The organism is Microbispora sp. NPDC049125 (assembly GCF_040802045.1).
Classification (GTDB): domain Bacteria; phylum Actinomycetota; class Actinomycetes; order Streptosporangiales; family Streptosporangiaceae; genus Microbispora.
In genome coordinates, this window is the sequence record NZ_JBEZDW010000015.1 from 96,793 (window position 1) to 151,620 (window position 54,828).

The 54,828-nt window shown below is 67.8% G+C and carries 65 protein-coding genes (2 of these 65 cut by a window edge); 8 read left to right on the forward strand and 57 right to left on the reverse strand.

The window, feature by feature from the left end; translation table 11 throughout:
• From AB0B72_RS19520 to AB0B72_RS19605, 18 genes are all read right to left on the reverse strand, one after another.
• On the reverse strand, nt 1-295 hold the 5' portion of the coding sequence (locus AB0B72_RS19520) for a VVA0879 family protein (RefSeq protein WP_367740235.1). 65 nt of this gene lie to the left of the window's left edge; 295 of the gene's 360 nt are visible here — the first part of the coding sequence; the start codon lies at nt 293-295; the stop codon falls past the left edge of the window.
• Between the two features lie 7 nt (nt 296-302).
• Nucleotides 303-584, reverse strand: coding sequence for a hypothetical protein (locus tag AB0B72_RS19525; RefSeq protein WP_367740236.1), 282 nt, complete (start codon nt 582-584; stop codon nt 303-305).
• A 55-nt stretch (nt 585-639) separates the two neighbouring features.
• On the reverse strand, nt 640-774 hold the full coding sequence (locus tag AB0B72_RS19530; RefSeq protein WP_367740237.1) for a hypothetical protein: 135 nt from the start codon (nt 772-774) through the stop codon (nt 640-642).
• A gap of 37 nt (nt 775-811) precedes the next feature.
• Complete coding sequence (locus AB0B72_RS19535) at nt 812-1,372, reverse strand: NUDIX hydrolase (RefSeq protein WP_367740238.1); 561 nt, start codon at nt 1,370-1,372, stop codon at nt 812-814.
• Nucleotides 1,369-1,878 (reverse strand): hypothetical protein, encoded by a 510-nt coding sequence (locus AB0B72_RS19540; RefSeq protein ID WP_367740239.1) that lies wholly within the window; start codon nt 1,876-1,878, stop codon nt 1,369-1,371. Before AB0B72_RS19540 ends, AB0B72_RS19535 begins: the two co-directional genes overlap by 4 nt.
• Nucleotides 1,878-2,144, reverse strand: coding sequence for a hypothetical protein (locus AB0B72_RS19545; RefSeq protein WP_367740240.1), 267 nt, complete (start codon nt 2,142-2,144; stop codon nt 1,878-1,880). Before AB0B72_RS19545 ends, AB0B72_RS19540 begins: the two co-directional genes overlap by 1 nt.
• On the reverse strand, nt 2,137-2,553 hold the full coding sequence (locus AB0B72_RS19550; RefSeq protein ID WP_367740241.1) for a hypothetical protein: 417 nt from the start codon (nt 2,551-2,553) through the stop codon (nt 2,137-2,139). Before AB0B72_RS19550 ends, AB0B72_RS19545 begins: the two co-directional genes overlap by 8 nt.
• Nucleotides 2,554-2,602: 49 nt before the next feature.
• On the reverse strand, nt 2,603-3,121 hold the full coding sequence (locus AB0B72_RS19555; RefSeq protein WP_367740242.1) for a hypothetical protein: 519 nt from the start codon (nt 3,119-3,121) through the stop codon (nt 2,603-2,605).
• Between the two features lie 102 nt (nt 3,122-3,223).
• Entirely contained in the window at nt 3,224-3,913 is a 690-nt protein-coding gene (locus AB0B72_RS19560; protein ID WP_367740244.1) for a hypothetical protein, read from the reverse strand.
• Complete coding sequence (locus tag AB0B72_RS19565; protein WP_367740245.1) at nt 3,910-5,292, reverse strand: hypothetical protein; 1,383 nt, start codon at nt 5,290-5,292, stop codon at nt 3,910-3,912. The genes AB0B72_RS19560 and AB0B72_RS19565 overlap by 4 nt, the downstream gene beginning before the upstream one ends.
• Nucleotides 5,289-5,837, reverse strand: coding sequence for an HNH endonuclease (locus tag AB0B72_RS19570; protein ID WP_367740246.1), 549 nt, complete (start codon nt 5,835-5,837; stop codon nt 5,289-5,291). The genes AB0B72_RS19565 and AB0B72_RS19570 overlap by 4 nt, the downstream gene beginning before the upstream one ends.
• On the reverse strand, nt 5,834-6,118 hold the full coding sequence (locus tag AB0B72_RS19575; RefSeq protein ID WP_367740247.1) for a hypothetical protein: 285 nt from the start codon (nt 6,116-6,118) through the stop codon (nt 5,834-5,836). Before AB0B72_RS19575 ends, AB0B72_RS19570 begins: the two co-directional genes overlap by 4 nt.
• Before the next feature lie 392 nt (nt 6,119-6,510).
• Nucleotides 6,511-6,894, reverse strand: coding sequence for a hypothetical protein (locus AB0B72_RS19580; RefSeq protein WP_367740248.1), 384 nt, complete (start codon nt 6,892-6,894; stop codon nt 6,511-6,513).
• A 15-nt stretch (nt 6,895-6,909) separates the two neighbouring features.
• A complete protein-coding gene (locus AB0B72_RS19585; protein ID WP_367740249.1) occupies nt 6,910-7,467 on the reverse strand; it encodes a hypothetical protein in 558 nt (185 codons plus the stop codon).
• Between the two features lie 21 nt (nt 7,468-7,488).
• Nucleotides 7,489-7,713 carry a helix-turn-helix domain-containing protein gene (locus AB0B72_RS19590; protein WP_367740250.1) on the reverse strand — a complete coding sequence of 75 codons (225 nt, stop codon included), beginning with the start codon at nt 7,711-7,713 and terminating at the stop codon, nt 7,489-7,491.
• Nucleotides 7,710-8,096, reverse strand: a complete 387-nt coding sequence (locus AB0B72_RS19595; RefSeq protein ID WP_367740251.1) for a WhiB family transcriptional regulator — start codon at nt 8,094-8,096, stop codon at nt 7,710-7,712. Before AB0B72_RS19595 ends, AB0B72_RS19590 begins: the two co-directional genes overlap by 4 nt.
• Complete coding sequence (locus tag AB0B72_RS19600) at nt 8,093-10,597, reverse strand: hypothetical protein (RefSeq protein ID WP_367740252.1); 2,505 nt, start codon at nt 10,595-10,597, stop codon at nt 8,093-8,095. The genes AB0B72_RS19595 and AB0B72_RS19600 overlap by 4 nt, the downstream gene beginning before the upstream one ends.
• A gap of 374 nt (nt 10,598-10,971) precedes the next feature.
• Nucleotides 10,972-12,390: a recombinase RecT gene (locus tag AB0B72_RS19605; protein WP_367740253.1), complete on the reverse strand. Its 1,419-nt coding sequence runs from the start codon at nt 12,388-12,390 to the stop codon at nt 10,972-10,974.
• A gap of 178 nt (nt 12,391-12,568) precedes the next feature.
• Here AB0B72_RS19605 and AB0B72_RS19610 point away from each other — a divergent pair, with 178 nt between their 5' ends.
• Complete coding sequence (locus AB0B72_RS19610; RefSeq protein ID WP_367740254.1) at nt 12,569-13,306, forward strand: hypothetical protein; 738 nt, start codon at nt 12,569-12,571, stop codon at nt 13,304-13,306.
• Nucleotides 13,307-13,645: 339 nt separating this feature from the next.
• Here AB0B72_RS19610 and AB0B72_RS19615 read toward each other — a convergent pair whose 3' ends face one another.
• The 11 genes from AB0B72_RS19615 to AB0B72_RS19665 all read right to left on the reverse strand — a co-directional run bounded on the left by AB0B72_RS19615 (nt 13,646) and on the right by AB0B72_RS19665 (nt 25,848).
• Nucleotides 13,646-14,005 (reverse strand): hypothetical protein, encoded by a 360-nt coding sequence (locus AB0B72_RS19615; RefSeq protein ID WP_367740255.1) that lies wholly within the window; start codon nt 14,003-14,005, stop codon nt 13,646-13,648.
• On the reverse strand, nt 13,992-14,411 hold the full coding sequence (locus AB0B72_RS19620; RefSeq protein ID WP_367740256.1) for a hypothetical protein: 420 nt from the start codon (nt 14,409-14,411) through the stop codon (nt 13,992-13,994). Before AB0B72_RS19620 ends, AB0B72_RS19615 begins: the two co-directional genes overlap by 14 nt.
• Nucleotides 14,412-14,474: 63 nt before the next feature.
• A complete protein-coding gene (locus tag AB0B72_RS19625) occupies nt 14,475-14,972 on the reverse strand; it encodes a hypothetical protein (protein ID WP_367740258.1) in 498 nt (165 codons plus the stop codon).
• 53 nt (nt 14,973-15,025) lie between these two features.
• The gene (locus AB0B72_RS19630) at nt 15,026-16,147 is read right to left on the reverse strand and encodes a hypothetical protein (protein ID WP_367740259.1); all 1,122 of its coding nucleotides are present in this window, start codon (nt 16,145-16,147) and stop codon (nt 15,026-15,028) included.
• 90 nt (nt 16,148-16,237) lie between these two features.
• The gene (locus tag AB0B72_RS19635; RefSeq protein ID WP_367740260.1) at nt 16,238-16,486 is read right to left on the reverse strand and encodes a hypothetical protein; all 249 of its coding nucleotides are present in this window, start codon (nt 16,484-16,486) and stop codon (nt 16,238-16,240) included.
• A gap of 30 nt (nt 16,487-16,516) precedes the next feature.
• Entirely contained in the window at nt 16,517-17,707 is a 1,191-nt protein-coding gene (locus AB0B72_RS19640) for a hypothetical protein (RefSeq protein ID WP_367740261.1), read from the reverse strand.
• A 16-nt stretch (nt 17,708-17,723) separates the two neighbouring features.
• Nucleotides 17,724-18,614: a hypothetical protein gene (locus AB0B72_RS19645; protein ID WP_367740262.1), complete on the reverse strand. Its 891-nt coding sequence runs from the start codon at nt 18,612-18,614 to the stop codon at nt 17,724-17,726.
• On the reverse strand, nt 18,611-23,671 hold the full coding sequence (locus AB0B72_RS19650) for an NlpC/P60 family protein (protein ID WP_367740263.1): 5,061 nt from the start codon (nt 23,669-23,671) through the stop codon (nt 18,611-18,613). The genes AB0B72_RS19645 and AB0B72_RS19650 overlap by 4 nt, the downstream gene beginning before the upstream one ends.
• Nucleotides 23,672-23,872: 201 nt before the next feature.
• Nucleotides 23,873-24,112, reverse strand: coding sequence for a hypothetical protein (locus AB0B72_RS19655; protein ID WP_367740264.1), 240 nt, complete (start codon nt 24,110-24,112; stop codon nt 23,873-23,875).
• Between the two features lie 35 nt (nt 24,113-24,147).
• Nucleotides 24,148-24,615: a hypothetical protein gene (locus AB0B72_RS19660; RefSeq protein WP_367740265.1), complete on the reverse strand. Its 468-nt coding sequence runs from the start codon at nt 24,613-24,615 to the stop codon at nt 24,148-24,150.
• A 645-nt stretch (nt 24,616-25,260) separates the two neighbouring features.
• Nucleotides 25,261-25,848, reverse strand: coding sequence for a hypothetical protein (locus AB0B72_RS19665; protein WP_367740266.1), 588 nt, complete (start codon nt 25,846-25,848; stop codon nt 25,261-25,263).
• Nucleotides 25,849-26,017: 169 nt separating this feature from the next.
• On the opposite strand from AB0B72_RS19665, the gene AB0B72_RS19670 reads away from it, so the two are divergent.
• Nucleotides 26,018-26,617: a hypothetical protein gene (locus AB0B72_RS19670; RefSeq protein ID WP_367740267.1), complete on the forward strand. Its 600-nt coding sequence runs from the start codon at nt 26,018-26,020 to the stop codon at nt 26,615-26,617.
• Here the strand turns inward: AB0B72_RS19670 and AB0B72_RS19675 are convergent.
• The 4 genes from AB0B72_RS19675 to AB0B72_RS19690 all read right to left on the reverse strand — a co-directional run bounded on the left by AB0B72_RS19675 (nt 26,614) and on the right by AB0B72_RS19690 (nt 28,537).
• The gene (locus tag AB0B72_RS19675) at nt 26,614-27,051 is read right to left on the reverse strand and encodes a hypothetical protein (RefSeq protein WP_367740268.1); all 438 of its coding nucleotides are present in this window, start codon (nt 27,049-27,051) and stop codon (nt 26,614-26,616) included. The two genes, AB0B72_RS19670 and AB0B72_RS19675, sit on opposite strands and share 4 nt — an antisense overlap.
• Nucleotides 27,041-27,286, reverse strand: a complete 246-nt coding sequence (locus AB0B72_RS19680; RefSeq protein WP_367740269.1) for a hypothetical protein — start codon at nt 27,284-27,286, stop codon at nt 27,041-27,043. The genes AB0B72_RS19675 and AB0B72_RS19680 overlap by 11 nt, the downstream gene beginning before the upstream one ends.
• Nucleotides 27,287-27,348: 62 nt before the next feature.
• On the reverse strand, nt 27,349-27,939 hold the full coding sequence (locus AB0B72_RS19685) for a hypothetical protein (protein ID WP_367740270.1): 591 nt from the start codon (nt 27,937-27,939) through the stop codon (nt 27,349-27,351).
• Nucleotides 27,940-28,000: 61 nt separating this feature from the next.
• The gene (locus AB0B72_RS19690) at nt 28,001-28,537 is read right to left on the reverse strand and encodes a hypothetical protein (protein ID WP_367740271.1); all 537 of its coding nucleotides are present in this window, start codon (nt 28,535-28,537) and stop codon (nt 28,001-28,003) included.
• Nucleotides 28,538-28,812: 275 nt separating this feature from the next.
• On the opposite strand from AB0B72_RS19690, the gene AB0B72_RS19695 reads away from it, so the two are divergent.
• Nucleotides 28,813-29,334 (forward strand): hypothetical protein, encoded by a 522-nt coding sequence (locus AB0B72_RS19695; protein WP_367740272.1) that lies wholly within the window; start codon nt 28,813-28,815, stop codon nt 29,332-29,334.
• A 450-nt stretch (nt 29,335-29,784) separates the two neighbouring features.
• Nucleotides 29,785-30,678, forward strand: coding sequence for a hypothetical protein (locus AB0B72_RS19700; RefSeq protein ID WP_367740273.1), 894 nt, complete (start codon nt 29,785-29,787; stop codon nt 30,676-30,678).
• Here the strand turns inward: AB0B72_RS19700 and AB0B72_RS19705 are convergent.
• The 6 genes from AB0B72_RS19705 to AB0B72_RS19730 form a co-directional block, all read right to left on the reverse strand.
• Entirely contained in the window at nt 30,675-31,028 is a 354-nt protein-coding gene (locus AB0B72_RS19705) for a hypothetical protein (protein ID WP_367740274.1), read from the reverse strand. The two genes, AB0B72_RS19700 and AB0B72_RS19705, sit on opposite strands and share 4 nt — an antisense overlap.
• Nucleotides 31,009-31,275, reverse strand: coding sequence for a hypothetical protein (locus AB0B72_RS19710; protein WP_367740275.1), 267 nt, complete (start codon nt 31,273-31,275; stop codon nt 31,009-31,011). Before AB0B72_RS19710 ends, AB0B72_RS19705 begins: the two co-directional genes overlap by 20 nt.
• Entirely contained in the window at nt 31,275-31,910 is a 636-nt protein-coding gene (locus AB0B72_RS19715) for a hypothetical protein (protein ID WP_367740276.1), read from the reverse strand. Before AB0B72_RS19715 ends, AB0B72_RS19710 begins: the two co-directional genes overlap by 1 nt.
• 27 nt (nt 31,911-31,937) lie before the next feature.
• Entirely contained in the window at nt 31,938-32,324 is a 387-nt protein-coding gene (locus AB0B72_RS19720) for a hypothetical protein (protein ID WP_367740277.1), read from the reverse strand.
• A 128-nt stretch (nt 32,325-32,452) separates the two neighbouring features.
• Complete coding sequence (locus AB0B72_RS19725) at nt 32,453-32,959, reverse strand: hypothetical protein (RefSeq protein WP_367740278.1); 507 nt, start codon at nt 32,957-32,959, stop codon at nt 32,453-32,455.
• Between the two features lie 822 nt (nt 32,960-33,781).
• On the reverse strand, nt 33,782-34,069 hold the full coding sequence (locus AB0B72_RS19730; RefSeq protein WP_367740279.1) for a hypothetical protein: 288 nt from the start codon (nt 34,067-34,069) through the stop codon (nt 33,782-33,784).
• Between the two features lie 163 nt (nt 34,070-34,232).
• Between AB0B72_RS19730 and AB0B72_RS19735 the strand changes: the two genes are divergently transcribed.
• From AB0B72_RS19735 to AB0B72_RS19745, 3 genes are all read left to right on the forward strand, one after another.
• A complete protein-coding gene (locus AB0B72_RS19735; protein ID WP_367740280.1) occupies nt 34,233-35,003 on the forward strand; it encodes a GntR family transcriptional regulator in 771 nt (256 codons plus the stop codon).
• Complete coding sequence (locus tag AB0B72_RS19740; RefSeq protein ID WP_367740281.1) at nt 35,000-35,596, forward strand: GNAT family N-acetyltransferase; 597 nt, start codon at nt 35,000-35,002, stop codon at nt 35,594-35,596. Before AB0B72_RS19735 ends, AB0B72_RS19740 begins: the two co-directional genes overlap by 4 nt.
• Before the next feature lie 110 nt (nt 35,597-35,706).
• Complete coding sequence (locus AB0B72_RS19745; protein ID WP_367740282.1) at nt 35,707-35,997, forward strand: PadR family transcriptional regulator; 291 nt, start codon at nt 35,707-35,709, stop codon at nt 35,995-35,997.
• Between the two features lie 18 nt (nt 35,998-36,015).
• On the opposite strand, the gene hisG is transcribed toward AB0B72_RS19745, so the two are convergent.
• From hisG to AB0B72_RS19765, 4 genes are all read right to left on the reverse strand, one after another.
• A complete protein-coding gene (gene hisG, locus AB0B72_RS19750) occupies nt 36,016-36,867 on the reverse strand; it encodes an ATP phosphoribosyltransferase (RefSeq protein WP_367740283.1) in 852 nt (283 codons plus the stop codon).
• Between the two features lie 102 nt (nt 36,868-36,969).
• Nucleotides 36,970-37,692, reverse strand: a complete 723-nt coding sequence (locus AB0B72_RS19755; RefSeq protein ID WP_367740284.1) for a hypothetical protein — start codon at nt 37,690-37,692, stop codon at nt 36,970-36,972.
• Entirely contained in the window at nt 37,689-39,005 is a 1,317-nt protein-coding gene (locus AB0B72_RS19760) for a glycosyltransferase family 4 protein (protein ID WP_367740285.1), read from the reverse strand. Before AB0B72_RS19760 ends, AB0B72_RS19755 begins: the two co-directional genes overlap by 4 nt.
• Before the next feature lie 287 nt (nt 39,006-39,292).
• Nucleotides 39,293-40,633, reverse strand: a complete 1,341-nt coding sequence (locus AB0B72_RS19765; protein WP_367740286.1) for a phage major capsid protein — start codon at nt 40,631-40,633, stop codon at nt 39,293-39,295.
• Between the two features lie 223 nt (nt 40,634-40,856).
• Between AB0B72_RS19765 and AB0B72_RS19770 the strand changes: the two genes are divergently transcribed.
• Entirely contained in the window at nt 40,857-41,186 is a 330-nt protein-coding gene (locus AB0B72_RS19770; protein ID WP_367740287.1) for a hypothetical protein, read from the forward strand.
• A gap of 359 nt (nt 41,187-41,545) precedes the next feature.
• Here AB0B72_RS19770 and AB0B72_RS19775 read toward each other — a convergent pair whose 3' ends face one another.
• The 14 genes from AB0B72_RS19775 to AB0B72_RS19840 all read right to left on the reverse strand — a co-directional run.
• Nucleotides 41,546-43,288 (reverse strand): HK97 family phage prohead protease, encoded by a 1,743-nt coding sequence (locus AB0B72_RS19775; RefSeq protein ID WP_367740288.1) that lies wholly within the window; start codon nt 43,286-43,288, stop codon nt 41,546-41,548.
• Nucleotides 43,289-43,453: 165 nt separating this feature from the next.
• A complete protein-coding gene (locus AB0B72_RS19780; RefSeq protein WP_367740289.1) occupies nt 43,454-43,921 on the reverse strand; it encodes an IPT/TIG domain-containing protein in 468 nt (155 codons plus the stop codon).
• Between the two features lie 66 nt (nt 43,922-43,987).
• Nucleotides 43,988-44,209 (reverse strand): hypothetical protein, encoded by a 222-nt coding sequence (locus AB0B72_RS19785; protein WP_367740290.1) that lies wholly within the window; start codon nt 44,207-44,209, stop codon nt 43,988-43,990.
• A gap of 29 nt (nt 44,210-44,238) precedes the next feature.
• Nucleotides 44,239-46,641 carry a phage portal protein gene (locus AB0B72_RS19790; RefSeq protein ID WP_367740291.1) on the reverse strand — a complete coding sequence of 801 codons (2,403 nt, stop codon included), beginning with the start codon at nt 46,639-46,641 and terminating at the stop codon, nt 44,239-44,241.
• A gap of 188 nt (nt 46,642-46,829) precedes the next feature.
• The gene (locus AB0B72_RS19795; protein WP_367740292.1) at nt 46,830-47,144 is read right to left on the reverse strand and encodes a hypothetical protein; all 315 of its coding nucleotides are present in this window, start codon (nt 47,142-47,144) and stop codon (nt 46,830-46,832) included.
• 200 nt (nt 47,145-47,344) lie between these two features.
• Nucleotides 47,345-49,072, reverse strand: a complete 1,728-nt coding sequence (locus tag AB0B72_RS19800; RefSeq protein ID WP_367740293.1) for a hypothetical protein — start codon at nt 49,070-49,072, stop codon at nt 47,345-47,347.
• A complete protein-coding gene (locus AB0B72_RS19805; RefSeq protein WP_367740294.1) occupies nt 49,069-49,302 on the reverse strand; it encodes a hypothetical protein in 234 nt (77 codons plus the stop codon). Before AB0B72_RS19805 ends, AB0B72_RS19800 begins: the two co-directional genes overlap by 4 nt.
• 539 nt (nt 49,303-49,841) lie before the next feature.
• The gene (locus tag AB0B72_RS19810; protein ID WP_367740296.1) at nt 49,842-49,985 is read right to left on the reverse strand and encodes a hypothetical protein; all 144 of its coding nucleotides are present in this window, start codon (nt 49,983-49,985) and stop codon (nt 49,842-49,844) included.
• 127 nt (nt 49,986-50,112) lie between these two features.
• Nucleotides 50,113-50,550, reverse strand: a complete 438-nt coding sequence (locus tag AB0B72_RS19815) for a hypothetical protein (protein ID WP_367740297.1) — start codon at nt 50,548-50,550, stop codon at nt 50,113-50,115.
• A gap of 5 nt (nt 50,551-50,555) precedes the next feature.
• The gene (locus AB0B72_RS19820; protein WP_367740298.1) at nt 50,556-51,299 is read right to left on the reverse strand and encodes a hypothetical protein; all 744 of its coding nucleotides are present in this window, start codon (nt 51,297-51,299) and stop codon (nt 50,556-50,558) included.
• Between the two features lie 105 nt (nt 51,300-51,404).
• Nucleotides 51,405-51,617, reverse strand: a complete 213-nt coding sequence (locus AB0B72_RS19825; protein ID WP_367740299.1) for a hypothetical protein — start codon at nt 51,615-51,617, stop codon at nt 51,405-51,407.
• Between the two features lie 301 nt (nt 51,618-51,918).
• Complete coding sequence (gene dnaN, locus AB0B72_RS19830; RefSeq protein ID WP_367740300.1) at nt 51,919-53,055, reverse strand: DNA polymerase III subunit beta; 1,137 nt, start codon at nt 53,053-53,055, stop codon at nt 51,919-51,921.
• A complete protein-coding gene (locus AB0B72_RS19835) occupies nt 53,052-53,321 on the reverse strand; it encodes a hypothetical protein (protein ID WP_367740301.1) in 270 nt (89 codons plus the stop codon). Before AB0B72_RS19835 ends, dnaN begins: the two co-directional genes overlap by 4 nt.
• Nucleotides 53,322-53,475: 154 nt before the next feature.
• Nucleotides 53,476-54,828 carry the 3' end of a helicase-related protein gene (locus tag AB0B72_RS19840; protein WP_367740302.1) on the reverse strand. Its footprint extends 3,666 nt past the window's final position, so 1,353 of the gene's 5,019 nt are visible here — the last part of the coding sequence; its start codon lies beyond the right edge, outside the window — the gene reads right to left on this strand; it ends in the stop codon at nt 53,476-53,478.

The window sequence follows — 54,828 nt, forward strand, 5'->3', positions numbered from 1 at the left end:
TGCCCTCCACGAGCACGACGCCCTGGAGGCGGAACATGCCGTTGGCCGCCCAGTTGCACGGCTTGCTGTTGCCGTCGATGCCCGCCTGGCCCTGCTCGGCCAGGATGCGGCCGATGCACTCGTGCGGGGCGCGCCGGGGCTCGACGCCCAGCTCGACAAAGTCAGCGGGGGAGTAGACGGTGCCGCAGGACACGCAGCGGAACCGCCACTCGACGGGGTTGTCGGTGCCGAACCGACGGAGCCCTTCGGCGCGCCAGTCGGCGTTCGACATGGGGACCGTGCCGTTCAGTGCCATTAGCGCCTCACACCCTTTCCGGCCACTCGCGGGCGATGCCGGAGTCCGGCGGGGGCTCCCAGAGCTTCACGCCGGTCACGTACGACAGGCGCAGGATGTAGTGGCCGACGTCGCCGGTCGGGGTGAGCTGGGCGTACAGCGGCATCACCAGGTTCTTGGCGGGGACTTCCAGGTTGTCGCGGTCCACGAGGATCTCGTACTGGTCCTCCGTGACGTTGGCGTACATCTTCGCGGGCTTGCCGCTTCCCGGCTGGTTGAAGTCGATCTCGACGTTTCGGAACAGCTCCATGTGATCTCCTCTAGGAGCGAAGCGCCCGCCCCGTCCGGGGCGGGCGCCGGTGGGGTCAGAAGTCGAAGACGCGGAAGTCGTACATGCACGTGGCGGTGCCGCCACTGGAATCCATGTTGGTGATCGCCAGGTTGTCCCCTCTGCCGCAGTCGGGGCAGGTGATCACTTTGCCGTTGACGGTTGTGCTCATGCTGAACCTCCTAGCGGAGTGCGCTCGCGCAGGGCGCTCACGCTTCCTCCCAGTAGCGGGTGGCGGCGAGTCGGTCGACTACCGCCGCTTCTTCGGGGGTGACGGTGATGGCTCCGGCGACGCGGAACCACTCGACCCAGACCGGCTCCATGCCGAGCGAGGCCTTGAAGTCTGCGTTGGAGATGCGGCCGTGGGCGTAGTCGACGGTGCGGTTGGCCAGCGCCTGTAGTTCGGTGTTGGTGCGCCAGCGGAGCTTTGCCGTCTCCTCCGCGGCCGGGCGCGGGGTGCCGGTCACCTCCACCTCGTACAGGTAGGACTTGTGGCCGACACCTTCGGGTCCGGGCAGGCGGCGGCAGGTGTTGTCCCGCCAACTGTCGAACACCAAGAGCTGGTAGTCGGTGACCTTCAGACCGACCTCTTCTTCGGTCTCGGCGTACATGGCGTCCACGGGATCGCCGTGCTCGTCGATGTGCCCCGCCGGACCGGCCACGCCCCACGGGGGCTTGACGCGGTCGAAGGTCAGCCACCGGCCATCGCTGGGCTGCTGGATGAGCATGTAGACGGCGGCGTTGTCGCACACCTTGGGGGCGGTTGTCATTGAACCTCCCCAACCCGCTCAACCAGGGCGTAGTACTCGGAGAGCTTGACCGGCTCCCACAGGGTGAGATCGACCTGCTCGACGGGGATGGAGTCCGGCCACCAGGCGTAGACGGCGCCCTCCATCAGGTCCATCCCGCAGGTCATGAACTGCCCTGACGCCAGAATGTTCTTCGGCATGCCGGGGGCGGCCTCGCGCGGGTCGGGCTTGCGCAGCTCGGCGAGCTCGGCGGCGATTCGCTTGCCCTCCGCGCTGGTCAGGCGCGGCACCAGGCACCCGCGCTTGTGATCGAACCGCCAACCGTCGGGGATGTCATCGCCGTCGTTGTGGCCGACGCCGACGAGGCGGTTGTCGGAGTTGGTGTAGTAGACCATGCGGCCGGAAAGTCCCCGCCGGGCGAGAACCTCTTCCGTCTGCTTGGCCCACTCCTCCAGGGCGGCGAAGGCCGCCTGGTAGGCGCTCACGACCTGCGGCCGGGCGCTGCGGTAGACGACCTTGTCGGGCATCAGTCGTTCACCTGGGCCTCTAGGCGCCGCTCCAGGTCGGCCACCTGAGCGCGAAGTCTGCCGTTCTCCAGGAAGGCCTCCGTGTCGTTGAGCCCTTCGAGCTGGAGCGCCCTGCCGAGGGTTTTCACGGCGCCGGTGAGGCGGCCGATCTCCTTGACCAGGGTGGCGTAGTCGGCCCGGATCGTCTCGGCTGGGCACTGCGACGGGTGCTGACCGCGCCGGGCGATGGCGGACAGCTCTTCGGGGGTTAGGGCGCCCTCATGCATTGGCGGTCTCCTTTACCGGTTCGAGGTAGCGGACCGACTTGCCGGTCCGCTGGGCGTAGGCGATCTCCCGGGAGGTCGACTCGCCGACGTAGCCGCCGACGTTGAGGACGAGAATCTCGTCCGCGATGTCGATCTTCCTGAGGTGAAGCCGGTCGAGGTCCGCCTTGATCGCGGCGACCTGCTCTTCCTGCATCCCAGCGAACAGGTCGGCGTCGGCGCGCATATCGCAACCGATCGTCAGGACGACCTTCCCGAGGAGGGTCTGGTCCAGGTTGGCCTGCCGGAACGCGTCCGAGAAGCGGGTGGAACCGCACAGGCAGACGATGATCGGTCGGACGTCACCGAAGTGGACGACCAGGGTTCGGGGGTCGATGGTTCGCTTGCCCGGGGCGGGCATGAGTTCGGTCATGGTTCTCCCATCGGAGAGGCGTCCCGGCTGCCGGTCGGCAGTCGGAAGATCAGAAGTGGCGGGCGATGAGCTGGTCGGCGAAGTACCGGATGACGTCGGCCGTCAGGGGTTCCACCTCGCAGTTCCACCAGTCGAGCCGGGAGGGAACGAAGGAGTGGAAAGTGGAGGTGTCCCGCTCAACGCGGAACTTGATCTCTTCGCCGCGAGTGTTGAAGCACGGGCCCGTGGACGGAATGTTCTCGACTCCGTTGATGTCGAGGAACATCCCTCCGGAGGCGAGGATGCCGACGTGGCACCACCGCCACTCGCCGTCCTCACGAAGGCGGTCGATGAAGACGTACGAAGCGCCCGTGCGCTCGTGAATCGCCGCGGCCAGCAGATAGCACCAGCCGTAGCAGAAGTACTCCACGGCCTGTTCATCGGCGACGCCCGGGGTGAGGGTGAAGTTCTGCCAGCCGTGACGGAACGATGCGAGATCGGTTCGGACCGGCACTTTCACCTGATCGAGGGGGCGGCCGTCGGCGAGGGCGGCTAAGAACGGGTAGCGGTCGAGGGACACAGCAGTCATGGGTGCCTCCAATCAGGGCCGGGGTCGCTCGTCCCAGCGCAACTAATAATACAGGTACTTAGCAGTTTGGGCAACGGCGGGGCCGCCGCCCTGCCGGTTCGGTTACTCCCCGACCGCCGAAGGGCTGATCACGGGCGGAGTTGAGGCGCCCGGCGGGAGCTGTCGGGGCGCCGCTGGCGGCTCGATCGCGCCGCACTTCACCAGGCGGGTCTCATGTGCGGGTTCGCGGGTCAGCTCGCGGCCGTCGACGGTGTTGCGGCACACCTGCCCCCGGTTCGACGGGCAATAGTCGCAGTCCACTGCGAGCGAGGCCTGCCGCAACCGCTGGAACACCTGAGCCTTGTCGGAGGCGACACCGGGGATGAGCTTGGCCCGCTCCGACAGGTAGCCCGCCGGGGCGGCCAGGACCGCCCCTGTGGGCCGCCTCTGCGTCAACGCCAGCCGGTTCTCGTTCACCAGGCCGTCCGCCGCCGCGTCAATCCGGTTGCGCAGCTCCTCCAGCCACGCCGTCGGTCGGTCGGCGACGTCCCCCTGCGGCAAGACCGCCGCGGAGTCCTGGTTCGCCAGCCGCTTCGCCCGGATCGCCTTCGCCCGCCGGATCACGTGCACCGGCATGATGAAGTCATCCGACTCCGAGTAGTGCTCGATCACAGCCTGCCGGGCGTCCGCGAACGAGGTGACGCCCTTCAGCGTGAACGCCTCATGCCACGCCAGCACGTCGGCGGCGCCAACGGTCCGCCGGTCGAAGCCCGTGCACAGCGCCAAAAGTTTCCCGACCTCCTCGCGCGTCACGCCGCACCTCCGAGCTGCCCCGCGGCCTCGGCCTCGTCGAGCACCCGCATTTGCTCCGCCACCGACAGCGCCTGCGCGACTCGCTGGTCCGTCGTGGACGGCCGCGGACCGGGCACTCGGCCGCCGCCAGTGAGCGCGGGCAGGCCCGACTGGGGCGGGGCGCCCAGCACCCGCTGAAGCGCCTTGGGGTGCGGCACCGGGTCATCTAGCGCGATCAGCGCCTGGCACACGGTCTCGGGTGTCGCCGGGCTCCCCGGGTTCGTCAGGGCCATGAACACCAGGTTGTAAAGATCATCCCGGTTGCCGGACAGGATCGGCCCGCGGGCCGACCAGCCATTCCACCACCAACCTGTGATCTTCGCGGCCTGCGCCGCCTTCTCGGGGTCGGCGGCAGCCTCGGCGGCCCTCGCCGCCCCCGGGCTGCGCTCCTCGGCGCGGATCAGCCAGTTCTCCCAGGTCGCGTCCCAGTCGATCTTGCGGCCCTTCTCGCCGGGGACCGCCTTGAAGTGCCGCCGGAACTTCTCCGTCTCGTGGTCGATGAACGCCTGCGAGTAACGCCGCTTAGCAGCCCAGGCCCTCGCCTGCTGGCCCGGCTCCCAGTCCTCGGGCAGCCGCGTCGCACGCTGCCGCCGGTCCTGGCGCCTGTCGTCATCCGCCGAGGTCGGCGGTCCCTGATCATCGACGGCGGGGTCAGCCGGTGGGCCGCCCTCACCGAGGACTGCGGCGAAGAGATCGGGAACCGCCGACTCGGGGCCGACCTGGGGGGTGTCCTCGCGCGAGCGCGCGCTTGCGCGCGCGTCTCTCTCTACCTCCGAAGGAGGTAGAGAGATGTTTTTCTCATAGTTGTTTTTCTTACTGTCGGGTTGAGTCACCACCGGCGGTTCAGCCTCCGTCGGCTCAACCAACGGTGGTGATTTAACCGTTGGTTGCGACCTGGGCAAACGTTCCTCGCTCACCTGCGGTTGGATTTCAACCGCAGGTGATTCAACCGCAGGCTCCTGCGAGGGGTTGCCCCCGTAGGGGGGCGGTGCGGAGATGTTGAAGCCGTCCGGCATATCGGTGATTTCGTAACAGGTTCCCCCGAGTGTGCCGTCTTCGTTGCGAAGTCGAACGCGGACCAGATAGCCGTGCTCTTCCAGCTCGCGGAGAGCCTTCTTGACCGTGCTCAGGCCCTCCTTCATGCCCAGGCCGTTCTTGTTGAACTTGGCACAGAGGGATTCGGCTGTGATGTTGTAGCCGTTCTGGTGCGTGGAGATCAGACCAAAGACGGCTTTGGCGTCGGCGCTCAGGCGCCAGTCACGGAAGACCTGGTTCGCGATCGAGGTGTACTGGCTGCCGATCTCGTCGGCCATCATGCGGCCCCGGCGGATGATGCTCATACCGCCTCCCCGTAGACGTGCTCCAGATCGGCGTTACCCGGTCCTCTTCGTACGACATGACGTATGAGCCGCTTTCCGTCGCTCAGCCCTTCGAGGGCGCGTCGCAGCTCGTCGGGTGTACTGCCGGTCGATGCGGCCAAGTCGATAAGCCGTGCCCGCCCGCCGTACGGCGGGATCTCGCGCAGTAGGGTTGCGGCGCCAACCATCGCCAGGGTGTCGGTAGCTTGCCGAGGAACGCGGGCATAGGTGAGCCAGGTGTTCTCCTGGTGCCGGTGGAACCACTCGTGCGGCCAGATGCGCTGCCCTTTCTGCGCGTTGCACGAACGGCAGGCCGGGACCGTATTGATCCGTTGGTCGATTCCGCCGCGGGCGGGCGGGACGACGTGGTCCAAGGTCGCGTCGCCGAACTTGGTGGAGCGGTCGAGCGGCCGGAGGCATCCGCATCCCAGGGGGATGTCACAGTAGAAGCAGATAAGCGGGGCCGGGCCGCAGAAGTCGTGCAGCTTTATGTGGGCGGGAGAGCCCTCGATGCGCAGGGTGTTCACCTGCCACCTCCGAGAGCCTCGTTGAGGACGAGGGTGCCGTCGGCCTGGCGGGCGGCGTAGCCGTGGACCTCCAGGTGCGTGAGGCCCATCTTGACGGCGCTCCGGGTGAGCTGGAGGTGCGCGACGAGGTCGTTGACGTTGAAGGCGCCGACCTCGTTGGCGACCAGGAGGCCGATGAGCTTGGCGGCGGGGCTGAGCCGGGTGTCGGCGATGAAGGCCCGGCGGATCGTGTAGGTGTCCGGGTCGGGCGGTGTGAGCGCCCCGCGGCGGATGATCGTCATGCGATCACCCCCGGGATTCCGGCGGTTTCGCCACGGTTGGTGGCGGCGTTTCGCGTGTCAGGTGTTGCGGCACCCCGGGTGGAGGGTACGCTAAGGACACGCCTCATCGAGTCAGTCATTTTTCTCCGATACTGACGGTGATTCGGTGGGGTAGCCGGGGTCAAGAGGAGGGCGTTCCTCTCCCGGCGGGGCGGCGGCGGCTCGTCTGATCTCAGAGTTGGTAGCTCTGAGGACGGGCAATCCGCCGCCTTCCTTTTTATTCAGTTGTGGATCTTGGTAGTTGGACTGCACCTGAACCATACATGTACGCACAGGTACTTTGCAGCCGACACCCCGGGCGATTTTCCCCCAGGGGACTACCCTGCTCCGGTTACAGACTGTCCGCAAGTACTTCACGGACAGTCCTCAATGTGTTCTGTGTGCGCCAACAGCAGGCTCCGGTAGGCCGCCAGCTCTGCCAGATTCGCCCCTGGCAGGTCGGCTGCCTTCAGATAGGCGCACTTAACGTCGTTGGGGTGTCGCCGTAGCAGTTGCCAGCCCGCGCCCGCGTAGCGGGCGAACTCCGACCGGCGGGCGAGCTCGCGCGCGTAGTCGTCGAGCTCTTCCGCGGTGGGGCGCTCGGTCGGGCTCGTGACATACCCGATGGCCTGAAGGCCGCGCAGGAACGTGTCGAGCATGCCGTCGAGACGGTCCTCCAGGTCCACGCCTTCGAACAAGGCGGCCTGGAAAGCGGCCTTGGCGTTCTCGCGTACCTCGCGGATGGGGCTGGCGATCACAGGGTGCTCCTTTGGTCAGCGGGTTGGTTTGGTATCCCAGGTGATGCCCTGGGGGTTCTGGGCGGTTGGGGCGGTGCGGATGAAGGTGCAGCGCCGGAACAGGCGCAGCAGGTCGGCTACGGCCTCGTCGGGGGTGTCCCCGGTGGCGGCGAGCCGGTCGCGGTCGGCGTCGAGGTCGTCGTCGGGCAGCTTGGCCTTGCCGTCGAGCTCGAACGCCTGCACGCCGACGATGATGGCGCCCCACGCGGGGGTGCCATCGGGGTGCGGCGTGTAGACCTGGGTGACCTGGAGGTGGGCGTTTCCACGCAGCCGTTCCCAGATGGCGTCGATCAGTCGCTGGGCGGCGGACCCGTTCAGTGGCTTGCCGTCGCGCCAGCCGACCGGCCGCTCCCCGGCGGAGGCGGCGTCGACGGCCTCCACGAGACTGAGCGCGGCGAGGGCAAGCTGCTCCTGGGCGTGCTCGGCGTCGAGGTCGGTGCTGGAGTCCAGGTCGTAGTCGGAGTTGATGACGCGCAGCGCCGCGGTAATGACGCGGTTGCTGGCGCCGGTGATCCGGGTGGTTTCCATGGTCACGGGGGGGCCTTTCGTAGGGGGTTATGCCGGTGTCGCGTGGACGGTCAGCGGTGTGATGGGTTCGAGCAGCGCGGCGGCGACGTAGGCCTCGTACGACGCTTTGGGGATGCGGATGGCCCGGCGGCCGATGCGCGCGGATTCCAGCACCCCGGAGTGGACCAGCCGGTACACGCTCATCTTGGACAGCCTCAACTTGGTGGCGACCTCGCCTACGGTCAGCCATTCGTCCTGGTCGGCGGCGTTCATGCGGCACCTTTCTCGTTTTTGATCTCGCGTAGGGCTTTGGCTCGGGCGCGTTGAAACACGCGCAGAGATCGGGGGGTGACGCCACCCCAGACGCCTTTCATCTCGCGCCGCATGACGGCGTCTTCGATGCAGGCCGCGGCGACAGGGCACCGGCGGCAACATGCCTGCGCCTTATCAATCTCGACATGCGTGGGGTCGCCGGTGCCTTCCGTGGCGCCGTGGAAGGCCAACTGGACGTCCGCGGGGGCGGTCGCGCAGGCACCGTGTCGCTGCCAGGAGTCGTCCAGCCACGGCCGTCCGGACCACACCGCGGTGTGGATGCGGAAGCCGTGCTCTCCCGGGGTGCGGCGGACCACCTTGGGGCGCCGGGCCGGGGCGGTCATGCCGCTGCTCCGGCGTTGGCCAGCTCACCTTCGGCGGCCGCCTCAGTGGGCAGTTCCTTCGGGGCGGCGCCCTTCTTCGCCTTGGCCCGCTGGGCGGCGCGGACCAGCTTCACCTCTGTCCAGACGTCGGTCCGGTAGGTGAGCTCGATACGGGAGATCCAATCGGCGAGGTCGCCGCGGCCCTCTTCCGGCCAGGCGAGGTATTCGGCTCGGGCGCGTTCGATCCGCTCGAAGTAGCTCTTGTAATCGGGCATTCGGCGAGTTTTCTCGCTTACAACGTAGATTCCATAGGTTCCGGCGGGGGCGCCGTTGAGGATCGGAAGAACCGCGTCGTACTGCTTTTTCGACTCCTTGCGGAGGTCGTCCCACTCGTGGACGGTGGCGGCGATCTCCTCGATCATCTTTGGCTCGGCGTCGGGCCCGAGGATGGTGTAGAACTCCGGCGAGACGCCCGCCGCCTCGGCGGCCGGGATGTTCCAGCAGGCGCTACGGAACCGGCAGTTCATGGTCAGTAGCTCATCGGCGAGGGCGAACGCCTCCACGTCGGGAACCTCCGCACAGAACACCTCTTCGACGCGGTCCGTCTCCTTCACCGAGTGGACGGTCCAGTCGGTGCGCCGGTCTGTGGAGCGCTGGACGGCGGCCCGCAGACGGTGTTCTTCTATCTTGAAGAACCATTCGGGAAGATCGGCCGCTCGAATGTTCACCGAGTGCAGCTCGGACGGCTCCGTCTGGCCCAGGCCGGTCCGGAGGTGGGTCGCCACCGGACCGTAGCCGACGCCGACGATGGCGCAGATGGAGCGGACAAGGTCGATCGAATCCCGACGTGCAGAGTGCACGACCACTTGGCCCGATTTGCTGACCGTGCCGTCGGCGGCAACGTACCCGGCGAGCCATGACAGCAAGAACGAACGGTTCTCGTCCAGGCGAGGCGCGTCCTTCCAGGTGCGGGGCAGCATGCCGACCCGCCACCCTCTCTCTTGCTCCGCGATCTCGTGGCCGCTGAAGTAGGACAGCATGGCCTTGTCCTTCGGGCTGGCCTTGTAGATCATCAGCGAGCCCGCCGCGTCACTGCCGTGGGGCGCCGACCCGTCGCCGTAGACGAACCCCTGGGCGACTGCGAACGGCGCCTCCCGCAGTGCGGTCAGCGCGTTGCGCCGAATGGAGCGCAAGCGCATTCCGGGCTTCAGCTCGTCGGTTGTGACCTTCCGCCAGTCGTGGTGCCTGGCGACGGGGCGCCGGGAGTAGTCCGGTCGCCAGCCCGTTGACACGCGGCTGACCTGAGCGAGGCTGATGCCGTACTTCGCGGCGAGCGCTCGCTGTGTCGTTTCACCGGCCGCGTACTCCCTCTGGACGGCGTCGCAGATTGCCCGGTCCAGGCCCAGCGGGGCAACGGCAATTCCGGAGGTGATCCAGCGGTGCTCGGGCGTGGCGTAGACGACCTTCTTCTGGCGCCCCCGGCGCAGCTCTACCCGGCGGAGCGGCTGGATGCCGTAGGAGCGCACGTCACACTCCCACCATTCGCCGTGCCAGGTGAGTCCGCCGTCCGGGTAGCGGGCTGGGACCAGGAGGGCGGGGCGCTGCCCGGCCAGGTCGCGGAGCTGTTTGATGCCGTCGCGGGTGACGACCTCAGTCTCACCTGCAAGGCAGTACTCGCGGCAGATGGCGTCGCTGGTGGGGCCGGAGCCGTCGCGCGGCATGGCGTCCTCGTCCCGCATCCGGATGGCGATCTTCATACGGACCAGGTCGTTGACGGACTCCAGGGCGAAGTACTCGTCGTAGGCCATCTCGAAGATCTCTTCTTGGCCTGTGGCGCGGTCGATGTAACGAAGCCGCATCCGCTCGATCATGATTCCGATGGCGCGCAAGGCCTTGGCGTAGGTCGCCAACTGCTTCCAGTGCTGAAGCTTGGGCCCTTTGTCGCCGATGCGCTGCCAGGTGTAGGGGCCGCAGGTCTTGATGTCCTCCACGCACAGGCGCAGCAGATTGATCAGGTCGGCGCGGCCGTCGCGGTCGAGTTCGGGGACGCGGACCGGCACCTCGGCCAGGTACCAGCGGTAGAGCGAGGCCAGCGCCCGGGTCAGCATGTCGTGCCAGATCTCACCGAGGACGGCGGCCGACTCGTCAACCGGGTCGGTGCCGAGCTCGGGGTGGACGTTGCGCAGGTAGATCTGGCGGCGGCAGGTGTCGTGGTCGGAGGCGCCGATGTCCAGGCCGCCCTCGTCGACTTCGGGCCGCGGGTAGACCCGGTGGAGCCAGGTGGCAATGTCTTCCAGGGCGGTGCGCTGGTCAGCCTCCTGGGCCTGGACGGCGAGTTCGTAGGCGATGTTGATGCGGAAGCGGGCGCAGCCGCATTCGGAGCAGCGGCCGTTGCCTTTGGCTCCGGCGTGGGTGGTGCGGGAGTGGCGGCAGGAGCAGGGCGCCACGTCCAGGCTGAGCGGCGCGTCCGTTTCGGATTCCAGGTATGTCCGGGCTTCGTCGAACAGGAGGGCAGAGGTCATCTGTCCCCCAAGAGGTTTTGGGGCATGCGGTCTCCAAGTGGTAGCCGCCGGGTCGCTCGTCCGGCGTGCGTCGCTGAGGGTGGTGACCATGCGCCGGAACGTAGCCCCGGTGTGCCCTTAGGGTCACGCTCTGACGCATAGCAACATGTACTTAGCGAACGAAGTCATGGTATCCCGGCGACCCCCCGCCCAGGCAAGGACCGGCGGGGGATTGCCGAACACCCGTAACCCTGGGGGAAGATTCACCTTTCCAGGGCGGGAAGCATGGGATACCCGTTACGGGTTTTTACTCCTGAGACGCCACGGCGAGTGACGGACGAAGGCCCGCGAAGACACACCTCGCGGGCCTTCCGCACCTTGCGACAGCAGCCGGACTACTCGGGCACCACGATGCCCGTCAGGACCTCCCACGGGGCGATGACACGCGCCCCGAACTGCGAGTACACCTGAGCCCTATCCGCCCAACCATTCTCGATCATCTTCCGGACCACGCGCTCACGCAGCGGCCCGACAATGGTGATGAGCTCGTCGGCGGGGATCTCAGTGAGGGGCCGCTTCTTCTCCGCCTCGATGAACGTCTTCAGCGAAGCCCCCATGACCTCACCCATCTTGTCGATCTCCCGGACCAGGTGCCCCCACTGCTCCTCCGGCGTCATGAACGACTCCGCGGGCGACTCCGGAGCCGCGGGGGGCTCCACGATGGTCGGCTCCGGCTCGGCGGGGACCTCCGGCGCCTCCGGGACGTCCGGCCGCTCAGGCTCCGGCTCGACTGGGACCTCCGGCCGCTCCGCCTCGGTGAGCTCGGGCCCCGGAGCGGGCGGGGCAGGGGCGGCCTGCGCCTCGACGGCCGCGGGCTCCTTCGGCCGGGTCAGCCGTACCGCCTCCGGGCGGGACCTGGCGTGCGCTTCGAACGCCTCCCGGCGGGAGGCGGCTGCCTCGACGGCGGCAGCCTCCGCGATGCGCCGCTCCAGATCGGCGTGCGCGGCCGCCATCTCCTCGTCGGTGAACAGGCCGGTCACAGCCTCAGGGAACGCCTTCCGGATGCACAATGCCTCCGCTGACTTCGCGAGCATGTGATCGGCACCCTTCTGCCACATGTCGGGCAGCTTCATTTTCGGGCTACCGTCGGGGTTCTGCAGGCGCGCCTTGTATGATCTGCCGTTCTTTCCGTCCCGCCACTCAGTCTCGTAGATCCACGGCGCGTACATCGCCCAGGAGGCGATGGCGTCGGAGACGACGATGTTGCCGCTCTGGTCGTAGTGCTTGATGATGGCGCGCGCCGCCCCGGGGTAGCCGCGGGAGACCGGCCACTGGGTGTACCAGACGCGTTCCATGACGAGCTCGCCGGTGTCGGGGTCGCGTGTCTCCCGCCAGCACCGATCGTCGTCGTCGTTGCCGGTCCACAGCCACTTGGCGGCGCCGATCTGCCGCTTGGTCTTGGCGGCGAGCTTGCGGTAGCCGTCGATGCCGGTCTGGCACGTGTAGGTGCGGTACTGGCCTTCACCGCGGACCACTAGGTAGAACTCGCCGGTCCAGATGTCCAGGCCGCGCAACTGGCCGACGTGGATGGCGCGCCGCAGGTGGGGGAGGAGCCGTTCGTCTTTAGGGTCGAGGTTGATGCTCTCGATCGCCGCCCACTGGTCGGGGTCGAGCTCGATCTGATCGGGGCGGATGGTCAGGGTGCCGCCGCCGGGCCGGTGAAGAACCAGGTCGCCGGTGTACTGGGCGGCCTCAGCCTCCGCCATGGCCTCCTGAATCTTCGGCGGGAGGGGGGCCGTTTCAGTTTGGGTCATGTGTCCTCCATGTGCGGGTCGGCCCGGTCGCTCATCGGGCCATCGTGTTCGCCCGGCGGCCTAACGTCGCCGTGCTAAGTACATGGTATATGTTGATCCGAAATAAGGCAGCCAAGCCGAAGATCTGTATCCTTGAAAAACATCGAGACAGAGCGCGTCTCACGACCAGGAGGAACCCATGACTCAAAGCACGCCCCCCAGCGCCCCTGCCAGGGCGAAGACCAAGTTCAAGGCGAAGCGGCGCAAGCCGCAGCCCCGCGTCGAGCCGACGACGCTGGCCGACCTCACGCCCGCCGAGCGCAGCGAGGTGGAGACGCTGCTCCAGATGAATGAGGACGATTTCCGCGACAGCGTCCGCCGCTTCCTGATCTTTCCGGACCGGACCGGCAACAGGGTGTTCTCCTGCGACGCCCTGTTCGAGTACACCTCGGTGGCGCTCCTTCAGCTCACCGAGCTCAACAACCGGGCTGAGCGGTCATCCGTGACCCCGCGCGACAACGCGTCGCGGCTGCGAGCGCAGATCCGGTACGCCCACTACCGCGCGCGGGCCGTGGCATTCCACCGGCAACTGCTCGCCAAGAAGACCGGCAACCCCCTCCGCAAGCAAGCCGAAGCGCTGCTAGGGGAGGCCCTCCCCGAGCTGATCACGTCCATACAGCGGGACCTGGAGGCGGGGAAGGTCGCCAAGGTCGCCAAGCAGGAGTTGCGGCGTCGCATCGAGGCGGCGCTCGACGCGCGCCGCGCCAGCGTGGAGCGCCGGACGATGGCGGAGCGGATCGTCGGGGACGTCTATTACCAGGAGCTGACCCGGCGCGTCATGGCCGACCTGGGGCGGGGGATGACTGAGGCTGACGCGCGCAGGGCCCTGGAAACGCGGAAGCGGCGTGACCAGAAAGGCACGCCGCCGTCACGATGACACCACCCCTAACCGCGCGCGGCGCCCATGTAAACGCCAATCTGAAGGCCCGCTTATCCGGCAAGCCGGGGCTGTCAGCCTCCCGCGTTCTCGTCCGCTTCTCGCGGACGACACGGTGTCCTCTCGTGAAGGTCGGCCGGGCTACACGGGGAGCGACCCGCCCTATCCCGGCCATCGCTATCCACTGTCAGATGTCGCCCCTCCGAACTGGCAGGGAAACCCGGTGGATACTTGGAGGTTTTCCACCGGGACCAACAGCTTCAACTCAAACCGCCCACGAGGGGGTGATGCGTTGACCATGGTAGAGCACCCGACCGGCACATGCGAGCCCCAGGGGGGCTATCCCGGGGCCGCGGCCGGGGGCTGACCCGCTTGCAGGCGGGCAATCTGCGCGCGAGCCACAACCAGTTCTGCGCGCAGCCGGGACACCTCGTCGCCGAGCAACGTGATCTGTCTGCGCAGGTCGGCTTGCTCGGCGGCGTTCTCCTCGGCGGCCTTGGCGGAGGCCGCTTTGGCGTCTTCGAGCTCCTTGCGCATCATCACCATCACTCGGTCGGCCGTCTCAACGGCCACGCTGTCGGTCTGCCGGTCGAGTTGCCGGAGCTCTGCGCGGCGCCGGAAGAACGCCAGCGCGCCTTGGACGATGGTGCCGCCCGCGGCGACCTGCGCAATGGCGATGAGGACGTCAGCTACCGCCATCCGCTCCGTTCCCCCTGACGAGTCGAGCGGTCCTCATGATCTTCCGGGTTTTCAAGGCGCACCCGCCCGCCAGTGCGGCGGCAACGATGCCCGCGGCCAGGCCGTGAACTCCGAGCCCGGTGACCACGGTGATCGAATAGAAGGTGAAACCCCCGATCATCACCCATAGGCCGGGGATTTCCAGCTCGGTCCGCTTGGCGTACAACCCGTACAGCTTCAACGCCCCGCCGAGCGCCAGTGCGCCGCCCCACAGGTGCGCCACGATGTCGGCGCTGTCGCGCAAGGAGTTGAGCATCCCCTGGCTGACGTCATCGCCGATCGCCGCGCCGAGCAGGCCAAGCGCGACGGCCGCCACCGCGGCCATGGTGCCGAACGGGTTGGCTTCCAGTCGGTCGGGCCATGTCATGAGGTCTCCCGTAGGTGGGGCACGCCTCCCACGGTGTCCGGCGAATCCGCCTTACGTCGCGGGCTACCGCTGCCAGGCCGCCAGCACTCGCACGGTCGTGGCGTCGGCGCCGGACACCCGGCGGGCCTCGACATAGACGCGGTGCGCCTCGCCCATTGGCCAGGCGTCCGGCAACGCCAAAGAGACCCGCAGGTCGACGTCGACGCCGCCGGTCCCGGTGGTCGCGGTCGCGCCGACCAGCCCCAAGTCGGGCACGGTGAGCCGGGCCTCCATGACGGAGGCGGCGCCGGTGCCCATGGCCAGGTCGGCGTACAGGTTGTGGCCGGACCGGTAGGCCATGACGGCGTGCGTCTGCGTGAACGTCGCCGCCGTGCAGGCCACGCCGGAGGCGACGGCTGCCACGGCGAACGCGAGGTCCTGGCGGCGAACCCGGTTCGCGGCCGTGCCGACGTCGTTGCGGATCGCGACGATAGACCGCACCACGTCGGGCGCCTTGGCGATGAACCGCGAGCCGGGGTGGCGGGACGGCGGCGGAGACGGCGGCGGCAGGCGATCAGTCATGTAATCTCCATTTGGCCTAGGATTGAGACTCCTACTCCTCTTCGAGTAGCGCGTCAGATCGAGGAGATGAAGTCGGCGCAGGTGAACTGGTACTCCTCTTCCCCTTCGACTCCAGCCCGGACGTTGCAGCCGGTGATGCGCAGATAGCCGATGAACCCCGGCGCCCCGCTGGCCGGGTCCGGGGGGAACCGCCAGTCGGAGATCCGCACGAGGACATCGTCGCCGATGAGGAAGTCGCCGATCTCCAGGCCGGGTTGGGCTTTCACGGTGAACTGCGCGGTGATGCGCGGACCGGCCCGGTAGGTGGCCAGTGCGTCGGCGTGCTCCTGGAGGGTGGAGAAGTTGGTGATGCCGTCGAAACTCTCGCTGTACTCCATGATCGGGTAGCCGTCGGCGATGAGGTCCGGCCGGTCGGAGTGTGCGGTGAGCTGAACGCCTTCGTCGGTCTCCGTGTTGGCCCACGTCTTGGTCGCCATGGGCGTTCCGGCGTCAGCCCACGTGTAGGACTCCACGTTGCCGCCGCCGACGAACCGGTCGAACTCGAACACCACGCCGGAGGTGTTGGTGATCCGCCCGAGCCTGGGGTAGCCGAGCACCAGGGACTCGTACGGCATGCCGCCCACCCAGATCACCTGGGAGGTGAAGTCGAAGCCGTCGATGACCTCGCTGAGCTGCGTGAGCGCGGTGAGGACGGGGCTTTGGTCGAACTGGGAGTAGGAGCGGTCCCGCAACCGGCCGGACAGTTGCGTGGGGTCGGTGTGAATCCAGAAGTCGCCGCCGGGGTCGGCCTGGGCGGTAGCAATGAAGGAGCACGCCATGGGGAGCTGGTCGACCTGGGTGTAGGTGACGGTCGGCATGGTCCTGTTGGCGAAGTAACCGAGACTCTCCTCCGCCTTGATGGAGATCACGCCGGAGCTGGAGTCGTAGCCGGGTTCTTCGTTGATCCACCCGCCCCAGACGAGCTGGCCGCCGCGCTCGACGAAAACCTTGGTTCGGTAGGGGAGTACCGCTTCGCGGACCCGCTGGGCGGGCAAGTCGTCGGCGTACAGCGGGATGTTTCCTGACAAGGTGCCGACGCCGCGCAGCTCCCAACCAAAGTTCACTTCCTCCATTGGGAGGGTGTCGATGAGTCGTTTGGTCGAGATGTCGTAGAAGTAGTACCGGTAGTCGGCCACGCACGCCCGTCCCCACGGTGGACTGTTCAGGTGGGGGCGGGCGTGGTCACAGTAGGGCGCGGCCGCCGGTAGCGTCCCCGACTGCGAAGGTCACTCGGAGGCTGTGGCCAGTTGGACGGACGGGTAGGACTTGCGGGCGCCGGTCACCTCCCATCCGGAGGTGCCGCCGACTAGGTCGAGCAGCGCCTGGAAAGCTTCGTCGGCGGAGGTGATGTCCAGTCCGCCCTCCCCAGTCCAGGTCCGCAGGGTCGCGGTGAGGGGCATACCGGTGGCGGAGTGAGTGAGGTTGAGCTCGTAGATGGTGTTGCGGGTGTCAGTTGTGGGTTCGAGGTAGGGCATCGTGTGGTCCTTTCGGAGCGGCGCCGGGCGTCAGGCCAGCTTGGTCAGCTTGATCGCCGACCCGGTGAGGATTTTGATGGCGACGGCGTCGGCGGTCGCCTGAGCCCACCGGCACGTCAGGTTTCCCGACGTACCGGACGTTTGCAGCCAACCGCGGATCGGCGCGACGGCCGGGTTGCCGGTGGATCGGGCGCCACCCGAGGGGAGGTTGGCAAGGCCCTGCTGGGTACGGGACACCGAGGCCAACCCCGGGGCGGGCGTACCCGTGATCGCCGGGTCGAGAAGGTCCGACACCCAATACATGGTCGTTCCGGACGGCGCCGTCCAGCCGATCTGCAAGTCGGCGCTGGTCGGGCCGTCGTAGATGATGAAGCAGTCCAGCCAGTACGTGGAGTTGGCCGCCACCGGCAAGAACAGCTCGCTGTCGGCGGCAGGCGTCGTGGTGTTGGCACGGGACTGGTCGGCGGTTTTCACCGCGTAGGTGACCGGCTTGTATCCCGCGGTGTCCAAAGCGGCCTGCGTCATGTAGCCGTTGGAGGTCAGGTAGGCGGGGGTGACATACCCCTCGTCCTGCCAACTCCGCCAGGCCGAACCGGAGTACCACTTCGGCAGCAGGTTGGTGAGGTCGTACGCGGCCATGCCGGTGTACGGGTTGGCGGGCAGGGCGGTCGCCGGGGCGGGAATGGCCCCGCCGAGCGCCACGGTGTAAACGCGCTGGTCGGTGATGGCGGCGTTGGTGATGCTGGTCGCCCCGGCGCTGACCAGGATTGAGGCCAGCGGGAGCGCACCGGACGGCGTCGCGGGCACGACCGGGGAACCGGCGGGGGTGCCGGTGACGACTTCCAGCGTCCACTGGTTGGTCACGCCGGTGATTTCCGCGTCGAAGATGCGGGCGACGATGAGGTCGCGGCGCCCGAGCGTGGCGTGCGCCGCGGTGATGGCGATGTCGTAGGCGGCGTCGTTGTGCACCAGGTAGGTGCCGCCGGTCGCGGATGGTGACTGGATGAACGCCGCACCGGCGTTGACCGTGACGTACATCGCCGGGGTGGAGCGCTGGGTCACCTGAAGGCCGACGCCACCGGCGGAAGGCTTGACGCCGGAGCGGACCGCGAGCGGCCCGGTGCCTTGGAGTGGCGGCAGCATCGACCCGGCGGCCAGCCGGTCGTACCGGGCCGGGTAGGTGCCTGCCTGCAACCAGGTGGGTGGGTTGAGCGGAGCCACGGGGTTCCCTCTCCTGTCAGGTCCACGCCGAGGCGGCGGTGACGGTCATCTGCGGGACAGGGGTGGGTGTGATGTCCGGCGGGGCGGTCCCCGCGGTGCCGCGGAAGGCGAACTCGTTCAACCCGGGGGTGAGCATGAACCAGGCGCTGCCCGCGGTGATGGTGTAGGCCTGGTTGACAGCGCCGTTGAGCAGCGCGGTTTTCGCCTTCAGGTCCACGATCAACGTGTCGTCGTAGTCGAGCGTCACGTCGAACGTCAGGGACCGGCCGGACTGGGGGTGCTCGACCCGGGGCGTCACCAACGGACCGACGAAGGTGATCACCGCGGGGGTTTCGTCGTAGTCGCCGTCGTTTTGGATGTACACCGAGCCGCCACCGCCGGGGGTGACGCCGCCGTACACCACGGGGTGGGTGCGCGAGTAGGTGCGGCCCGCGGTCAGCCCGACGGGGAGCGTTGCGGTCACGGTGACGGGGTTGGCGTCGTACCGCCGCGGGTCGACGGCGGTGAGGGTGAACGCCCACGTGAAGGCGAAGCTGTTGACGTCGGCAAGGTCAATCTGGTCGGTCAGGCGCACTGAGGCAACCCTGGTGAGGTGCGCTTCGGCGACCTGAAGCTGGACCGGTGAGCGGGGACTGATGGCGGACTTGATGCGGTCCTTGGCGGCCAGCATCGTCATCCGGTCCGGCGCGATGGCGTGGCCGCTCAAGGTGACGACGCGGGAGTCGTAAAAGCCCGGCCCGCCCCAGCCGCCGTCGGCGTTACTGCGGGCCTCGACCTGCGCGCGGATCGGCGGGGAGGACGACCAGCCGTCCTCGGTCTCCACGATCCAGTCCACACCGTAGTCGTCGGTGACGTTCCCCTCCCAGGTGCCGAGGGTGTAGACGGGCGTGGTGAGCGGGAAACTCATCGGAGCATCGCCCCCAACTTCCTGGCCGAGACGGCACCGATCTCCTGTTCGGACTGGCGGGGCTGGGGGTGGATGTGCTGGACCACGGTCGGCGCGGCCCGGCCGCCGCTGGCAGCCCCCGGGAGGACGGCGGCGACGGGGGTGCGCGAGCGGTACGCCTTGGCGGCTTCGCTGTTGAGGTGGTCGATGGCGTCCGGGCCACCGAGAAGCCGCACCGCGTCGGGGGTGAGAATCCACTCCATGCCGCCGGTGCGGTTGTCGTACACGTTGAGGCCGGGGTAGACCGGTCCGCCGTCGTCGCGCAGGAAGCTGGCTGGGGGGCGGCCCCACCATGCGGGGCGCGCGGGCACCTCGCGGACCCGGGCGCCGGTGTAAGGCGCCTCAATGATCTTGCCGTTGCCGGAGAAGAGAAAGGTATGGCCGGGGTGGGGTTGGCCGATGTCACCTTCGCGCGGCGGCCCGGACACCGGCTCCAACCAGGGCTTTTGCGTGTATGTGGTGCGCGGCATCAGCTTGCCGACAGCGCGGAACCATGCCTGCTGGACGAGGCCGGAGCAGTCCAGGCCCTTGTTCCAGGCGGTCCCGCCCCACACGTACGGCACGCCGATCTGAGTGCGGGCCAGTGCGACGGCCTTATGCCCGGGACCGCCAATCGAGGGCTCCTTGGTGTCGAGCCAGCCGAGGAAGCCGTTCAAGATGCGCCGGGGGACCGCCGCGAGAGACCGGGTGAACTGCGACCCCGCCATCCGGGTCTCGATGGCGTTGAGGATCGGGTCGACCACCACCGAGGCGGCCTTGCGGATGCCGCCGACGAAGAAGTCCTTCGCTTTGCCGAAGAAGCTCTTGATCCCGCCGATGATCCCGCCGTCGGCGAACCCCGGGCCCGGATCACCGGCCAGGCCGAGGAGTTTGGCTACCCCGCGGACTCCGCCGGTGCGGGCGGCCGCGTTGGACGCCCGGACGTAGTCTTCACCGACGGCCCGTGTCCACTCGGGCCGCATGACGGCCTCACCGCCGGACAAGCGCAGCGCGCCGCCGGTGGGGGAGAAGAAATCATGCACGTCCCGGCCGGGGGTGTAGCCGGGCAGGACACCGCCGCCAGCGAACCCTTTGGGCAGGTCGATATGCAGGTTGCTGGGCTCAATGTGGAAGAACCCGGCGACGTTGTTCCACGCCTTCAAGATCCCGTTGTTCAGGACCGTGTCCACGATGAAACGGACGGGGACCTTGGAAATGGATACGACTTTGTCCCAGGCCGCCTTGATCACCTTCCAGATCGTCTGGAAGGCGTTGCCCATAGTGTCCAAGCCCTTTTTGACCAGGCTGAAGTTGCCCGTGATCAAGCCGACGGCGACCTTGATAGCTCCAGTGATCAAATTCCAGACAGGCTTGATCACGTTGTTGTAGAGCCACGAGATTTTCGGGGCGAGCGTGTTGACCAGGAAGTCTCGGAACCCGCGAAGAGCGGGCAGGATGTATTCGTTCCAGGCAACCTTGATCGTCTTTTGGATCGCAGCCCAAGCCCCGTCGACGATCTTGCGGAAGGTCTCCGATTTGGTATAGGCGAGCACGAGCGCTCCCACGAGCAAGGTCACGATCTTGATGACCCAGCCCAGCGGGTTATTCGACATGACCAAGTTCAAGAGCTTTTGCGCCGCGGTCCACACTGTTGTTGCCGCCGCGGCGAGCTTTTGACCAATGGTGACCAGTGCCGTCTTGGCCGCCTGCCCGGCGGCGGCCAACGCCGCCTTACCGTGCGCTGTGGCTAGCGACGCCAGGGCGCCCACCCCGCGCCCTGCGGCGGAAACCACCCCTCCGATGGCCGATGCGGCAGCACCAAGACCCTTGAGGATCGCCCCGCCGCCCGCGCGAGCAAGCGCCCCGGTGTAGGTGCCGACCGCCTTGGCGGCGTTGCGGGCGGCGCCGGTGGCCCGCTCGATTCCAGCCGCGACCGCCTGCCCGCCCAAGACACCGGCGACACTGGCCGCGCCCCGCTCGCCCCCCCTTTCGGCGACACGCTTGGCCACCGCCCCGACGCCGCGCTTGACTGCGCCGCCCGCGGCTTGTCCGACCCGCTTTACCGCGCCCCCGGCGGCCTTGCCGACCCGCTTTACCGCGCCGCCCGCCTTGGACGCCGCCGACCCGACCGCCCCGCCGACGGTGTCGCTGACGAACGAGCCCGCCGCGCTGACCCCGGAGCGCACGGCGCTGCCAGCCTGCCGGGCGGTGAGCTTGGCGGCACCCTTGACGCCGAGGCCGCCGGTGGCCTTATCGACCACGGCCCCAACGCCGCGCTTGGCAACGCCCCCGACCTTGCGGGCAGCCCCGCCGACCGCTCCGCTCACGGCGTCCCAGGCGTACATGCCGCGCAGCGCGGCACCCTGTGCAACGCTCTTGATCGCGCCGCCAGCCTGCCGGGCGGTGAGCTTGGCGGCACCCTTGACGCCGAGGCCGCCGGTCAGCGGGCCGAGTAGGCCGCCGACGATCTTTGTCAGGCCGGTGAACTTCGACAGGCGGCCGAGGTTGGTGACGATGTGGCCCAGCCCGCGGGCGAACAGACCGATGCCGAGGCCCGCGCCGGACAGGGTGAACAGCGCGGTCAAGATCGGCCCGCCCCCGGGAAGGGAAGCGATGGTTTCCAGCAGGCCGACAATGCCGTCCAAGACGGTGAAGAACCCGTTCAGAGTTCCGCCGCCGGTAGCTTCCCCAAGCCGCAGGAAAAGATCGAAGATCTTCCCGAAGGAGTCGAGGAACTTCTTGGCGACCGGCAGCGCCTGCTCGAAGAACTTGGCCGCGGCCTGCTGAAACTTGGGGTCGGCGGTTGTCTTGCGGAGATCGGCCGCCCAGTCCGCCATGTCCTTGAGGGCGTTGTCACCGGTAGGGCGCCCGGCGCGACCGACGTTGTAGATCGCTATGGCGACGTCGCGGAAGATGTGGTACAGCGTCTTGGCGGTCTTCTTGGCGCGCTTGAGGAACTGCTCCAGGGTGCCGGTCTTCCGGCCTGTCTTCGCCGCCGCGTCAGCCGACGCGGCGAGCTGCTTAGTCCACCGGGCAAACGGCTCCAGCAAGACGGGACCGGCCACAACCGCCAGGTGTCGCAGCGCGCTGATCAGGTGCAGTGCGGCTCCGCCGAAGCTGGTCAACGCCCGGTTGTTCGACTTCATGATCTTCGCGGTGTCGGCGCGGAACCCGGGCGAACGGACCAGTTCCGCGCCCTTCAACGCCAGGTCGCCAAGCCGCTTACCGGTTTCGACCAACCCGCCTTGAATGGTGTCGAGCAGCGGCATCGCCCGAGTGATCGCTGTCTGAAGCGGGGGAAGCAACGCCGTCTGCACCGACGCCCGCATTTCCCGGAACCGCGGCAGCAGGACACCCTTGACGAACTGTGCGAACCTGCGCCCGGCGGGGGACAGGCGGCCCATCGCGACGGCAAGGTTGGTCATCTGCGCGCTCTGCGTGCCCGCGGCGGCCGAACCGGCTCGCATCGCCTGCGCGAGCGCGCGCTGGGCGTCAACTATGGAACGGGCGCCGTCGCGCTGCGCCTCGCGGACCGCCTTTTGAGCGTCGGCGACCTCCCTGGCGCCGTCCCTGCGGGCGCGCGCCAGGTCGCGTTGGGCATCGGCGATATCGCGGGTGCTTTCACGCTGCGCCTTGGCGAGCTCCTGCTGCGCCTGCGCGATGTCCTTCGCCGAGTCGACGCGCGTGCGCTGAAGTTCCCGCTCAGCATCGGCCTGAGCCTGAATGGAGTCGGTGACCTGCTGTTGGGCGTCCCGGACGCTTTTGGCGCCCTCGACGCCGTCGTTGTCGGCTTCCTTCTGTTGCCGCGTGAGGTCCTTCTGTCGGGCGTTGACCTCTTCGAGTCGCTGCTGCGCCTGTCGGTACGCCAAATCCGCTTCGCGTTTTTGCAGGTCAGAAGCGTTAGAGCCAGGGCCCATGATCTGCTGGAGCCGGATCTGGGCGTGTTCCAGAGCGATCTGCGCCGCTTCCTGGTCGAGCTTGCCGCCCGCCACCTGAAGCCGCAGGTCCTCCATTCGCCTGATCTGGTCCTTGCGGGCCTCGTCCAGCGTTACCAGGGCCCGTTCAACACCAGCGTGGGCTTCGGCCTCGCGGCGTTCGGCCGCCGCCAGCCGGTCGGCGCCATCCTCCTGAGCCTGCACGAGCCGTGCCTGCGCAGTCGCAACCCGCTCGGCGGCGGTTTCCTGGGCCGACGCAAGGCGCTCCCGGGCGGACTGGATGCTCTCGGCGGCGGCCTCTTCCGCCCTGACTACGCGCTCGCGGGCCTCCCTGACCCGGGCTGCGGCATCTTCTTCAGCGCGTGTCAGGCGTTCCCTGGCGGCCTTGACCTGCTCGGCAAAATTGACCTGTTGGGCGGCCGACTGTGCCGCCGAGGCCCCCTGCTTGATCTGCGCCTTGTCCAGCGCCTTGACGGCAGCACCAATCCCGCTGAAGCCGATGATCAAGGCGCCAAGCCCCTGCGCGGCCGTCCCCGCCAGGCCCGGGATGGCCGCCAGGACGCCGACCGCCTGACTGGACGCCGACGCCACCGAAAACAGTGAAGCCGCCAGGTTGGTCGCGGCACCGGCCGCCAACATCAGGCCCGACGCGATAGCGGGGAACATGGAGGCGGTGGCCAGCGCCCGGCCAAGCGACTGAATGGCCGTACCGGCGGACACGTTGACCGGGACGTTGATCGGCCTGACCGCCGTAGCCTTGATCGCGGCGACTTTCGCGCGGGCCGCCGCGGTGTTGGCGTCAACGTCGACAGTGACCTTGGTGCGATCAAGCGTCTTGATCTTCGCGCGGGCGGCGGCGGTGTCGACGTCGACGTTGACGGTGACCGTTGCCTTGATGCCGCGTGCCGCCTCCGCCACCTTGTCGGCCAGCTCGCGGCGGATCTGCGCCCGATCAACCTCGACCCGGGCGGCAACCTTCGCCTTGATCTCCGCTTTGAGATTTGCCAGCTCGGTCTTGAGCTTGGCCTCCAGGTCGCGACGTAGGCCAGAGACGTCAGCGACCACTTCTGCGTGGAGGCGCCCGGCCGATGCGTCTTCGGTCACCGCTGCGCCTCCCCTGGCGAGCCGCCGCGGTTATGCCGAGACGGCGCTCATTGGGGTGGGCGTCAGGCACTGAAGGTAGGAAGGCGGGCATGGTTACGTCGCGCCCTTCGCCTGCACTCCGGCCAACTCCCAGATCTTGGAGATGCTGGGAATTGGCCGGGAGTTACACAGGAACCGGCCGCGGCCCTTACCCCCGCGCGTCTACCGGGAGTGGATTCGGCGGGCGTTGCTAGTCAGCACGTTCACGGCGTGCGCCATGCCGCGCTTACCCGCCGAGTTGCGCCGCAAAAAGTCCGGCCGCCGCACCTCCCGCGGCTTACGGCGCCGCTGTTCCGCCGCAAGAATCGACACCTCCTCGATGAGCTGCGCCAGCAGCTCGGTGTCGATCGACCACTCCTTGGACTGGCGCAACTCCACCCGGATCTCCGGGGTTGTCCGCACTAGACAGTCGTCCGGCAGTCGAGTCAAATAGACGATCAGTTGCTGGACGGAGATGAAGCGGGGATCGGCGGGGTGTCGCCAGAGACCTCGGGCGTCGACGCCGAGGCGGTCTCGGAGGTCGTATTCGAGATCGCTCCATTGGTCGAGGACTCGGACGACGGCGAGGATTCCCCCAGGCTCACGCCGTACCAGGCGAACAGGTCGCTGACCAGCGCGCCAATGTCCCACGGGGAGGGGCGCTGCGCCATCAGCAGCGCGTACCCGTCCTCTGACAGCAGGCGCTTGCCCATCTCCTTCACCGCGGCGAGTAGCTCCGACGGCAGGTGGGGGTTCAGCACCAGGACGTCGACCAGCATCGACAGCGTCGCGACGTTGCCGTTGTCCTCCGTGGCGTTGATCAGCTCGAACGCCTGCCGGACCAGCAGGGCGAAGTCCACGTTCAATGCTTGGAGCGGTTCCAGCAGGTCGAGTGGGAACTCCGCCGAGATTTCCGCAATCGTCACACCATTCAAGACGATTGGAAGGTTCTCCCCCCGGCCCTGATTCCGAGCGGCTCTCACCCGCGCCCGCTCGACCCTCTTGGCGTCTAGGTTGCCCAGTGCGGCACCCATGCGTTCCCCCGTCCGTGCGGCCATCGATCGCACGGAGGCTGCCAAGACGCAGGGGTTAAGGTCGCGCCCTGCGAGAGCAAGGGGGCGGTCCGGCGCCCATCCCCTGAAGAGCCGGACCGCCCCCTCGTTATCCCGCGCCGCGAGACCCGCCATCTCGGGGGGGACGGCACGTACCGTGCGCCGGGGGGCGTCCCATAACGCAGGTACTTAGCCGCTACCGTACGGAACGCCCCGCCTCGCGCCGAAGTTGACACGCCGCCCCTGCCTGGCCTTTACGCGGCCCACTGGCAGGCTTTGGGAGGCAGATAACGGGCGAGGCCCGGCGCGCCTTCCCGGCGCCGGGCCTCGCAGGGGAGAGCTGCCTTGCGGCCCAGCTCCACCTGACTCTCCCCTTAATGGGTGCCCCATCCCCGGGAACAGCGCCATGACTTCATCGTCGCGTTCCGCCCCAGCCGGGGCAAGACCGGTTACATCTCTTAACGGCCGTTGACGACTTTTTACAGCCGGTTCAAGCCATGGCTCTGGCTTCCGGCGCTCCTACGGTGCGGGCGCGAAAGCGGGGTCGTCGGTGAGCAGGTAGAACGGGTCGCCGACGGACGAGCCGATGATGGTGAGCCGCAGCGGCAGCCGCGACTCCTGGGTGCGGTCGAGCGAGACCTCGGCTCCGGCGTTCTGCTCCGCCTTCGGAATGATCATCCGGTAGTGCTTGGTCCCGTCGATGATTTCGATCATCGCGGCGACGGTCTGCCTCCCGCCGACAGTCGGAGGGGAGAACTTGTAGTGCAGGATGGTCGCGGGCGGGCCGACAACGGCAGCGACGCTGGTGATGGTGCCGCCGCCGAACACTGCCTTGAAGTTGTCGCCGCTCCACTCCTGAAGGTCCACCTGGACTGACGCGCTGTCCTGCGTCTGGAACCGGCGCGTCGGGTAGTTGTCCTGGTGGGACCGAACCTCCTCAAAAGAAGGGTCGGTCGCCCACTGGAGGCTGTCGGGAGTGAAAAGTCCCACGTCACGCCAGTCCTCGTCCGGCGTAACCACGGGGTCCGCGGGGGCCGCCGTGCCCACCGGGGCCAAGTAGACCCGTGCCATCTGAGGCACGAGGATGCGAGTGTTGTCCCCCGCCATGGGTCGTCCTTCCGACGTTGTCCATGGGGGTGGGCGTCGGGGATGACGGTAGGCAGGCCGGGTTCGTTACGTCGCGTTCTCCCGTTCAAGGGCTTCGGTGCTGGGAAGTGCCCGTGAGCCGTGAGATGATTCGCCCCGCTTGATTCCCCACCCCACGGGAGCGCGTCCGTTGGACACGTACACGCTCGAAGATCTTGAACGGCTGCTGTCCGACAGTGCGGACGGCCGACGGTTCCTCGCCAAAATCGAGCTCGGCGAGGTGCCCGCGCATGAGCCCATGCTCGGGCCGTGCATTGTCTGGAAAGCGGCCACCGACCGGGACGGCTATAGCCAGTTCCGCGCCGGGCCGCCCCGCCCAGAAGGTGGCCGCGCTCTCATCAGCGGCCACCTGTGGCTCCATCAGCAAATCCTGGGGCCGGTCCGTGAGGGCTACGAACTGGACCACCTGTGCCACAACCGTGAGGTCTGCGCGCGCGGCCGGTCATGCCCGCACCGGCGGTGCGTCATCCACACCCAGGCCGTCCCGCAGATCCTCAACTGGGCGCGTGGTGGATCGCCCCCGGCTTTGAATGCCAACAAGGACGAGTGTGACAGCGGGCACCCGTTCACTCGGGAGAACACCTACGTCGACAAGGACGGCTGGCGGCACTGCCGGATTTGCCATCGTGTCGCCTGCGCAGAATACAACGCCAGGCGTCGGGCAGCGCTCGCCCGGCTCCGCGACCAGCAACTCGCCGAGGCCGGTCAGTTGACGTTCGACTTCATCTAAACGGGCGTGCCGGGGTGGGCGTAGACCAGCACCGCGGCCACGTACCGCTGCTGACCGGTCGGCTCTGGGACGGGGCCGCCGCCCCGCGACGACATCACGTGCGTGATGACGGGCTCCCCGGGAGCGGCGGCCTGCTCGGGGAGCTCCTTCAGCGCGCCGAGCGCGGTGTAAAGGATGAAGTTGAGCGCCGCCTTGCCTGGAGTGCCGTCCAGGTCCCCGTACGCCTCAATCTGGATCTCCGGAGCAATGAGCCACCGGAGGTCCCGGTCGGTCCCGGCATTGGTGTCGACCACCCGCAAGCGAGGGTAGGGCGGCTCGTTGTAGAGGCCCACGCGACCCGGTCCGCCGAGCGCCGCCGTGACCGCCGGATGCGACGACAACCAGGCCAGCACCCGGGCGAGCGGGTGAGCGCGAGCCAGGTCGTCAGCTCCCACCGCCCGAGCTCTTCTTGGCCGTCGGCTTGGCGTTGAGGACAGCCTCTACCTGCTGCTTGTTCTCCGGGTCGACGCCCATGGCGTACCCCGCGTTGATGACCGCCCTGGCCTCCGCGAGCGGAACGGTGATCTCGTCGCCGACGGCGTAGTCCTTGGTGGTGTCCTTGGCGCGTACCGCGGCCGCCTGGTCGGCCAGCAGCGGGTGCGCGAGCTTGAGCGTTACCTGAGTCGCCACAGTTCCCCCCGGGTGTGCGTTCCGGGGGAGGATGCAGCGGGGAAGGGGCTAAGGTCGCGGCCTCATGTCCGGCGGGCGGAGGCGCCGCGCAGCCGGGCGGCGACCGTATTGACGGCGCGGCCGAGGAAGTGCGTGCCCGGGTCGCCAGAGGTACCGAACTCCGATTCGGCGATACGTTGGAACTGCACCACTATCCTGGCCGTGACGCGCGAGCCCTCAATCACAGCGGGTTCCGCGTGGACTTTCCGGGCGATGGCGTTGGGGATGCGGACGCTGATGCAGCGACACCGGTCCTTCTGGTCGCGCGGCAACGCCGGGTCGCGCGGTTTGCGCGCCAGGTCGTATCCGGAGGTCAATACGGCCACACCGGAGTAGTGAACCGCCCGGCGGCCCGAGCCGCGGCCGGTTCCGCCGACGTAACGCTGCTTGCGCAGCTTGAACCGGAGGTTCTCCGGAATGGTCTGCCCTTCGGCATCGACGTGGGATGGGCGCACCCGTTCGTCGGCCGCAGTGATCCAGACCTTGGCCGCAGGCGCGTTGGCCGCGGCCTCGGCGGCGACCTCCCGCGCGATCCGCTCCACCTTCCCTCGGATCATTCGGGCAACGACCTGATTGAGGTCGTCGCGGAGCTCGACTTTCACGACGACGCCCACCCCCTGACCTTCGAACAGGGGATGGGCGCGGCCAAAAGGTACATCCGTAGGCGGTCTTAGGTCAGGCGTAGTACGCCGCGGGGACATGCAGGGCCCACGACTCGGAGGTCATGAACAGGGTGCCCAGGTCCTCCAGGGTCACCTCGTGCGGCTCCTTACCTTCCAGGAGCGGCACGAGGGCGCGGGCGTACACCTCTGCGACGAATCGCGCAGGGACCATGCGGTCACCGCTACGTACGCGGCGGTGCAGCCGGTCCGGGCCGACACCGCGGCGGGTGAGCGCGAGTGCGGCGTAATCGGACAGGCCGTGGCAGGCGCCGTCCAGGGACAATGCCACGCTGACCAGGTCGTCGCGCTGTTCGCTGGTCAACCCGAGCGGCCATCCGTAGGCGACGTACTCGTCGGAGTAGGCGGATATGTCGCTGATGCGGGCACCCGATGGCCAGGGCTCCATGATTTTCCCGCCGCCGAGGGCAATGAAGGCGTGCGTGTAGTGGGTTACCTCGCCAGTGAGGATCTGACCGATCGAGGCGCGTACGTGGGTGAGGCCGTAGGCATAGGTCAAGCCGATGCTGCCAGGGGGCGGGGTCCAGGACACCCGTAGAAACTATGCCCTGACCTGGGGTTATGTCGCGCCCACATACCGGCCGGTAGGGGCTAGCTTTACGCGCTAAGTACCTGTATATTAAGGGGGTGTCGGACGAGCGACCGACACCACACACCCCTTGGAGGACCCATGTGCGAAATCTGCAACGGCCACGGATACATCGTGAGCCACAAGACCGCCGACACCGGCGGCAACGGGGGCCACGCCAACGTGGCGTGCCCCGCCCCGAACTGCCCCGCCCACGCGAACACCGCCGGGGGCAACTGATGATGAACAAGAGCTTCATCGCGACCGTCGGCGGCGCCGCCGCTGTCATCATGTCCATCACCGGCGCAGCCTCCGGATGCGACGCGGGCGCCGAGAATTCCGCCGCCGCGACCTCGTGCCGCTCCTCCAAGGGCCTCGGCCTGAGCGGGGTGCAGAAGGACAACGCCCGAACCATTGTCGACACCGCCCGCAGCATGGGCATGGGGCGGCGCGGCGCCGAGGTCGGCGTCATGGCCGCCCTTCAGGAGTCGTCCCTGCGGCACGACTCCGCCCCCGGGGATGGTGGGATCGCCTACGGGCTGTTCCAGATGCACGCCGGGAGCTACTGGGGGTCCGTCTCGGCGGTCACCGAGCCCAGCACCGCGGCGGAACGCTTCTTCAAGGAGCTCCGCAAGGTGAAGGGCTGGAAGAACATGTCGCGGAACGACGCCGCCCAGTCCGTCGAGAAGTCCGGCCATCCCTTCGCGTACGCCTCACGGGAGAGCCTCGCCAAGAAGATCGTCGCCTGGGCCTGGTGTTGAGGCCGCCGATCGACTTGACGCGAGGTCACTCTTCCCCCTCCCCGTGCGACTAAGTACGTGTAGTATTCGCGTCTGGTAGCGGGACGAGCGACCTCGCGTCAGGAGGCCACATGAGACACCCGCGACGGGACCGCAACTGGACACCGACACCCCAAGCAATCTTGGAGTAAGTAATGAGGCAACCCTCTATGACCGAACTCCAGCGGAAAAGCCCCCAGCGGTGAACTACCACCTCACCCCCGGGCGGGCGGGAGTGGCAGTCGTCACCCTCATCACTCTCGGCCTGTCCGTCATCGCCTTCGGCCTTCCCCTCGCCCTCTTCCTGGCCGAGACGATCGGCTGGGTAGCCGCCGCGACGAGTGTCGCGATTGTCGTTTTCGCCGCAATATGCGGCTACATCCTGCGGATGCTCGAAACCACGCCGATAGTCACCTGTGAACTAGGAGAACCGTGGCCCTCCACGAGGAAGACAACGAAGACGACCAGCTCAACATCGGAATCTTTGTCGACGAAGTCATCTACAGCCTGATCAGCGACTATTTCCGATACCACAGCGCCTACGAATCCCGGCCGTCCATTGAGGGCGTCTTCGACGTCTTCCGCCTCTGGGCAAGTCAGACGATGGGACTCCCGCTCAGCCAGTGCGCCATCGTCGAAGCCCACAGCGTCCGGCCGCCGCGACGCGGCAACATCACCACCCCCGTCGCCTTCGCCACGGTCATGGAACGCGCCGGAGTAGTCGCCCACCACGCCCCCGTCGGACCGAACGGCGAGCGCACCGCCAACACGATCTTCGCCTTGGAGGCCCTTCGGTGCGCCCGAGACGTTCCCCTGCATGTCGCCGTCCTGTACACCGCCAACGGCAACTTGGCGCCCCTGGTCGACTACCTCGATCGGGAAGATGTCCTAGTGGTCATCCCGGCCGCCGACATCCAATTCGACGGAGGCCGCGGCCCCAAGGAGGTCATCACCTCGCCGTTGCTGCTGGACTCGGTAGCGCACACGCCGCCGCTGCTTGACCTGTTCGACGCCGCCGTGAAGTACTGCAAAGAAGACCCCGCGTTCCCCTACCCGTTCGTAACCCCGACCGCGATCATTGGCAGTTCGGCGCCGAAGACCTCCGACAACGCCCACGTCGGCATCGTCACGAGATGGGACCCCGGTAGCCCCTACGGCTTCGTCAAAGACACCAACCTGCGCGAGTGGTTCGTCGGGGTAGATCAACTCTTGGACGGTCTCACCGCGCCGATACCGGTCAACACCGCCGTGGTTTTCCGTGGAAGCCCGCACCCCGAGCACGGCCGCGGGCGGCCATCCGCCTACAGCGTGCGCCTCTACACCTAGGGGCGCGTCCCGGCGGCGGTACGCAAATGACCGGTAACGCGGATGTAGGTCACGGTCGGATCGGCTGTGTTGGTCAGCAGATCGGCTGAGGTAACAAGCCACTCCTGCCCGCTGCCGGTGTCGACGACGAGGTCGTTCTGCGCGATGGGCCACGCGCGCGGGTCCACCGCCAGTACCCATGCCCGGCCGCCGATCTGACCGGGCGGAACGTCGGGCCCTTCAGCGGCGCGGCCGGGCCACGGCCCAGTCACCGGCCCCCAGGCGCCGCCGACCCGATCACCATGAGCGTCGAGATTCGCCGGACCGCGCCGCCGCACCCCAAGGGCGCGGTCAGCCAGTAGTACGGCCATCAGGTCGATCTACCTCTCGCCACCTCTGCGCCACCTCCTCGGAGTCGACCCAGATGAGCATGGTGGCGCCGTTGTGGCCGTGGATCGCCACCACGTCCTCCACCTTGTCGGCGACGCACGTGGTGGCCAGCGGCGTGTTCCACCGGTACGCCACTGCGCCGTCCGGCCACTGGACGCCCCACACCCGCACGCCGACCCCGGACACGCCGGAAACGTCCTCGTTGCGGTACAGCACGAAGCGGCGCATCAGGCCCACCACTGCTGCCTGTAACGGTGGCGGCTTTCGAGGTGGAGAAGGCTGGGAGGTTGGTGGACGCGCCTCCCCTTTACTCTCCAGCGGTCAATGGACGTGAAGTCCGGCAGGGAGCCGACCTGACCGACACCGCCCGCGGCCGACTCCTCCGTCGCCTCGTAGGCGATGGACTGGCCTTCAACGGTGACGGAGGCGACGGCGCGCCCAGCGTCAGGCGCGAGCCGCTGCGCGAGCGCGCGCATCTCGGGGAAGTGCATGGCGTGCGCCCGGATGAACCGCCGGACCGGCTCCAGCTCAGGGTCAGCGGCAACATCCAGGCCAGAGGTGTAGACGACGGTGTAGCGGCCCGTCTCGCTACCGAGAAGCTCCTCCGGGGTCGCCGAGATGACCTCACGTACCGGCGGGTGGGTAACGTCCCAACGCCCATCCCAGCGAGGGAACAGGCCGGTGTCGGTGTATGTCGCCGGGGTGATCGGCCGCCCGAGGTAGGACTCCACGTCGGCCTGCGCGTCCCGAATGACGGTCTCCACGATCCACCGGTCGCCCTCGTCCAGCGGCAGCGGCAAACCGAGACGCCGCGCGAGGTCGCTGACACTGACGACCAGCGGCGGCGGGGCGGGAGTACTCATGCCGCGGAGGTTTCCAGGCTGCGCCGGTTAAGGTCGCGCTCTTCCGGTTGCAGCGCAGTGGATCGCCGCCACGTCGCTCAACGCCCGCCCCCAGTCCCGAAAGGCGACGGCGCGGTCGTCGATATAAGCGATTGCCGGGAGTTTGCGCCCGGTGACCAAGATCCGGTCCCGCTCGTGCCAGAACCTCAATGTGCCCTGATCTGCGACCGCGGGGATTTCGGTGGCCAAAGTGATCCACTTGGCGACGTGTTCCAGCGGCGTCCGGCAGGTGAGCACGTAGACGGCAAATCCGCGCATGAGGTTCCGGAGTGCCGAGGTTGTCCCAGGAACGAGACCGCCGTAGATCGTGCCGTCCGCCCACCCTTCCTCGTAACTATGAATCACCCCGTCGAAGTCGACCGCCACGGTCGCCACGAGTGGCCCCCTCAGGAAAGTAAGGGGGCGCGGCATTGCTCCCACCCCCAACGGAAGTTCGCCGCGCCCCCGCTGCGCCAGGGTCCCGCCCACCCCACTAGTAACGGCACCCCTCGCGCACTTGGACTTCAGGACTGTGACGGGCTGCTCATGTGCTCCCGGTAGTGGTCCTGAAGTTGCTTCGCCTGCCATACGGGGACCTCCTGGCCCGCCGCGAACAGGATGTGAGTGGCGAGCCGGGAGGAGTTTTCGGTGGCGTACTCCTCGATGACCTTCTGCTTGACCGTCGCGGTCGTCTTCGGGTCATCCCCCGCGGGGAACTCGAAGATCTCGTCAACGGAAAGCTCGCGCGGCTCGGCGTCATCGGACAGCAGTCGCCGGTGGTTGAACCCGGTGATTGACCGCAGTGCCGCGTTGGCCGCCACGTTGTTGGTTGTGGATTCCGGGTGGCCGTCTGCGGGCTGACGCTGGGCATACCGCTCTGGCGTCTCGATCGGCGCCGCGGCGGTCGCCAGGGCGGCCTCCGGCGCCTGCGGGGCGGCTTGTTCCGCGGCCGGAGTCGCGGGCGCGGCCTCGGGTTCAGAGGTGTGGGCGTCCTCCGCCGCGGCAGCTTTCCGGTTGGTGCGTTCGGCCACGTCAGCTCTCCCCCTGCTTCACGGCCACATGTCGCGAGCAGGCTAGGAGGGGGGCGGCGGTAAGGTCGCGCCCTAACGCAAGTAGGGCCCCCGCGCGAGGGCCCTACTTGTCATTCGTCGAGTTCACAGCGGGGATGCCAAGATCTGCTTGGGACGTAGGGGCATGGCCGCTGCCGGTGCCAGCATTCCGGGCAGGAGTCGATCACGGCGGGTTTGCATGGAATGGCCTTTTTGCGCTGCCGCCCGCTTCGCGGGCGAAGCGGGCACCCTCGGATCAACTTCACCCGGCGTATTACTGGGGCCTCACAGGATGGCTTCTGAGCGGTCAGGGTACCTCCAGGTGGGTAGTGGCGTTGTGCGCCCCCGAAAGTTACCGGTAGCGATCAGCAGATCACATTTAGCTAGATCCGTCAGGGCGTTCGCACGCATTCGTTGAGTTTCAGCAGCGTTTCCCCGACTGTTCCCAGGTTCGAGAAGGCGACGTCGAGATGCCCGGGGAGGACGAGGCGGACTCCCGCCTTCACCTGAGCGGATTCGACCCCCGGCGCGGGGTCTGCGTGTGCGGGTGACCCGGTTGCCACGCCGATTGCGGCGAGGACGACTGCGACGGCTAGACACTTGATCATGAACGCCTCCAGTTTGGACGGACACAGCGTCGCCAAACCGTAGATGCGGAGGTTACTTGCGTCGCGTGCCAGTTGTGCGACACGACCAGATGGGGTGAAAATGAATGGCCGGGCCCGCCGAGCGACCGGAGCCCTTATTCGGTTATGGGTGTAATTGGGTGGGGTGTAGGGCGCGGGCCCGGCCATTCACGTCTAGTCAGCGCGGCAAGCGCGCCCAGTCGACGACCGCGAGTGCTTGCAGGCGGTCGGGGTCAAGCCCGAGCTGCCGCATGCGATCCACGTAAATGTCGTCCTGAATCCCCTCGCCGATGAGCGCGAGGTTCAGCTCTGTCCACCGTCGAGACAACTCCGCGACGGCGTCGCGCCCGCCGAGGCGTTCGACGCCCCGTTCGGCGCGACGGGGAAGCGGCAAGTCGGCGGGCCCGGCGGAAAGGGCTATGGCCAAGTCGCCGTAAGGCAGTTCCGGTTGCGCAGTATCCGCCATATTCGCTCCCGAAATGGGGGTTAATGCCCGCTGCTTCCCCTCGGAAGCGGCGTATCGTCAAGGTAGCATGTACCTCTTGGCCGTACAAGCTAAAGCGTAGGCTGAAGGCGTACGAGCCGTAATCACCCATACAGTGGAGAGGCGAGAGAGAGGGAAGTGATTCATGACCCCTTCCAATCCGGACAACAAGCACCTTTATGAGCAAATAGCCGACGAACTACGCAAACAGATTGACTCGGGAAACCTGAAGCCCGGCGACCCCCTCCCCTCCGAAGCAGACCTACAGGCCAAACACGGAGTCAGTCGCCAAACCGTCCGGCTCGCCTTCCGGAACCTCGCCCAGGAAGGCCTCATCTCCGGCGGCCAGGGGCGACCGCGGACCGTCAGAACCTGGGAGCCTCTCCGCTGGCGCCTATCAGCCTTCGAGTCGATCGCCCGCCACGCCGCCGGAGACCCCGCCAGCGACCAGTGGGCCGAAGACGTCAGAACCCAGGGGCGGGAACCGCGACAGGACGTGGAAGTCGCCATCGTCTACCCACCCCCGCGCGTCGCCGAACTCCTCGGCGTCGACCCCGAGACGCCCACCGTCGCGCGGCGGCGAATCCGCTACGTCGACGGAGCGCCTTTCGCCCTCGCCACGAGCTACTTCCACGAAGAAGACGTCCGCGGCACCCCCCTCATGCAGCCCAAAGACGTCTCAGCTCCCGGCGGCGTCCTCGCCAGCATCGGCCTCGTCCAGGCGCGCTTCATCGACGAAGTCCACGCCCGGATGCCCACCCGGGCGGAAGCTGACGCACTGGACATGAGCCCCGGAACCCCCGTGGCCGAGCACATCCGCACCGGCTACGACTCCCAAGGCAAAACCCTCAGAGTAATGATCACCATCGCGCCGGGAGACCGGTACATCCTCGTCTACGAACTGGATGCTTCATGACCAGATACACCATCCGCCCCGCCACGCTTTCCGACCTCCCCGCCCTGTACACCCTCCGCACCGAAGCCGAACAGTGGCTGGCCAAAGCAGGAGTCACCCAGTGGACCCCCGAGTGGCACGACCGCGCCCGCCAGCTCATCCGCAAAAACGTCGAAGACGGCGAAAGCTGGGTCATCTGCGACGACGGCCAGATCGCGTCCACATGCCGGATAGCCGGGCCGGACCTCGACTTCTGGAACGACGCCGACCACCTGGACGACGCCGACCACCTCTACAAGCTCATCGTCGCCCGTTCCCACGCCGGAACCGGCCTCGGCGACGCCATCATCGACTGGGCCTGCGACCGCGCCCAGGCCCGCGGCCGCACATGGTTGCGCATCGACATCTGGCGCACCAACAACGGCCTGCGGCGCTACTACGAGAAGCGGGGATTCCGGTACGTACGGACCGCAATCGTCCCCGGCCGCAACTCCGGACTTCTCCTCCAGCGCCCCGTCGAACTCCGCACTGCCCCCGCCAACATCCGCCTCGTCGACGACGGCGACGACAAGGGGGGCGAAACGATACTCCCCCTTCAGGCAGCCGCCAGATAAGCGTTACTCGACGCAAACCTGGGGTAAACAACCCAGTGCCAGTAAGCAAAACATGAAGGCCGTCCGGTTCCCCCGACCGGACGGCCTTCATGTTTTGCCACCATGACCCCATGAGCCTTCCCAGACCGCGGCTCACCATGACGACCCGGCTGGTCCTCGACGAGCTTGCCGATGCCGCGCCTCATGAGGCCCTATGGGGTTACTCCATCTGCCGGACAACCGGCCTCCTGCCGGGCACCGTGTACCCGATCCTCGCCCGGCTGGAGCGCATCGGATGGGTAGCCAGCGGCATGGAGCCGGAACTAGCTCAAGGCCGACCGCGCCGCCGCATCTACGTGCTCACCGCGGCCGCTCGACGCCAGTACGAGGACATCCGCGCGGCCCGCGCAAAGTCGGCGTAATGAACCGGAAGGTCTTGGTCAGATTCGGCAGGCGTGAATGCTTGTCGTCAAAATCGCCCGAGCGCCGACCCTTTCGAGTTGGTCCATGATGTTCTGCGCCTCTTCCGCCAAGACCATGGCCCGTACCGCCACCCACCCTTCGCGGTGCAACGGCGACACCGTCGGCGACTCCAGGCCGGGGGTGAGCGCCACCGCGGACTCGACCTGCTCGGCGGGGATGTCGTAGTCCATCATCACGTACCGGCGGGCGACTAGAACGCCCCGCAGGCGCCGCAAGAACTTCTCCTCGGCGTCGCTGGCGGCCCCGGCGGCGGCCGGGCGGACCACGATGGCCTCTGACGACATGATGGGCTCGCCGAACACCTCCAGTCCTAGCGCCCGCAGCGTGCCGCCGGTCTCCACGACGTCGGCGATGCAGTCGGCCACGCCCAGCTTCAGCGATGTCTCCACGGCGCCGTCCAGGCGAACCAGGTGGCCCGGCTGTACACCGCGCTCGGCGAGGTACTTGGCGACGACGCCCGGGTAGGCCGTGGCGATCGTCTTGTCCGCTAGGTCCTCCACGCCCCAGACGGCGCCGGGGACGCGAGCGAATCGGAACGTGGAGTAGGAGAAGCCCAGCGTCAGCACCTCGACGGCAGCCGCATCGGAGTCGAGCAGCAGGTCGCGGCCGGTGATGCCGATGTCGAGCTTGCCGGAGCCGACGTAGATGGCGATGTCGCGGGGGCGCAGGAAGAAGAACTCGACGCCTGCGTTGTGGTCGACGACGACGAGCTCCCGGGAGTCGGCCCGCTGACGGTACCCGGCCTCGCGGAGCATTTCCGAGGCGGGGGCGGACAAGGAGCCCTTGTTGGGGATGGCGATTCGGAGCATGGCGCTTCCCTTCGACGAAGTGGGATATCCCTGTGATCGTGTCACAGCACGACGGCGGCCCCGGGGAATTTCGCACCGCCCCGGGGCCGCCGTCGCGCATCCTCACTCGATCGGTTCGCCCGCCTCGGCGCTCGCGGAGAACAGCGCCTCAAAGTCGCCGGGCGCCAGGTAGCGGGTGTACACCGGGTCGGCCGTGAGCGCCCCTGGCCCGCGGCCGAGGAACCGCGACTCCAGGAACATCAGCCGCCGCATCCATTTGGCGTGGACGCGGCGCCGGACGATGTCCAACGTCTCCCCGGCGGCCAGGCTGCGCAACGCCCGGGTGCTGACGAGCCGGTTGGTGTCGAGCACCCGCAGCCGTCCCGCGGTGTCGAACGCCACGTTCGTCCACCGCGGGTCCAAGATGTCCACCAGGAGTGTCTCCTCGAACCGGGCGTGCAGAAGCTGGCTGCGGGTCCGCAGGATGAACTCCTCCACCTGCGCCAGCCGGGCCGGGTCAAGGTCGCCGCCGCGGACCTGGTTCAGCGGCCGCGAGAAGTCCACCTCCGCCCACTCCTTCACCAGGAGCGCCTCACATATGTGAGCGCCCTCGCAGGGGACGAACAGCCGCTGCCAGGGGATCAGGCCCGGCATCGCCGCGTACGCGCGCACCAGGTAGGCGTACTCCTCGCGCACCTTGTCCGGGGTGAGCTCGGGGCAGTCCGGCCGGAACACCTGCACGCACCACCGGCTTCCGGGGCGCCGGTACACGTCGCTGTGATTGCCGAACCCGACCCGCTCGTACCTGGCACGAGTGGGTCGGGGGGAGGGAGTTAGGAGCGTCATGCGACACCCACCGAGGTGATGGCGGCCTCGTAGCCGCTGACCATGGCCTCCAGGGTGAAGCGGGAGGCGCTGGCCCTGGCCGCTCGCCCCATCCGCTTCCGCAGGTCGTCATCGTGAAGCAGCGGCCCCAGGCGGAAGGCGATGGCGTTCGGGCTGTACGGCGGGACGAGCACGCCGGACTCCCCGTGCTCGATGTACTCCAGCGGCCCGCCCTGGTTGGTGGTGATGACCGGCACGCCCGCGAGCATCGCCTCCAAGTTGGCGTACCCGAACGGCTCGCCCTTGCGGGAGGGGTGCACGCACACGTCGGCGCCGACGTAGCAGGCGGCCACCTCGTCCTGGGTGAGTTCGTCGAGCAGGAACACCGACCCGTTGAGGTTCCGCTCAGCGATGAGCGCCGCCAGCGCCTTCTCAAACCCTGGCTCGCGGGTGTCGAGGAGGCCCGCGCCGTTGATGACGACGCAGGCGCCGCCGATCGCCCCGTCTTCGGCCAGGCGGCTCGCAGCTCGGATGAGGTCCTCGGCCCCCTTCCACTCCACCCGGCGGGCGGACATCAGTACCACGCGGCGCCCCCGGGGGACACCGTTGCGGGCGCAGACCTTCTCCCAGAGGTTCAGCTTCTCCGCGCGCCGCAACCGGGCCTCGAACCCTTCCACGTCCATCCCGTTGAGCACCGTACGGATGGACCACTTGGGAACCCCGGCGTCGATGAGCTCGGCCCGCACCGCCGCCGACACGGCGATCACCGTGACGGGCGAGCCCGCGCAGATGCGGTCAGCCAGGTAGCCGAAGCGGCGGGCGAATTCGGGGCCGGTGTCGTTGACGACGCCGGTCAGCGGGATCGGCTTCCAGCCGTACTCGCGGGCCTTGAGAAAGGCGATGAGGGGGTTGATGGACTGCGCCAGGATGTGGTCGGCGCCTTCGCCGGAGGCGGCGCAGGAGTACTGGCCAGCCAGGTTCTGCCAGATGGGGTTGTCGAACTCGTCGATCTCGTCCTCGTAGAAGCGCTGCACCTTCTCGCGGTCTTTGAGGTCGTTGGTCCGTAGGTGCTTGGGGAACTGCGTGCCGATCTCGCGGACGCTGACGTTGACCCCCTCGGGGGTGAGCGTCATGTAGGGGCCCATCGACTCCCGGGCGCCGGTGATGGTGACGCTGAGACGGGTGTCGGGGTGGCGGCGCGCGAAGCCGCCGATGAGCTGGTGGGTTCGGGTGACCATCCCGGACTCGCGGGTGTTGCGCTGCCCGGCGTTGGTGACGCCGCGCAGGTCGTAGCCGCAGATGAGGAGCGATTGCGGGAACGTGGAGCGGGTCATGGCTCTCCTAGCCAAGGTGCCCGGTCGCTCACCTGCCGCCATCGTATGCCGGGTACTTAGTCGGCGCACAGTGACTACCCGGATGCAAACCTGTAGCCAGGAATGAGTTCCGATGGCATTACCGTCCCGGGAATTGAACAGGCCCTCGCCGGTGCGGGCGAGGGCCTGGACGAGCCCCGTGCTACAGGGACGTGCGCCGAATTTAGTCACCTATGATCTCATCGGCAACCGTTTCCTCCGGTTACACTCCCTTACGGGAAGCGAAATCCGACAGAGCTGGATAATCGTTACGCCGGGGTGGTGAGAGTCCCAATCAGGAACGATTCGGGACGATCCACCACCAATCCCAGGCGCTCCTCGCAACGCACCGTTACGGCGTTGCGCTCGAACATATCCCGGTTCTCCGTGCTGACCTGGATGTTGACCTGCTCGCGGTCGTAGATCTTGGCGCCGGTTCCGAAGGCGCCCATGACGAACTTGCCTTCCTGAATGACCGGCGTGTCGACGACCGGCAGGCGCCACAGGCGCTTTTCGCCGCCGACGGCAACGTTGACCGCGAGCCGGTAGGCGCCGGTGTCGTCGCGCTCCAGCTCCAGGTCTTCCCAGTCCAGCGGGTGCATGACGACGCCGCTCGGGACGTAGTAGGCGAGCATTACGCGAGTAATGGCCCGCCGAATCTGCGCGGTTCGGGGGTCGGCGGAGTCGCCGGTGTAGGTTTGGACGCCCGGAGTGTTGAACAATCCGGTCAAATTGTCCCCGATGCCGTCGCCGTACAAGATCTGCGCATCCTCGACGAGCTTGACGCCGTCGATCATGTCCCTGTCGATCAGCCCCCTCATGCGGGGCTCGTCGGCCAGGGTGTTGCGATGAACGTACATAATGTGGGCAATCGTGGCGATGGGGTACGTAACCGGCACGATCTGGAGGTCCGACCGCGGCTTGAGGCCATACACGTCGGTCGGCCCGCCCGTCGGGGCGCTCACGCCGTCGGCGGCCCGCCGCTCAGGCACAACCGCGGCCCGGTTGGTAAACCCGACTTCACGGATGCCGTAGAGCAAGTTGCTCGTGGTGGTCTCGGACGGGAAAAGGTCCCGAACGCGACCGGGGCGGATCATGCGCGGCGTCAGGCCCAGGTCCGTCTGCGACCCCAGCGCGGGCAGCGTGATGTTGCCCGCCATCGCGCTGTAGATGTCCTTGAGCTGGAGGGCCTGCTGGAAGGTCCCGATGCCCCGCTCGAACGTGGCGACCTGGCCGAAGTTCCGGAACCCGCTGGCCTTCATCTCCTGGAAGGCCTCGGACTCCAGGAACATCTCCGACAGCGCCTTGGCGCCCATGATGGTCGGCCGGGCGGTGTTGGCGGCGTCGGCGGCCGCGGCCGGGACGCCCTGCTCGGGCTTGCCGAGGAACTCGAAGACGCCGTAGGCCTTCTCCTCGGTCATGATGTCCTGCTTGATCTTCTCGGCGGCGTTGACAGCCTTGACGTAGGCGTCACGCTGCTCGGTCGAGACCTCGACGTTGTTGCCTTCGATCTTGAAGGCCGCGGAGATCTGCTCCAGCTCCGCAGCCTTGGCCTGAAGGGCGGTGTTGAGCTCCTTCAGGCGATCCTTGATTGCCGTGGCGGCAGCCATGTGTCCTTGCTCCTGGCGAACAGCGGCCCGGGGCGCTAGGGGAGCGCGTGGCCGCAGCGAAGCGGGGTGGTGTCCGCCGTTCGCCTGGTCAGCACCAGGACGACACGATCGTGGAGAAGGTAAAACGGCCAATTGGGTAGTGTCGCGCCCTACCGGCTGCGGGTTGTCGGAGGCGGCCTCTACGATGACGGCCTCACCGTCTCCGACCCCTGATGGAGCCGAGATGTTCGTGCGGGACTGCGCGGCCCTCGTGAAGCTGGCGACCGGCGGCGCGACCGTCCCGGGCCGAAGCTACCCCGGGGAACTGCCGCTGATACTGCTGCCCTGGTACTGCTATACGGCCGACGGCGGCCACAGCGTCGTCGTCGCAGTCAAGTCGCTGTACGAGCCCGGCGGCGACCCGGCGGCGTTCCTTACGGCGGCGCCGGTGAAGGCGGTGCTGCGCGCGATGAACCGCCGCGAATGCGCGGTGGAAGACGGCTACCTGGTGTGCGACCTGTACCACCACCCCGCGTGCGGAGTGGTGACAGCGGCCGACGATGACGAGTTCTGACAGGCGCGACACGCCGACACCGGAAAGTCACTAAGTACCCGCTCAAACGACGGGCCTTCGCTATCGTCTGTCACGTCGCATTCTCGACCGGGAGCTTGCTGGTCGAGTCGGACGCGCAGGAAGCCTGAGCGGAGCCCGCTTCACCTCAGGGGGACCCCTGCCGTCCAACGGGGAAGTCTCCCCGGGGCGTTGCCGGGGATTCAGGCCCGACGACGACGGCGGCGCCCCGGGGAGATGCCCCCGTATATGTAGGGGGGCGTGCGCGGCGTTTCTGAGGGGTTACGTCGCGCACACAAACCACACCGCATGCGCATCGCTGTGCTCCCGAGGCTCTCACATGCGCATGCGGTGTCCTCCTGCTACGAACGGGCGTGCGCCTCGGCGACCAGCCGGTAGCCCTTCGCCAAGATGTCCGGCGGCAGCAGCACCTTGCCGTCGATCGGGGCTTCAGCGGGCGGCGGCGCTTCAGCCTCCTTCGGCTTTTCCGGCTGGCCGATCTCAATGCCTGCGGCCCGCAATACTGCCACCAGGTTCTCCACGGCGGCCTTGAGGCGCGTTGCGTTCACTCCGCTCAGCACGCGCCCCGCCTTCTCCTCCGGGTAGTGCGCAACGAACGCCTTCACCGCGCCCGCAACGTCATCGACCATCCCCGGGAACGGCAGCAACGCCTCCCCCTCGCCTTCGGTCCCGACGACGAGCTGCACTTCCGTCGGCGCGCCCACGAGGAGTTGCTTCTGTTCGGCGGTGAAGCCGTACGGCACTTCGTAGGAGGCGGCGCCGGAGTCGGCGGAGTACGCCGTCAGGACAGCCCGCTCCGGCCACGTTCCGAGAACTTCGACGTGATCGACCTTGAGCTGGGCGGCGGCGTGCTGGCGGATCTGTTCGCGCAGCTCCTCATAGCTACCGGGCAGGTAGGGGAAGTGCTTGGACTCCACAACCTCCGGCGCGGTCGGCTCCTGCGACGAGGGCGCGTCGTCGGCCTTGCGGCCGCCCTCGTGGGCGTGCGGCCCCGGCCACTCCCCGGTCGCTTCCTTGTGCAGGTTGGCGCAGAAGCCCTTGGCTTTGGCAGGGTCCATGTGCTTCCCGGCGATCCGGACGCACCTCTCCCAATCGCCGCCGGTGCCCCAGCGGATCTGCGCGGCGCCCTCACCCCGCAGATACCAGCGCTTGAGCTGGGCGACGGACCGCTCGTCTTGAGGGGTGTCGGACACGCCGGGGGCGCCAGCCTTGGATTCCTTCGCGGGCTCCTCTTCCTGTTCCTGCCCTTCCTGCTCTTCCGGTTCGGCGGTTTCCGTTTCGGAATCTTCAGCGGCACTCTCATTCGGGAGCGCCGGGGCGTCGTCGGGAACCGTGGAGGCCGCCTCGAAGTCAGGGTCGGCCAGCGCCTGGACGTGCAGTTCGTCCTCCAGGTCGGCGGGGCCGTCCAGACTCCCCGGCTCGGCGACCGGCGGGTCAGGCTGGGCGGGCGGTTCCTCCGGCGGCGCCGCAGACGGGTCGCGGTCGGGCACCGGCTCACCGTCTGCGGCGTCGAGCTCCTTCACGCTCAGCGTCCCCGACATGCTGTTGGCGCCGAACAACACAGGGCTGTACTCATACAAGTCGATCTCTTTGATGTGGCGGACGCCGTCCTTGCGGGTCGAGCCGTCCCGCGGGACGCGATAACCGATACTCCACTCCGCCTCCGACGTCTCGGAGAAAAAGCGGACGTTGGAGAAGGCATCGCGCCCCTCACGAGTGTCGAGGTTGAAACGGGCCTTCACCCACAGCGCGCCCGCGTGCGACGGCCAGGGGTGGCCGTCCTTGGTGGTCGTCGGCAGCCGGGGGTCACCCGGCATGAGCTCCTCGATCGCCTCCGTGCGCGCGACCCAGCGCTGCCAGTCGTGGCTGAAAATGCCCTTCGGGCGGCGCCGCGCGAGCGTCTTGGCGTAGCTGCCCGGCTGAATGACGTCGTTGTCGGAGTCGACAACGCCGGTCACGGAGACAATGGCCTCGACGAGGCCGGTCTCCTCGTCAGCCTCGATAAGCCCCGCCGCCTCCGACGGGCTGGCGGTGGACGCCTTGTACTCAAGGCCCGGCGTCCGCGGGGCCGTCTTGACCGACACCAGCGCTTCTCCCTCGCACGACACGGGGGTGGGCGCGCGTATTCGGCAAGGTAAGGACGCATGGTCGCTAAGGTCGCGGCCTGGTTAATGGCGAGGACCCCGGCGGCGAAACGAAGGCCACCATGCGGTGACACCTCGCCGGGGTCCTCGGTCGGCTAGGCGGACTCAGGAGTAGGTGAATCCGCCGGTCTTGGTGGCCGAACCGCCGCTGGCGGTGACGACGACGTTGACGGCGCCCGCGGCGTGCGCCGGGGTGACGCACTTCAGAGTCGTCGGGGTGACGATGTTGACGCCGGTGGCCGCGTTCCCGCCGAACGTCACCGTGGTGTCCAGGGTGAAGTCCTTGCCGGTGATGGTGACGTTGGTGCCACCCGCAGCCCCGCCGGTGGCCGGGGAGATGGCGCTGATGGCGGGGGCGGTGAACTGCCCATCCCATTCCGACTGGCGGATGATCTGCCCCTCGTAGAAGCGGATCTGCCGCTCCCGAGTCGGGTAGTTCGTGCCCTCGTAGGGGCTTTCCTTGTACACCGGGATCAGGACCTTCACCTGCGGGTCGGCTTCGCTTACCGACTCCAGCACCGTGCCGCCCGGCGTCTTACCGAGCACAGTCCCATCTCCCTTGACCAGCGTCATGTCGCTGCCCCTCTCGCAGGCGTGCCGTACGGGGGTGGCGTGCAGGATGCTCGCAAAGCGCCGCCGCTAACGTCGCGACCTGCCCTGGCTGCGGTCGCGCCAGACGACGCAACGGTCCACGATGACAACGGCGACGATGAGCGCGCCGACGAACATGCGGGTGTCTTCGATGAGCTCGCCGCGGCGGGTCCGGTCCAGCGTCTGACCGGCGGTAGCCACGTCGACGAGCCATGCGGGCAGCAGTGCCCAGACCGTCGTCACGAATGAGGCGCCAGCCAGGAACCTCAAGGCGTTACGCCAAGTACTTAGCCTTCTGATCATGATGCTCTCTGGTCGGCTCGCACAACTGACCCCGGCGGGGCCGGTACGAACTGCCCGGTGGCGCGCGCGCGATGGACCAGCCAGCACCGGCAGTTGCGGGTCTCCCCGGGCGGCCCAAGCGGGTCGCCGGGGTAGCGCAATAGCGCGGCGCCGACGTCAAACGACTCGCCGACCGGGCGAATCTGCCCAGCAGCCCCCTTGTGGGAGTGGCGCACTGTCGCATCCCCACGGGTACGCCACGTCCTGTCGATGAACTTACCGGGGTTTACCACAGTGATGGCATCCGCCGCGGCATCCCGCGCCCCCGAGATGGCCGCCGTCGCAGCTTGCGTGGCTACGTTTTCCGACCATGCCGGGATACGTCCGGCCTCGCTGCGCGCGGTCAGAACCAGGGTGTCAATGTCGACACCGTCGGCGTCGGCCGCGGCCACCCGCTCCGCTATGGCGCTGGCGTGGCGCCGGGCGGCGTTCCCGACCATGGCCACCACCTCCTGGACGGTCGTCGCGACCGCCCCGGCGCCGATCAGCGTGTCCAGTACGGGAGTGGGCGATTCGGGGGCCAGCTCGGCGGCCAGGGCCGCGGCGGCGGTGACCGCGGCGGCTTCCACGAGCGGCCGGGCCGCATCTTCGGCCTCGCTAGCCCACCGGTCGGCGTCAACCGCGACAACCGCGTCGAGCTGCTTGGTGCCCACCCCCGTGTCCACCTCGTAGCGGGCCACCCAGTGCCTGGTGCCCTTGCGCGCCTTGGGGGAGGCCAGGCGCGCCGCGGACCGCTCGACCAGGCGGACACCCAGCCCGGCCAGCGCCGCCGCCAGGGCGACCTCCAGCCGGGCCCGCGCGGCTTCGTCCGGGGCCGACTCTACGGCGGCCGCCTTGGAGTCGCCGGTGCGGATCAGCTTCATGACCGGCCGGGCGACCGGCGCGGCCTGCCCCCCGCCGGGCAGCGCGGCAAGCGCCTTCTGCCCCGCGGGGGAGCGCCCGGCGGACGCGCCGGGCGGCAGCGGCTTGGGGTTCCGGCCACCGGGAAGGTCGGGGCGGCCGGGCGGGACCGGCCGGTTGCCATTGCCGATCTGCTGCTGCTGGGCGGTTGTGCCGACCGGCGGCGCCAGGCGCTGCGCCTCCTCGAACTTCTTCATCGCCTCCTCGTCCAGGGCCTTGGCGTCCTTGTCGGAGGTGGGGACGAGCTGCTTGCCGGAGGTCACCCACAGGGACCGCGCCCGCGGCATGTCGAACGGCTCCCGGCCGGACAGCTCACGGTATTCGTTGATACTGATCAGCCCAAGCTCGTACTCCTTGCGCGCCTCGTCCCGGCGGGCGATGGCCGCGCGCTGGAGCACCTCGACGTGCGACAAGTCAAAGGTGCCTTCGAGGTCGTCGTCGCTGTCCTCGTCGAACCCCGTGAGGAGGAGGTTCAAGAACGGCGGCATCGTGATCGTCCAGTAGGCGTAAAGCTCGGCGTCAGCGTTGTCGAACGTGCGCTCCGCCGCGTGGCCTAGCAGGGACTCCGGCACGCCGAAAGCCGTCAAGATCTCGTTGCGGGCGGACTTGGCCATCGCCTCATACGCCATGTCGCGCGGCCGGGTCGCCAGGTCCACGTACGACACGTCGCCAGCGATAACGGTCAGCTTGCCCGCCTCGGTCGGCCCCTTGCCGAACTTGTCCTCAATGCGGTCCATGTCGGACTCGTCGAGCTCGCCGCCGATGGCGATAACCCCGCCAGGCCTTGCGTCGTTACGCAAGAACGCAACATTGTACAAACGGGCATAAAAGTCCAGTTCGACGCTCAGCCCCGCCGCCTCCAGCGGCGTCACTCCGCTGAATGGATCTAGCGGGTGAGGCTCCCGGAACCAGCGGACGTTCTCCGGGTCGATCCGCCGCGTCGTGCCGTCGGACTGCGTCAGCTCGTAATGGCTGATGAGCTGGTCACCGTTACCCGGAATGATTTTCATGCGGCCGGGCGGCAACAGGTCCATGCGCACGATGTCGCCGCCGCGGCTTCTGGTGACCTCGACGAACGCGCCCTTCTTGCTGAGCAAGATCTGAGACGCGAGGCGCTTCCTGAACTGCCTGCCTGTTTCGAGAGGGTTGGCCCTTTTGTTGAGCACGCGCAGCAGCGGGTGATCGTCGACCAGGTCGCCGTCCTGCTTCAGCTCGAAGGTGAGCTGGGAGGAATGCCCGGCGATGGCTTCGACGGCCTTGTGAACGTAGATGATCCGTTCGTAGGCCTCGCTGACGGCCCGCTCCACCGGCCAGGGTCGGGCGCGGTAGCCGCTGTAGACCCCCGCGGCCGAAAGGGCGGCGTAGTAGTCGGCGAGGACTACCTTGCTGGCATCGCGCGGCCCGGCAGCGGCCCCCCGGTTGGCAGGCCACAGCCGTTTGACCGCATCACGGATTTGCACCGGCCCCCTCCCGCCGTCTCACGCTGGGAAGGTAGGGGGCCGCAGCCGCTTAGGTCGCGGCGTAAGCAACGGCGACCGGGCGCTTCAGGCGTGATACGGTCGCGAGGGTTTTGGCATTCTCCCGAAGAAACGCCCGATCCCCGCGCAGGACCAGTGCCGGGGGGTGAATCGGGCGTTTTTTCGTGTCGTCATCCGGCGGCGACCTCCGGGCCTTGGTCGCAACCGAGCAGCTCGCAGTTGTGGTTGTGCGTGCGCTTCTTGCGTTCGCCGATCGGCCCGCCCCGCAAGTGCTCGTTGGACTCGGCGGCGACGCACGGCTCGCCGACGACGTCTTCATAGGGGCGGCGGCACTGAGTGCAGTACACCTCCAAGACCTCGATCTTGGTCTCTTTGGGTACCCGGATGGAGTGGCGCAGGACGGCGCGCCGAGCCTGACGTTCGGTTCCTCGAACGATCGCGGCGAAGTCCCAGACGTGGTCCTCGCTGTAGTCGGCCACGGGCATGGAGTAGTGCCCTCCCAAGGGTGGAATTGGTATGCGGCGCCGTAGCGCCGAATGGTGGACCCCTGGGGTGGGCGTAGGGGGCGAGCAGACCGGAGTGGGTCCGGCCTTTGCGGAGGTGGGTTACCGGCTATCTGAGGACACGGTAGACCCGGCCGCGTAGGGTTGCGTACCCCCGCGAAAGCGTCGCCGGTAAAGATTCCCTAGCAGACGATGAGCTTTGCCTTTTTCTTCTTCCGGCTGCCGTGCGGCTCGTAGACGCTCAACAGCACCGCCTCGCCGCGGTCAGGGGAAGAAAGGCCGCGCTCGCGCATCGACTTCTTCGACTCGATGACGGTGAACCCCGACGGGTTGGTGCCCATGTTGGGGGCGCGGAGCTGCGCGAGGGCGCGCCGGTCGACGCGCAGCCGTAGCACGCCGGAGCCCGAACCGCGCGGCTGGATGAGCGCCCGGAGAGCCAGCCACATCTCGTCCCGTTTGCGGTACGGCCGGAGCGTGGCGATGTCGGGCTCGCGTTCGGTCTTCTCCCGCACGTCGACTGGGACGATTTCGGCGTGGTGGAGCTCTTCGGTGCCCCAGGCGGTCAGCGTTCCGGCGACGCCCCAGCCGATACCAATGGCGTCGATCTTCACACGGACGGGCGCCGTGGAGTCCAAGGCCTCCCGCAGCGCTTCCGCCCTGTTGATCTCCCGCAGGACTACCCCGGCGACGTCCGTGCTGTTGGCGTTGGCCGACCCGACGCCGACATACTGCACCGTCACAAGGTCGCCGACACACCTGGAGATCACGAACTCGTCGCCGCCGTCGGCCGCAACGTCGACGCCGAGCCGAATCCACGCGCCCTTGCGGACCGCCCACTGCTCGGTTTCGTCCAGCAGCCCCAGGTCGCACAGCCGGACCGTGTCGTGGTCGTCAGGCTCTTCCGCGGCCGCGGCGGCGTCCACCCACGCGGCCGGGAGCGCCCGCGACGGGCCGCCCTTCGGGAACCTCGCGAAGACCTTGGCCTGGCAGTAGTTACTGTCCTCGCCGTGCTCGGCGAGGGTGTCGCGCACCCAGTCCTCGTCCACCAGGTGTGTCGCCACGGCGTGCTCGGGCACCTCATCCGGGCAGGACCGGCACCGCGGCGTCTTCTCCCCGGACAGGTTCGGCGTCTCATAGGCGTCGATCGGGATGGTGACGATGGAGTCGAGCGCGCACAGGCCCTCAAACCATGACCCCTCGTCGTCGGTCGGGGGGTTGCCGATGGCCAGCATCGACGTGTCCTGGCCGACCAGGGCCGCTCGAAGGTTCCGGCCGATGATCGGGGAGATGCCACCAGCCTCGTCCACCAGCAGCATTAGCCGGGGACTATGTATACCCTGGACGGCCGCCTCGTTGTATGGCGCCGCGGACATGCCGTAGGCGATGACAGTCTCCAGGCCCCGGGAGTCGGTCACCTTGAGCTGCGCGGTGTCCACCACACCCGGCAGGCCCGCCCGGGAGTGGGCGCGCCGGATCTCCGGCCACAACTGGCGGACGACCTGCCTCCACAGCGGGGCGATCGTCACCACTTTGGCCACGCCGATGGGGTTGGTGAAGGCGAACCACAGCGCACACCGGGCGGCCGACCACGACTTGCCGGAGTCGAAGCAGGACGGGACGGCGACGCGACGCTTGGCAGCCAGCGCGGTGAGGATCTCCCGCGGCTTGGACCACATGTTTTCCCGCAAGACGTCCTCGATGAACCCGACCGGGTCGTCCTGCCACAAGTAGAACGGCGTGCCGCCTTCCCGGGCGGCCACGGCGAGGACCTGCGCGAGCTCCGGCGCCGCCAAGGTCGACATGAACCGGCGCCGCACCGGCGGGGGAGCAGCCATCAGGTCGGCGAACAGCCGCGAGGCTTCCTTCGAGCGGCCCTTCACGTGCTCGTTGGCCGCGCCGACAACGTTCACCGCTGGGCGGCCCGGTAGCAGCCGGGGCAACGCGCCACCGTGCGGTCGGCCAGGGTGAGCGGCCCCGTCTTGCCGCACGCCGTCCGGCCGTCACGTAGCCGTCGATGAGCCCATACAGGGTCCCCGGCGCGCACCCAACGCAGCGCCGGGTGCATGACGACGCGCGAGCTCAGCTCCGCGGCGCGAGCCCGCTCGGCGCGCGCCTCAGCCAGCGATACGACCTCTCCCACGCGGCCAAATGTCGCCTGCGACCGCCGCTAAGGTCGCGGCCTGGCAATGCTCGGCTGGTCGGGGCCCGGCGCGTGACCAGTCGAACGGACATGACCCCCGCGGCCGTGCAGGCTAGGGAACGGCATCCCGCAGGAACACCACCACAACTCCGTCACATCCGGCCCGAAGTCCCAGGTGATTCCCCACGGGTCCATACCGTGATACCCGGCATGCTCAGTGCGCTTACGGGCCCGGACACGGTTACCGCAGTGCCCGCAGACGACCATGAGTTTGTCGGTGGAACACCGCCACTTGCCATTCCCGCTCGCCGACCGGGGGCGGGCCGGGTCAGAACTAGCGCGACCGGGGCGTGAGGCGCGGTGCCCGACCGCGTCGAGCAGGCGAAAGAGCGGCCCCGTCAACGACAGGGCACACGACTCGCACAGGTCGAGCTCCGCCTCCACGCCGAACAACACCACGAGGCCGGAGTGAACCGCGGGAACCTTCACGCGCCGGTCGAACATGCACTGATCGCAGAACGCCAGGATCGCGGGAATCTTCACCGGTAGTTGACCCGGCCTCGCATGGCGACGCGCATCGCCTTCATTCCGCCCGAGGTAACCCGCCCCATGCCGTTGGAGGTGTACCCGTCAGGGTAGGCGTACCGGACCCGGGAGACCGTTCCGTCGGGCTCCCAGGTCATCACCTTGAGCGCGGTACACCGGTCGCACTCCATCGTCCATTCGATCCGTCCGCCACCAAGGTCCTTGATCGAGGACTTCAGGTCGCTCCACGGGTGCCGGAGCGTCCGGCAGAGAAGATGCTCAGTCTCAAGCTGACCGGCGAAAGCCGCGACGGCTTCCACGCTTGCGAACTTCGGCTTTGAATCGGGCATGGCGCTGTCTCTCCAGGGCTTGAACTTCCACTGGCCCGGCGACGGCTTCCAACTCCCGATGAATGCGGCGTGAGTACCAGTCGCGGGGGCGCCACACGTCGACATCCGCCCCGTTGTAACGGAGCCGTTCCATAAAAGCACGCTGGTAGGGGCTGAGCCGACCCGACTCGCTTTTCAGCTCCCGGTACAAAGTGGTCCCGTAGCCGACTATCTCCAGGTCGGTGAACCCGGGGACGTAGCCGCCGGTCCCGTCGGGCAGGTGGACTCGCCATAGACCTAAGCCCAACGCATCGAGGAGGCCCCGGACCTCCCGGTCCAAGGCCTCCTCGCTCATCTGCGCCGCAAGAATGCGGTGGTACTCCTGCGCCGACACCACAGCTAGGCAACCGCCTTGACCTGGTCGGCCGCCTGGGCGGCCTTCCTGGCGCGGGGCTTGCGGCCCTGAGGGTTACGCGCCCGCTCCTCGGCTCGGCGGGCCTGCTTCCAGGCGTTGGTGGTGCCCTTGCGGATCTGGCCGATCCGCGCCGACGGGTAGCCGGACAGCTTGGCCAGCTCGGAGTTGGTCCAGACCTTGCCGAGGACGGCTTCCTCGGAGGTCATCCACTGCACCATGACCCGCATGACTTCGCGGGCGGTGGTGCCGCGCTTGTCCTGGTAGATGTACAGGTGAGTGGTCTCGCGGGCCTCGTCCTGGGCGAACCGCTCCGACCAGTACCCCTCCGGAAGGTTGTCGGCGTCCCAGCCCCTCTCCTGGATCTCGCAGTCGTCGAGAACCTCCGGAAGGTCGTTCTCGTCGTCGACATAGTCGATGGCGAAGTCGACGACACGCCGGTCCAACTTCTCGCCCTCCGGGGTGATCCAGCGCAGGATGTCCATCTTGTTCCAGCCGCACTTGTAGTGCAGTGCGGCAAGGGAGCGGCGCCGCCGTTCCCGAAGATCGTCCATCTCCTCGGTGGACCGCTTGGTCTCCCGGGCGATCCGGGAGGCGGCAACGAAGCACTCCTCCGGGTCGCGAATGTCGTTCAGCATGTCCCGCGTGGGCGGGTGCTTGTCCAGCAGCTCCAGCTTCGCCACACTGTCGAACCGGGTGGGCGTGCGAGGTGCGGAAGTAGTAGTGCCCATGAGATTCCTCCTTTTCTAGATCGCGTCGCTCGTGCAATCGTTCCTGATTGTACAGGTATTTAGCGCCAGTTCAATATTGCCGAACCGGCGTCTTTCTGCGAGACCTCAGTCGCCATGGTTCGCCTCCACGACAACGGCCGCAACCGGCACGCCCGGCACGAAGCAAACCTCAACCCGCTGCGCGTCGAGCGGTACGGCCAAAAACGGCTGCACAAGCTCCCCGTCAGGTCGTTTTACCCAAACAGCGAGCTCCTCCGTCCCCAGCCGGTGCTCGATGACGGCCGTCCCGTCGCGCAAATCGAGATCGACGAACTCCACTTTCCCCCCGGGCGGCAGCGCGCCGACGTTGGCGCATCGTGTAGTGCACCTGCACTATCGCAAGGTACAGGCCCACGTAGACCGCACCCCACACCCATACGGGCCAGCCGAGGCGACTGACGCAAATCGCGCCGCTCGCCAGGCCGAACAGCATGCCCAGGGCCGTCTCGTGGAGCCCGTACCGCCGCCCCCAGGCGACCGCACGGCTTGCCGCGGTGGGGGTGCTACTGCCAACTTCCATGGTTCTCCCTGGGACGTCCTTGCTAACCAGAGCTATCTTACAGGTACTTAGCGCGCGGGTCTAGGAAGGACTGACCGGCATCATGATGTACCGGTAGGGAACCTCGCCCCCGTTCCATGACGGCGTGAGCATGACCGGCCGTCGCGGCTCCTGCACGGTCAGCCGCGCCACCTGCGTACCGATCGCATCCAAGCCGTCCACCATGAACGACGGGTTGAGCAGCACCGTCACCTCGTCCCCCTCGACATTCGCCGCAACGGGCTCGATCAGCCGGGCCTCCGAGCCTCCCCGCAGCTCCATCCCTTCCGAAGTGATCTCCAGTGCGATGGACTCGACGGGGTTGAGCACGAGCCGCGCCCGCTCCATCGCCGCCTTCAGATCGGCGACGTCGAAGGTCGCCACCGTCCGACCCTCCGTCGGCAACAGGAACGAGGTGTACGGAACCTGGAACTGCCGGGCGAGGACCGTCGAAGTCGCGCTCCGCCCCCCGATCTTCACGCCGATGCGCCGGTGAACCTCGATCTCGTCGACCACCTCCCGGTCGCTGAGGTACACCTCTACGGAGCGCCCCTGCGCGATGCGGGCCGCATCCACCAGGAGGCGCGGCGGAACGAGCACGCAGCTCGTCAACCCCTCAGCGGAGTCGAACTCGACCAGGCGAAGCCCCATGCGATGCCGGTCGGAACCCAGGAATGCGACCTGGTCCGGCTCGAAGGTCAACAGGACGGTGGTGAGCTGGGGCGTCGATGAGTCGTTGGAGGTGGCGAATGCGACCTGGTTGACCGCCGAGGCGAAGGCGTCTCCGTCCATCGCCCCCGCGTACCGCAGGTCGCTGAACGGCGGCAGGGCCGGATACGACTCGATCGGCATGAGGGGGATCTCCAGGCGGACGCGCCCGCAGGTCACCGTGGCGACCCCGTCGTCGGCGACGACCTCGAAAGACTCCTTCGGGCTCTTGTCGAGAATCGCCTTCAAGAGCTTGCCCGGCAAAACCGCCCGGCCGGGAGAGGAGGTCACCGTCGGGACCACCGCGGCGGCCGACTGCTCGTAGTCGAACGCCGACACGTGAAGCACGCCGTCGTCGTCGACCTCGAACAGTAAACCGTTGAGGATCACGTGCGCCGCTTTGGCCGGGAGGGTGCGGGCCACCCAACCGAGGCCAGCGGCGAGGTCGCGGTACTCGCAGGTGAACTTCATGAGCTCACCTGCCCGTCCGTGCCGCCGCTGGCCGGAGTGGCGTAGATGCTGGCGATCTCGTCGTCGATGCCGATCAGCGGCACCATCACGCCGCCGTTCATCTCAACGCCGAGCACGGTCTCAGTGGTGCCGTCGTTGTTGCGGACGGTGACGAGGTTCTCCTTGAAACGGGCCATTTCCCCTCCAGGGCATGCGTCGGAATCACCGCTGGTGTCGCGGCAGGACAGGGTTGGAACTGCGCGCCGAAACGGCGAGGTCGCGGTCATGGTTCTCCTCTGCTCGCCGGGGTCGCTCGTCCCGGCAAATTGAATCTACATGTACTTAGCTCACGGGGCAAGGAATGGCTCCCTTCCCCTTTGGTTACCCGGCGGCGCCGCACTCCTCTCACGGTGCCGCCGGGCCCGTTCTAGCGTCGCGGCCTCACGCCGCGACCGGTGCGGCGTCCACGTCCTCACCGTTTCCGGGGACGGCGTCGGCCTGCGCGGCGATCTCCAGCCGGATCTCTTCCCGCCGGGCGAGAGCCGCCTCCAGGGCGGCCGCCTCGGCAAACTCGCCTTCAAGGTTCGGCTTGATCTCCTCGACCCGGGCGGCGGAATATGCGGCGTTCTCGCGCATGAACGCGGCCCGCTCAGCCGCCCGGTCTAGAACCGAGTCGAGGACATGCAACAGGTCGGCCTCGTTGCCCTTCCGGTACGACATGGCGGTAACCACAACGTCGTAGTGGCGGTTGAACCGCCGCGGGTGCGACAGCTTCACGTGCATCTCCGCCTTGTTCTTCCACCACAGCACGCTGAACTGTACGTTCACGCCGCGCCACCTCCCGGCCGACACCTCCCGCTTCTGCGCGCGGGAAGTTCGGGCGGCCTCGCCGAGCGCCTTCGCGGCTTCCTCCTCGTCCTCGACGATCGCGCCGTCGACTCGCCGGTACACGCGGTCAGCGTCGGCGGACGCCTGAACGATGTCGTCCAACAGGGTGGCCGAGGTCCGGAACTCCTCGGCTTGCGCCTGGTTGTAGGCGATTTCCGACTCGGTGGAGCGGCGGTTGCGGCTGTGCTCGGCGGCGAGGTTTTGGAGCCGCGCCACCTCCGCCTCCACCTGCGCGAGCTCCAGCAGAATCTCCTGCCCGGTGGTGACGGCCAAGATCTGGTGGTAGTCGAGCACCTGGTCGGAGGAAATGTCGTCGACCTCGCGGACGTCGGTGTCGCCGCAGAGCACCTGCCAGATGAACTCGGCTTTCCTGACCAGGGTTTGCCACATGTAGGCGTCGAAGGACCGTTGCGTGACGTACCGGATGATTTCGAGCAGGTCGCACAGGTTGCCTGGGCGTTCGCCGCGGCCGTCGCGCTGCTCTACATCCGACGGCCGCCAGGGCGCGTCCAGATGGTGGATCGCTACTAGGCGGTCCTGGATGTTGACGCCCGTCCCGGCTTTCTCCGTGGACGTCAGCAGGACGGCAACCTCCCCGTCCCGGCACTGCTGTAACAGCCGTTTGAGTTCCAAGGGGGTCCGCGCGTCATGAATGAGCCGGATCATACGGTCGGGCACCCCGGCTTCGATGAGCTGACGCCTCACCTCGCCGTACACCTGGTCTCCGCGCTCCGGGTTGGGGGTGCCGAGGTCGCAGAACACCACCTGGAGGGCGCCAAGGGTGTCGCCGAACAGCAGTCCCGCCTTCAAGTCGGGGAACGCCCGGTCTTTGTTGGCGTGGTAGATCCGCGCAACCTCCGCGACCAAGCCCTCGATCTTCCCCGGGGCGGACGGCTTCACGCCGAC

Bases quoted from the DNA above. Each gene is read 5' to 3' on its own strand.
- AB0B72_RS19760 (WP_367740285.1), bottom strand. From the start codon at position 39,005: ATGACCCGCTCCACGTTCCCGCAATCGCTCCTCATCTGCGGCTACGAC.
- AB0B72_RS19595 (WP_367740251.1), bottom strand. From the start codon at position 8,096: ATGACCGCCCCGGCCCGGCGCCCCAAGGTGGTCCGCCGCACCCCGGGA.
- AB0B72_RS19705 (WP_367740274.1), bottom strand. From the start codon at position 31,028: ATGGCCGTACTACTGGCTGACCGCGCCCTTGGGGTGCGGCGGCGCGGT.
- AB0B72_RS19730 (WP_367740279.1), bottom strand. From the start codon at position 34,069: ATGGCGGATACTGCGCAACCGGAACTGCCTTACGGCGACTTGGCCATA.
- hisG (WP_367740283.1), bottom strand. From the start codon at position 36,867: ATGCTCCGAATCGCCATCCCCAACAAGGGCTCCTTGTCCGCCCCCGCC.
- AB0B72_RS19575 (WP_367740247.1), bottom strand. From the start codon at position 6,118: ATGACGATCATCCGCCGCGGGGCGCTCACACCGCCCGACCCGGACACC.
- dnaN (WP_367740300.1), bottom strand. From the start codon at position 53,055: ATGAAGTTCACCTGCGAGTACCGCGACCTCGCCGCTGGCCTCGGTTGG.
- AB0B72_RS19530 (WP_367740237.1), bottom strand. From the start codon at position 774: ATGAGCACAACCGTCAACGGCAAAGTGATCACCTGCCCCGACTGCGGC.
- AB0B72_RS19565 (WP_367740245.1), bottom strand. From the start codon at position 5,292: ATGAGCATCATCCGCCGGGGCCGCATGATGGCCGACGAGATCGGCAGC.
- AB0B72_RS19735 (WP_367740280.1), top strand. From the start codon at position 34,233: ATGACCCCTTCCAATCCGGACAACAAGCACCTTTATGAGCAAATAGCC.
- AB0B72_RS19770 (WP_367740287.1), top strand. From the start codon at position 40,857: ATGTTCGTGCGGGACTGCGCGGCCCTCGTGAAGCTGGCGACCGGCGGC.
- AB0B72_RS19780 (WP_367740289.1), bottom strand. From the start codon at position 43,921: ATGACGCTGGTCAAGGGAGATGGGACTGTGCTCGGTAAGACGCCGGGC.
- AB0B72_RS19740 (WP_367740281.1), top strand. From the start codon at position 35,000: ATGACCAGATACACCATCCGCCCCGCCACGCTTTCCGACCTCCCCGCC.
- AB0B72_RS19710 (WP_367740275.1), bottom strand. From the start codon at position 31,275: ATGCGCCGCTTCGTGCTGTACCGCAACGAGGACGTTTCCGGCGTGTCC.
- AB0B72_RS19605 (WP_367740253.1), bottom strand. From the start codon at position 12,390: ATGACCCAAACTGAAACGGCCCCCCTCCCGCCGAAGATTCAGGAGGCC.
- AB0B72_RS19620 (WP_367740256.1), bottom strand. From the start codon at position 14,411: ATGACATGGCCCGACCGACTGGAAGCCAACCCGTTCGGCACCATGGCC.
- AB0B72_RS19525 (WP_367740236.1), bottom strand. From the start codon at position 584: ATGGAGCTGTTCCGAAACGTCGAGATCGACTTCAACCAGCCGGGAAGC.
- AB0B72_RS19745 (WP_367740282.1), top strand. From the start codon at position 35,707: ATGAGCCTTCCCAGACCGCGGCTCACCATGACGACCCGGCTGGTCCTC.
- AB0B72_RS19645 (WP_367740262.1), bottom strand. From the start codon at position 18,614: ATGAGTTTCCCGCTCACCACGCCCGTCTACACCCTCGGCACCTGGGAG.
- AB0B72_RS19835 (WP_367740301.1), bottom strand. From the start codon at position 53,321: ATGACCGCGACCTCGCCGTTTCGGCGCGCAGTTCCAACCCTGTCCTGC.
- AB0B72_RS19810 (WP_367740296.1), bottom strand. From the start codon at position 49,985: ATGACCTGGGAGCCCGACGGAACGGTCTCCCGGGTCCGGTACGCCTAC.
- AB0B72_RS19610 (WP_367740254.1), top strand. From the start codon at position 12,569: ATGACTCAAAGCACGCCCCCCAGCGCCCCTGCCAGGGCGAAGACCAAG.
- AB0B72_RS19550 (WP_367740241.1), bottom strand. From the start codon at position 2,553: ATGACCGAACTCATGCCCGCCCCGGGCAAGCGAACCATCGACCCCCGA.
- AB0B72_RS19665 (WP_367740266.1), bottom strand. From the start codon at position 25,848: ATGGCGGGGGACAACACTCGCATCCTCGTGCCTCAGATGGCACGGGTC.
- AB0B72_RS19755 (WP_367740284.1), bottom strand. From the start codon at position 37,692: ATGACGCTCCTAACTCCCTCCCCCCGACCCACTCGTGCCAGGTACGAG.
- AB0B72_RS19820 (WP_367740298.1), bottom strand. From the start codon at position 51,299: ATGGGCACTACTACTTCCGCACCTCGCACGCCCACCCGGTTCGACAGT.
- AB0B72_RS19545 (WP_367740240.1), bottom strand. From the start codon at position 2,144: ATGCATGAGGGCGCCCTAACCCCCGAAGAGCTGTCCGCCATCGCCCGG.
- AB0B72_RS19795 (WP_367740292.1), bottom strand. From the start codon at position 47,144: ATGCCCGTGGCCGACTACAGCGAGGACCACGTCTGGGACTTCGCCGCG.
- AB0B72_RS19540 (WP_367740239.1), bottom strand. From the start codon at position 1,878: ATGCCCGACAAGGTCGTCTACCGCAGCGCCCGGCCGCAGGTCGTGAGC.
- AB0B72_RS19625 (WP_367740258.1), bottom strand. From the start codon at position 14,972: ATGACTGATCGCCTGCCGCCGCCGTCTCCGCCGCCGTCCCGCCACCCC.
- AB0B72_RS19590 (WP_367740250.1), bottom strand. From the start codon at position 7,713: ATGAACGCCGCCGACCAGGACGAATGGCTGACCGTAGGCGAGGTCGCC.
- AB0B72_RS19615 (WP_367740255.1), bottom strand. From the start codon at position 14,005: ATGGCGGTAGCTGACGTCCTCATCGCCATTGCGCAGGTCGCCGCGGGC.
- AB0B72_RS19765 (WP_367740286.1), bottom strand. From the start codon at position 40,633: ATGGCTGCCGCCACGGCAATCAAGGATCGCCTGAAGGAGCTCAACACC.
- AB0B72_RS19695 (WP_367740272.1), top strand. From the start codon at position 28,813: ATGATGAACAAGAGCTTCATCGCGACCGTCGGCGGCGCCGCCGCTGTC.
- AB0B72_RS19600 (WP_367740252.1), bottom strand. From the start codon at position 10,597: ATGACCTCTGCCCTCCTGTTCGACGAAGCCCGGACATACCTGGAATCC.
- AB0B72_RS19535 (WP_367740238.1), bottom strand. From the start codon at position 1,372: ATGACAACCGCCCCCAAGGTGTGCGACAACGCCGCCGTCTACATGCTC.
- AB0B72_RS19715 (WP_367740276.1), bottom strand. From the start codon at position 31,910: ATGAGTACTCCCGCCCCGCCGCCGCTGGTCGTCAGTGTCAGCGACCTC.
- AB0B72_RS19555 (WP_367740242.1), bottom strand. From the start codon at position 3,121: ATGACTGCTGTGTCCCTCGACCGCTACCCGTTCTTAGCCGCCCTCGCC.
- AB0B72_RS19635 (WP_367740260.1), bottom strand. From the start codon at position 16,486: ATGCCCTACCTCGAACCCACAACTGACACCCGCAACACCATCTACGAG.